This is a genomic window from Sphingobacterium alimentarium (genome assembly GCF_004342685.1).
Classification (GTDB): domain Bacteria; phylum Bacteroidota; class Bacteroidia; order Sphingobacteriales; family Sphingobacteriaceae; genus Sphingobacterium; species Sphingobacterium alimentarium.
The window spans coordinates 1-57,671 of the sequence record NZ_SMBZ01000021.1 but is presented as its reverse complement, the minus strand read 5'-3'; the positions used below and the strand labels follow the sequence as shown (position 1 = coordinate 57,671).

The following is a 57,671-nucleotide window of genomic DNA, read 5'->3' as shown; positions in this document are numbered from 1 at the left end:
GTTATTGCACATGCTGGGCACACAAAAAATGGAGCACTACTAGCATAGTACTCCATACGTTGTTTTTCGATAGGAAGAATTAATATCCAACTCCTGTACGACGTGGCTGTCTTATTGCAGGCCACGGCTGAGGCTTTCCGTCTCTACCTAATGGCAGTACACGTTTTTCTCTATTGACTAACTCAGGCTCCTCGGAAGCTTTGTACGTCATGATGGCTGTAAGTATGACATTACTTTTCAAATCATCAAATACTAATTTATCGTATGTATCTAAATTTGTGTGCCATGTGCTATTGTAATATCCCCAGGACAAAGAGCTTAGCATAAATGCCGGTACGCCCGCCGCCACAAAAGAAGCATGGTCTGAACCGCCACCACCTGGTGAACCTGGAAAATCAGTTTTGATCTCACGTGTAATTTGGAAAGGCACTGCCGATAACCATCTACCTACGTAATCATAGGCATGCACAAAACCAGAGCCATTGATATTCTCTACCCGACCAGTACCGTTGTCCAGATTGAATACAGCTTGTGTCTTTTCTACGATTTCTGGATTATCCAGTACAAAAGAACGCGAGCCGTTCAAGCCTTGCTCCTCACTACCCCACAAACCGATCAAAATTGTACGTTTTGGATTAGGCAACAACTTCTTAAGTACGCGCGCGACTTCCATCATCGCAATAGTACCTGTTCCGTTGTCTGTAGCCCCAGAACCACCTTCCCAGGAATCCAAGTGAGCAGATAATATAACATACTCGTTGGGCTTCTCTGTACCTTTGATTTCCGCAATAGTATTAAAAGATGGAACAGGACCTAATTGTTTTGAAGATGTATTAACCGCTATTCTTGGTTTTATTCCATTTTGGGACAATCTGTATAGTATACCATAGTCCTCTAAGGAAATATCCAAAGTAGGCACTTTCTTAGAACGTGCACCAAAGATTTTATTAGCACCAAATTCACGTGACCAATTGCTGGTTAATATACCTACCGCACCCGCTTCTTCCAAAATTCCCGGAATTGAGTTTACATTATATCCTGTGGCTCTAAGTTTATTCGCCCAGGCCATAGCCAAAGAATCCCGGTTTTTATTCATCTTTTCGATCGATTCTTTCGTGCCATACTTCTCCCAGTCGTGGTCTGGTCTACCGGTAGGCTGAGGCATAGAGATCATTACATACTTTCCTTTGACGCTCGGTAACCAACGTTGAAACTCTAAAGAATCTTTGATTTCAGGTAAAGCAATCACTTCCCCTTCAATAGTTTTTCCTTTAGTACTTGGACTCCATGCCAATTGGGTTCCGGCTAAGGTCTTAATACGTGGATATACCATGTCAATATGTGATACACCTCTCTCCCAGCCTTCCCACTCCCCGAATTGTTGGTTGCGACCTGGTATGCCCCAGCTCTCGAATTTCTTTAACGCCCACTGGTTGGCATTGCTCATGCCCGATGTACCCACAAGACGCGGACCAACGACATCCAATAATTCAAATGCAAGCTGCTCTATTTGTGAATTGTTGTTGACCTCGGCTATGATTTTCTCTACAATGGGCTCCAGTGTTTGAGCCGGCCTTCCCATGCGATTTTGAGCCGTCGCCTCATAGCTCATTATACCTAGTAATAATGTGCTGGACCACATTAAGTTTCTAAAACTTCTCTTGTGTAAAAACGCTTTTTTCATAGTGTAAAGTAAGATTTCAATTAGTTAGTTAGTTTAGTATTGAATTCATAAGGCTAAAAATATGCATTAAAATTCAAAGTAACATCTTACTAAAAACAAATAAAGGTGAACATTTTTGTTACTGTTCACCTTTATTTATTAGCTCGATAAGCCATTTATCGCCAAGCTTTATATTGATTGATCAGACCATTTGTAGAACTGTCGTGAGATTTGACATCTTGATTACCGTCCAATTCCGGTAATATTTTTGAGGCTAATTGTTTGCCCAGCTCTACTCCCCACTGGTCAAAACTATAGATATTCCAGATCACCCCCTGCACAAAAATTTTATGCTCATACAGCGCTATCAGCGTGCCTAATGTCCGCGGAGTAATCTGTTTTAATAGTATTGAATTGGTTGGCCTGTTGCCTTCAAAGATTTTGTAGTTTTTGAGTTTCTCAATTTCTTGCTGACTTTTACCAGCCTTTTGGAATTCCGCGACCACTTCTTCTTCTGTCTTACCGTTCATCAAAGCTTCCGTTTGCGCGAAGAAGTTGGATAGCAATAGTTGATGGTGATTTCCAATTTTGTTATGCGAATTCGCTGGAGCAATAAAGTCACACGGTATTAACTTTGTGCCCTGATGTATTAACTGATAGAAGGCATGCTGACCATTAGTGCCCGGCTCGCCCCAGATAATAGGCCCAGTTTGGTATTCAACTCTATTTCCATTTCGGTCAATATATTTACCGTTACTTTCCATGTCGCCCTGTTGAAAATAGGCTGCAAAACGATGCATATACTGATCATATGGCAAGATGGCGTGACTTTCAGCATCAAAGAAATTGTTGTACCAAATGCCTAAAAGCGCAAGAATAACCGGAATATTTTCTTCAAACTCCGCTGTACGGAAATGCGTATCAGCATCATAGGCCCCTGCTAATAATTCTTCGAAATTGTCATATCCAATACCCAAGGCGATAGATAGTCCAATAGCGGACCATAATGAATACCTTCCACCTACCCAATCCCAAAACTCAAACATATTCTTGGTATCTATACCAAACGCGGACACCCCTTTGCTATTGGTGCTCAAGGCCACAAAATGTTTTGCCACATCACTTTCATTAGCTCCAGATTCCAAAAACCATCGCTTTGCAGACTCTGCATTGGCCATCGTTTCTTGAGTGGTAAATGTTTTGGACGCTATAAGAAATAGAGTAGTTTCAGGATTCACCTTTTTGAGTGTTTCGGCAATATGTGTACCGTCTACATTAGACACGAAATGGAGATTCAGATGGCTTTTATACGGCTTCAAGGATTCGGTAACCATTACCGGCCCCAGGTCAGATCCACCAATGCCAATATTTACAACGTCGGTAATCGCTTTTCCCGTGAAACCTTTCCACTGCCCAGAAATGACTTCCTGCACAAACTCCTTCATGTGCGCTAATACTGCACGCACTTTAGGCATGATATCTTCGCCATCGACGATAACGGGCTCATTCGATTGATTGCGCAAAGCAGTATGCAACACTTGCCTGCCTTCCGTAACGTTTATTTTTTCGCCGCTAAACATGGCTTCTATAGCCTCATCCAGTTTGCATTCTTTAGCCAGCTGGATCAGAAGAGCGAAAGTCTGGTCATTTATTCTGTTTTTGGAATAATCCAGCAATATATCGTTGAACGTAATGGAAAATTTATCAAACCGGGTAGGATCTTCAGCAAAAAGATCTTTTAGGCTTTTTTCGTTGAGTGTAAGAAAATGATCTACTAAATATTTATATGCGCGGGTTGTTGTAAAGTCTATTTTTGGGAACATGTAAATTATCTTTATAAGTTATTTGATAAAAACAAATATAACGCAAAAAGGTTATATTTCTAATCTAGCATATTCTTACTACTTTTACATTATGACCAAAGAACAAATTCAAGACTTGAGGGATAGAGTAGCTTCCCTGAGGAGGCATCTTTGACATCGATGCGAAAAAAGCAGAGGTAGAGAAAGATACTCAAATTACCCTACAACCAGACTTCTGGGACGCCCCAAAGGAGGCCGAAAAAGTATTACATGGCATTAAGAATCTAAAAATATGGACGGAACACTTCGATAAAGTGTCTTCTGCTGTGGACGATGTAGCCATTATGTATGAATTTTTCCAGAGTGGCGATGCCACTGAGACAGATGCACATGAACAGTATCAATTGGCACTGGAACAAGTCGAAGAACTGGAGTTCAAAAACATGCTCAGTGCGGAAGAAGATCAGCTGGATGCCATTCTGCAGATTACAGCGGGAGCTGGGGGCACAGAGTCCTGTGACTGGGCATCTATGCTCATGCGTATGTATATCATGTGGGGCGAAAAACACGGCTGCAAAGTCACCGAGCAAGACTACCAAGAGGGGGATGTAGCAGGCATTAAGACTGTGACCTTGCAGTTTTCAGGAAACTTCGCCTACGGCTATCTCAAAGGCGAGAATGGGGTACACCGTTTAGTACGTATCTCACCATTTGATTCCAATGGCAAACGCCATACTTCTTTTGCATCAGTATACGTATACCCACTAGTGGATGACAATATCGAAATCGACGTAAAAGATTCGGAAATCGAATGGGATACATTTCGTGCGGGCGGTGCCGGAGGACAGAATGTGAATAAAGTGGAAACAGCCGTACGTTTGCACCATAAACCTACGGGCATTATCATCAAAAACCAAGAGTCACGCTCGCAGCTGCAAAATAAAGAAAATGCTTTACGCTTATTAAAATCGCAATTGTACGAAATTGAAATGCGCAAGCGCGAAGAGGCTTCTGCAGCCATTGAAGGATCAAAGAAAAAAATCGAATGGGGATCGCAAATTCGCAATTATGTGTTGCATCCTTATAAACTAATCAAGGATTTAAGAACAGGCACAGAGACCTCCAACACACAAGCTGTATTAGACGGCGATCTGGATGAGTTCCTAAAATCTTACCTGATGGAATTTGGCGGTTAGCATTTCAAACAAAAGGTCCTGAGTTATGCAATTCAGGACTTTTTATTTCTACACATTTATAATCTAAATCTGTCTATTGAAGATTTCTTCAGCTTCCTTATCATCAAATTTTTTAATTTGCTTGGCTAGCGTCTTTTTCATCTTTTTGACGATTCTTTGGTATTTTGGATCATCATATACATTTGTCAACTCTTGGGGATCCGCCTTCAAATCAAATAACTCCCAAGACTCTACGCGCTTGTAAAAACGAATCAGCTTATAGCGTCCTTCCTTCACGCCAAAATGCGGAGAAACCGCGTGCTCACCATTTTCAAAATAATGATAGAATATTTGCTTTCTGTGTTCTTTCTTAGAAGATTTTAATACCGGAACAAAGGACTTACCCTGCATATCGCTAGGAGTCTTAACACCAGCCAATTCCAATAGCGTTGGGGCGATATCGGCATTAACGATACTTGCTTGGGTATGGCTGCCCGCTTTAATCAGTGAAGGATATTTCATCACCAATGGAGTTCTGAAAGACTCTTGATACATAAATCTTTTGTCAAACCACCCGTGCTCACCCATATAAAATCCTTGATCGGAAAGGTAGATCACAATGGTATTCTGGTCTAGATTTTTTTCTTTCAGATAGTCAAGTACCCGCCCAATATTGCGATCCATAGACTGCGCAGTATTTAAATAATCAATCATGTATCTTCTAAATTTCCATTCCGCCAAAGCTTTCCCCGACAATTTCTCTGCATGCATTTTCTCATAAATCGGTTTGTAATAAGCCGAATACTGCTTTTTCTGCTCTTGATTCATACGCTTGAAGTTCCCATCATTCATCATTTCTTCCCAGGATTCAAACATCTTTAAGTCGTAACCCATTCGCATATCTTTATCTATAGACATCTGCTGTGCGGCGGCAGCCTTTCTGCTCGTGTAATCATCATAAAATGTTTCAGGCAAAGGAAAATGTTCTCTATCGTATGCTCCGAAGTCCTTTGGATCAGGCATCCAGGTACGATGTGTAGCCTTGTGGCCCACAACTAAGCAAAATGGGTTGTTTGTGTCTATCGAATCCAGCCAGCTCAGGGCTTTGTCCGTTACGATATCCGACACATAGCCCTCTACTCTTTTCCTTCCTTCTTTTGAAATAAAATCGGGGTTGAAATAATGCCCTTGCCCTGGTAAAATATCATAGTAATTAAATCCTTGCAATTCATGACCTAAATGTATTTTGCCAATCCACGCCGTCTTATAGCCAACATTTTGCAAATCCTTTACAAATAGATTTTGTGAAAAATCAAAGGACGAGGTTTCATTATCCTTAAATCCATTCTTATGACTGTATTTCCCACTGAGTAAAGTGGCCCTACTAGGCCCGCAAATGGAATTGTTTACATATGCGTTATGAAAAACAGTACCTTCAGCAGCAATACGATCAATGTTGGGTGTGCGAGCTATTTTGGACCCATAGGCACCAATTGTTTGGTAAGAGTGGTCATCCGAAATAATAATAACAACATTCGGTTTACTCAGTTGTGCTTGGGAAACAATTACATTTCCCATTACAACAGCCATCAATATAAGCCTTTTTATCATCTCTATTCTTGTTGATTTATTTTTATAATTTTTGATTCTTTATGGTTGCCTTTATTTCTATGCTTTCTGAGCTGCAGCAACATAAATACTAATAGCACTGGAATACATTTGCCAATCCAGAAAAAACATTGTTGTAATTGGAAGCCCTTGCCTTTAAACAAAGTAGCTTGCATTTTCCGCCAACCGCAAGACCTGCGGCGCTGATGCTGGAAAATCATATGCTGCATCTCAGGTAGATGTATGTTTACGTACTAAGCGATAAAACCTATCTAATACCTCATATAGCAAAATACAAAGTAATATATCTATTTGTTAATAGATTATCGAATTATTTTTAAAATAAGGATTGAGTCTATTAAATTCCGCAACAAGACTAAAGAAGTTAAAATTAAAGACAATGTGGCCCATACTAAATAGAGCTCAAGTTTATTGAATAGAAACTATTTAATTTCTGACCGATTTAATCTTCTAAATTGGGGTATTTAAATGAAGATTTGTTGGAATAAAACAACTGAATAAAGTATGTTTTTTACCAAATGTACTTTATTTATGTATCGTTTTATATCTATGAAAGCAATAACTAAATTAATTACTATGAAACAGATAATAGTTTTACTTTCATTTATTATAAGCGTTTTTACAGCAAACGCGCAGACTAATAAATTCCAATTGTCTAGTCATATATTGGATATATCTACTGGGCAGGGAGCTCCCGATGTTAAAGTGTCTTTAAAAAAATGGAGCAACGATAAATGGACAAATGTTCAAGATTCTAAAACGGATGAAATGGTAGAATTAAAGAATTACTAGCATACTCCACGACAAATAATGACGGTGAGTATAAATTAGTTTTTGAAACGTATCCCTATTTTAAAAATAAAAATATTGAGAGTATCTATCCTTATATTGAAGTAGTTTTTACTATTAAGGGTAAAAATCACTACCATATTCCAATTACAGTTACTCCTTTCGGCTATTCTACCTACAGAGGTAATTAATACTGCTTGGCGAGCTATCCATATTTAGATGGTGATAGATTAAATTGACAAGAATAATGTAGGCTATTTCTATTAGCAAAGAATTGCGTGAAAAGACATTTTAGCCAAGTGATAATTTAACTCAAAAAAATACCCTCAAAGTTGAGGGTATTTTTGTAATGTCTTCTTTTACAACTTGATTTCTTCGTTTTTTAGATTGAAGAAATGGAATTCTGTCAAGTGGTAAGATTGTATAGATTTAACTTTAATCCATTTACCATACTTAAAAAACCATTTCATTCGAAGAGAAATCAAACCAGACGTAATGTAGGCGCCTATATAAGGATGTACAAATAATGTTATTCCTTTTTCGTTTTGTTCTTCCAGAATAAAACTCAAGTTGTTTTCTATATCGTCAAGTAAAACTATACTCGATCTTATTTCTCCCGTACCATCACAAGCAGGACATTTTTCATTTGTCACTACGCTCATTTCTGGACGCACACGCTGACGTGTGATTTGCACCAAACCAAATTTACTTGGTGGTAATATGGTATGACGAGCTCTGTCCTCAGCCATACATTCTTTCAGGTAAGTATACAGCTCTTTACGATTCTGCGGCTTGTGCATATCGATAAAATCGATAACCACTATACCACCCATATCGCGCAAACGCAGCTGACGAGCGATTTCTCGGGCGGCTTCTTTGTTTACTAAGAGTGCATTATCCTCCTGGTTTTCCTTACTGGCAATTCGGTTACCACTATTTACGTCTATGACGTGCAAAGCCTCTGTATGCTCGATAACAAGGTATGCACCCCCCTGCAAATTGACCGTTCTGCCAAAAGACGCCTTAATCTGTTTCTCTACACCGAAATGATCAAAAATAGGCTCTTTGTGTTTATACAATTTGACTATTTTCTCTAGCTCGGGAGAGATCTCCTGCACATATGATTTAACTTCTTCATATATGGAAGAGTCATTGACATGTATATGTGTAAACTCATCGGTCAAAATATCACGTAAGATGGTAGAAGCTCTATCCATCTCGCCTAATATTTTTTGTGGTGGTTCTACATTCTTAAGGCGTTTGGTAAATAATTCCCACTTCGAGATCAAGTCTAACAGGTCTTTTTGGAGCTCTTCAACTCCTTTACCTTCCGAGACGGTACGAATAATAACGCCAAAATTTGCTGGCTTAATACTCTCTACAATCTTTTTCAGACGCGTACGCTCGGCACTAGCTTTGATTTTCTTGGAAATGGAAACCGAACTTGAAAAAGGTACTAATACAACAAATCGACCTGCAATAGACAGGTCGGAGCTCAATCGAGGTCCCTTTGTTGATATTGGCTCTTTAGCTATCTGTACCGGAATCAGTATGTTACGACTAAGTACATCCGATATTTTACCAGCTTTATCGATATCTTTTTCAAGTTTCAGACTATTTAGCAGATTCTCTTGATAACTGCCATTCTTTACTACACGGGTAAGCTTAAGTAAGGATTGTACTTGCGGTCCCAAATCAAGGTAATGCAAAAAAGCATCTTTATCGTAGCCTACATCTACAAATGCTGCATTCAGACCTGGCATAATCTTCTTGATACGGCCGAGATAGATATCCCCTACCGAAAAATGACTGCCAGCCTGTTCCTTATTCAGTTCGACAAGCTGCTTGTCCTGTAGTAAAGCAATAGTCACTCCATTTTCAGGAGTCGAATCGATAATTAATTCCTTTACCAACAGCTACTCAAATTTTGGGATACTGACGCCTCGCGCACCAGTATTTAGCCCCTATGAAACATAAAACTCGTTTAATGAAAAAATACAATCTATGAATATAACCGTGGTTTTTCCATAGATTGTATAATGTCTTTTAAGATTGAATAAACCTTTTAAGACTACCTACAAGAACTATTTTTTCTTGTGTCTATTTTTTCTTAAACGCTTTTTACGTTTGTGAGTAGCCATTTTGTGTCTTTTTCTTTTTTTTCCGCTTGGCATAGCTTTAATGTTTTTAAATAATGTTAAAAAATTCTGTTAATTGTTATTTACTCAATGCTTCTATCTGACGATCAATGTATTGAGATAAGGTCGGATCTGCAGCCAGCTCTTTACTTTTTTGGTAAGCAGCGATAGCTTGAGACTTCTGACCAATTTTTTCATAAGCTGTTGCTAAATAAAAATATGATTCAGCATCAGCCTGTATTTCTATGACAGTCTGAAAGCGCTCGATTGCACGATCAAATTGTCCCGACTGCATGGAAAACAAACCTAAGGTTCTGTTGGCATCCAAATTTTTAGGATCAGCCTGTACCACTTCACGCAAAAGCGCAATACCTGCCATAGGATTTGACGAACCCGTTACTAATGAAGCTCCCAAACCTGTTTTAGCAGCCAAGCTATTTGCATCCAGTTCAATGGCTTTCTCATAAGACTCAATAGCCAACTGATTCAACGCAGATGCCAATGCAGTATCTTGTTGGTTGGTATATCCTTTACGAAAAGCATCGCCCGATTTCACCCAATAATCCAATGTCGGTGTAGTCTCCGCCATCTCCTTGTAGATAAAACCCTGTGGAATAGGCTTTGCCAGATCTTCCCATTTATTTGCCAACGACTGCAACAATGTAACCTTCTGTTCTCCTTGGGCAGCTTCTGCTTGTTGTTCGATAGCAGAAATATCTTGCGCAAGGGTTGCATTGATTCCTTGTTTTGCTAATTCGGAAACACTTTTCAATGTATACATTGAAGAAGCGTCGTCCGCAGCGGCAGTAGTGTTCTCTTCTTGCTTATCTACCAAACCCTTGATAGGCTGAACCAAAAGGGCACCTATCATCACAACAACGATAACGACAACAACGATTTGTTTGGTATTAAGCATAAGCGAATTTAAATTATTTTTTTACTTTATTACCATTTTTTACTTTTTCTACAAAAACTTTTGCAGGTTTAAAGCTAGGCACGAAGTGCTCAGGAATAATAATAGCGGTATTTTTTGATATATTACGTGCAGTTTTTTCAGCTCTTTTTTTCACTACGAAACTTCCAAAACCTCTAACATACACATTCTCACCTTCAATCATCGCATTTTTCACAACCTTGAAGAACGCTTCAACTGTTTCTTGTACATCAACCTTCTCTAAACCAGTCTTGGTAGAGATTTCTGCAATAATTTCTGCTTTAGTCATATCTAATATTCTGTAATAATTTATTTCTCCACTACCCACATTTGGGGTTGCAAAATTATCGTTTTTTCATGATGTTTAAAAATATTTTCAAGTATTTATCAAACATATTTTTTTCATAATCAAACGATTAAGCTACTTAGACCTCTCTACCAGAAGCAAAAGAGTCTGCAAACTTACGATTATTTAACTGATTTTCAAACTTTTATTACCCAAAGTCGTGTAACACTTGCGTGAGCCGAATCAAATCTTCTTGGCTGTGTAATGCTGATATAACAACCCTATTAAGAAGTGGGCTATGGGGTAAAGGATAAGGAAAACTAGAAATTATGACCTCATTTTTATAAAGATACCTATATAGATGTGGACTCGTAGAGGTAAAAACGGGGAAACCTTCCGCACAATTTAATCCCGATTCGCTAGGTAAATGTCTAGTGAAGAAATCTATATTTTTATGCAAGGCCGTAAAAGCTTGCTCGTATATTTTTTCCCCTTTCGTCAGGGCGTATATGGCACCTGGGCTGCTCGGCGAGCCGCCCATAAATATGGGGGATTTTTTTATTCTCTCGATTAATGCGTTCGACCCCAATACAAGGCCAGCGTCTGTCCCCAAGCCTTTGGCCAGTGAAGCTAGCAGAATAACCTCTATATGGGCGCGCTCTGACATGTCAGGCATCAGCGCGGATGTATCATATCGCTTTACAATACCCAAGCCGTGTGAATCATCCAAAATCAGGCAAACCCTTTTGGAGGGATTTATCCCTGCCAGAAACGAAAAATCATACCGCTCCGGCTTTAGATTATCAATGGCATTGCTGATAATCAGTGAGGTCTCATACGGCGAGGCATTTATTTCCTCTACCAATTTAGCTCCCCACAAAGCAAAATCATGATCCAGCACCTCTGGCGCTCGATCCCCAAGCCACAATGCCGGATGCGAATGGGGTGCGTAATACACTTTATCAGCAACTAAAGATCTTACTGTAGCTTGGGCCGCCAAATATCCACTCGAAAACAAAGCCGCATCCGCATAGCCAAAACGCTGCGCCATTAGCGCCTCTGCATCATCGTATATACCAAGCTGCACATTGTTGGAACGCGATGTGCCGTTATTAAGCCCATACTTATCAATGCCTTCAATCACCAAATCCTGATAATCTCGATTCACCAATAAGCCTAAATAAGCTGTCCCCCCAAAAAAAAGATATTGTTTTTGATCGACCTCAATAGTGCGAGATGTAGGTTGATGGAGTTGTCTAAAGGCGTTCATTTATGTATACGATTAATACACAAATGTAAAATAATCACCGAAAAAAGCCTATCTCAAATGATAATTCAGCGGAATACTTAAGCCCATACTAAAATTGAATCCCTTAATTGGAGGTAATGGATCCTTCTGCTTTATATCAAACCCATAACCTATAGCAGCCTCAAGAATATTGAAAACACCCAATCCAACTTTAGGTGTCACAGTATAAGGCGTTAGCTCGGCTTTGATAAAAGGCCAAACACCTTTGGCACTCAAGTAATAGGTGGCCCCTAATTCAGGAATAAAATATGCTTTTTTATCTTGAAAAGTCATGTTTACTCCCGCATCAAAACGTAAATAATTTGCATAGCCAATATCTTTTAATGCCCACAAGGACGCTTTGAGAAAACTCTTTTCCTGATGTTGATACCCGATCGAAGGCCCAATTATCCAGTTGGATTTTGCGACCTCCTGTCCATGAAGCAATGTCAATGACATCATAAACATTAAAAATATAGTTACTCTCATAATAAGTTTATATTTAAAAATACGAAAAAAGCACACGCAAAGGTGTGCTAATTTCTCATTATTTAAGTTTGCTTAGACAGACACAAATAAACAATTTTAGTGCCAAAAACAGTATTGAGTGAATAAAATTTAGTTTCTTTTCTCAATAGAAGGTAAAGAAAAACTGCTACTCTCCTTATCTGTATTTTATTTTGTATCGAAAAAATGCTGGAAACAATCAACCTTTTATAGCGGAATATAGTTCTTCCTGATGGAAGATAAATCCATACCTTTGTAATAGAATTTGTTTAATTATGAAAGACATAGCCCACTCTACGGAAGAAGCCATTTTTTCCAATCCTCAACGTATCCGAATTGCTGTGTCCTTATTCTTTTTCTGTCAAGGCCTCGCTTTTTCTTCTTGGGCAAGTCGAATTCCTATGATTATGGATAAACTTCACCTGAGTGAGGCACAATTAGGAACTATACTTCTCATGTTGCCTATTGGGCAATTAATAACCATGCCGATCTCAGGCAAGCTAGTTACAACGTATGGGAGCGCCAAGGTCATGCGTATTGTGGCTATAATATATGCGCTGATATTATGCAGCATAGGATTTGCCAATAATATATATCAACTGGGAGCAATACTCCTAAGTTTTGGAATAGTTGGTAATATGTGTAATATAGCCGTCAATACGCAAGGGGTAGCCGCCGAAAAGATGTATAAAAGATCCATCATGTCATCTTTCCACGGGGCGTGGAGTATTGCAGGATTCACAGGCGCGCTAATAGGCTTGCTTACAATGAATCTAGGTATAGATACCCACATACATTTTCTTATTATCTTTTGTCTGATTGTCATAAATACCTGGATAAATTATCCCCATTTAATTCCCGGAAAGGGCGACCCTCAACATCGCAGTTCATTTTTCACCAAGCCAGAAAGTTCTATGATACAACTCGGAATCATCGGATTCTTCAGCATGGCTACCGAAGGTGCTATGTTTGATTGGAGTGGGGTATATTTTAAAGACATTGTGAGGGCTCCGGAAAACCTTATTATCGTAGGATACGCATCATTTATGGTAACAATGGCTATCGGTCGATTTATAGGAGACTGGGTCATAAGCCGCATTGGCCGCAAAAACACTTTACAGATTAGTGGCATACTCATGTTTACCGGTATGATTCTTTCTGTGGTGTTTCCTGATTTTTGGGTATGTACAGCCGCATTTATGCTGGTTGGTATTGGCGTAGCATGTAATGTTCCAACTGTATACAGCTTAGCAGGACAAAATAAAAAGATTCCCTCTGGCGTGGCACTCGCAATGGTTTCTAGCATCAGCTATTTAGGTTTTTTGATGGGACCTCCAATGATAGGTTATATAGCCGAGATTTTTAACCTACAGTATTCTTTTGGGCTAATCGCTTTCTTTGGTCTTTTTATGCTTATTATGAGCAGCCGATTAAGTTTATTCAAAGAGATAAAATAACAATATTTTGGGATAGGAATTTGAATAACAGAATTTATTCTTTAAATGTATATTTTTGTTCAGATTTATTAACCCCAATATAAAAAGAATTTTATTCATTATCATCTGTGCGTCGCTATGGATTACTTCTTGCGCACCCAAAATTTATCAAGATGTAAATGCAGTAAGTATTACGCAATACTCACAAAACAATTGCAATACTACCTCCTCTAGTAGCAATAAGTGCAAAAAAATGTGGATGCGGAATCCTTGAAAGAACAGCAACGCACCGAGGCAATTAATTTTCAAAAAGAAATGTATAGCGGGTTATTGAAGGAAATCTCAGGGCAAACTAAAGGTAGAAATTCAAGATGTGGAAGTTACTAATGCAATGCTCAGAAAAATTGATGTTGATAAACTGCTTACTATGACACCCGTTGAAATGGGTCAATTACTCAAGGCCGAGGCAGTAGTAAAATCCAATTTTTAACATTCAAAAAATGAACCAATATGAGCCGATAAGAAGAAATAATGAGCCGATAATAATATAGAAGTAAAAGGTATCTATTGTGAAGACATTTTTGCAAAGAACTACAACAAACCGGAAAAGGATCAAATAGCCGAATCCTTAAGGAGAAATCGAACTATGGAAAAAAGGCCATAACAACATCAAGGAGAAGGTTTTTCAGACAACACGAAATAACAGGCTAAAAATCGTGGCCACATATATCGAACTATAAATGACCTTACACTAACAGATTGGGTCACAGATTTTTATTGGCATAAAAAAAAAGGAGACAACCCGTATATGGTGTCTCCTTAAGTAGCCCCGAGCAGAATCGAACTGCTATCAAATGTTTAGGAAACATCTATTCTATCCGTTGAACTACGGAGCCAATATTCAAAAATATAAAACCAATCCTGCAAATCCAATGGAAACTAGAAACATTAAATATAACTATAATTTACCGCTCTCATTATAGATTCAACCAATACCCAATAGTAAAATCCTATATCTTTCTATTCAATAAATCCGTACCTTTGTAGCACATTTAAAGATAGATACTATTATGAGTTTTACAGGTAAAAATTTCCCAAACATTACAGTTGATGCTATTGATTATTTAGGTGATTACATTTCACTTAATCTTTTTGAAAAAGCACAAAAAGAAAACAAAAAAATCTTATTATTCTGGTATCCAAAGGATTTTACATTTGTATGTCCTACTGAATTACACGCATTCCAAGAGGCGGTAGCAGAATTTGAAAAACGCAACACTATTGTAATCGGTGCTTCTTGTGATTCAAACGAAGTACACTTTGCATGGCTAAATACACCAAAAGACAACGGTGGTATCGAAGGTGTAGAATACCCAATTATCGCTGACACAAACCGCAACTTGTCCAGCATCTTAGGTATTTTGGACGTGAAAGAAGTAGAGCACCCAGAATTCGGCTTAATTGCTGAAGGATCAGCAGTTACCTTCCGTGCGACTTACTTAATCGACGAGACAGGTAAAGTGTTTCACGAATCCGTAAACGATATGCCTTTAGGTCGTAACGTGAAAGAATATATCCGTTTGGTAGACGCATACACACACGTACAAAAGCATGGCGAGGTATGTCCTGCAAACTGGGAAGAAGGTAAAGAAGCAATGAACGCTACGCGTGACGGAGTTGCTTCATACTTATCTATGAACTAAGAAGAAATTATTAGTACATCTTAGCAAGAGGTGGAATTTCTTCCACCTCTTCTTTATCAAAAAAAACTTACTATGTTACAAGAATTAGAAAACGACATCCTACAAGAGGTTGTTGCCAACAACGATAATGTAATTGTACAATATTCCGCTTCATGGTGCGGAAATTGCCGTATTATGAAACCAAAATTCAAAAAATTAGCTGGTGAAAACGAGAACATCAATTTTGTAATCGTAGATGCGGAAAAATTTCCTGAGTCTAGGAAATTAGCTAACGTAAACAATTTACCTACTTTCGCAGCATTCAAAGGCGGACAATTGGTGAATCAAGTACAAACAAACAAAATCGACGGATTAATAGACTTATTAAATGAAGTTACCAGTAATTAAGCACCTGACAGATTTCATCGAGCAGAACGATGCAGACTATGTCTTAGAGGCTATCGAAACATTAGAAGCCCTTACAGAAGTGCCTTCGCTCAAAGACGAGGAGCTGGATGTAATCGGCGAATTGATTTCAAATATGTATGGCGCCATCGAGGTGGACAAGTTGATCAAAGAAGGAACTCCTAAAAAAGAGGCACTTAACGTTTTTATGAAACGCGTTTTAGGTTCTATTGACAAATAAGCATAGGGCGGATACGTATTTCTGAGCATAGGACAAAACTTCCACATCGTATATGTGCATAACTCGTACAATGTGGAAATTTTTTTTATCCGCTTTTGTTAATATTAAATCTTTTTATACTACTTTTATACTAGAGCTAAAATAAATCACTTAGGAACGCCTTACCTTGGTATAGCCAACTTTATTTCAGAATTATTATAGCAAACTATTTAAGACTAAAAGATTTTTAATTGTTGTTGGAAAAAGAGCTGAATTTTATATTCAGCTCTTTTTTCATTTTAACATTTCTGTTTCAATTCGCATTTTTTCACATAAAGCCATTATATTTAACTATGCGAATATTAACCCATTATATTTTACTTCTGTGTTTATTCATCGTACAGCAGCAAGATGCCGTCAGTCAAAGTAGAAACAAATCCGCCAGTGAAATCCAACAAGACCTGCAGAAGCTGGACAAATTAGGGTCCGTCCTCTACTTTGCGGCACATCCAGACGATGAGAACACCCGTCTTATTGCCTGGCTTGCGCAAGAAAAGAAATACCGTACCGGCTACTTATCCCTGACAAGAGGTGACGGCGGCCAGAACCTTCTGGGCACAGATTTAGGCATTGATTTGGGATTGATTCGTACGCAGGAGCTGTTGGCGGCGCGCGCCATCGACAAAGGCGAGCAGTTTTTCTCTTCGGCTTACGACTTCGGGTTTTCTAAGACGCACGAAGAAACCTTCCAGTTTTGGGATCATGAAGCAGCACTACGTGAGGCCGTATGGATAATCCGCAAATTCCAACCCGATGTAATTATTACCCGCTTTCCGCCAGATCGACGTGGAGGACATGGGCACCATCAGGCATCCGCGATCCTAGCGCACGAAGCTTTCCTAGCCGCGGCAGACAAAAATAAATTCCCCGAGCAACTGAAATCCCTTAATGTCTGGCAAGCAAAACGCTTGATCTGGAATACAGCCAACTTTGGCGGACAAAATAACACTTCCGATGATCAACTGAAAGTCGATATTGGGCATTATAGCCCGTTACTTGGTGAGTCTTATGGCGAAATTGCATCCAAAAGCCGCTCTCAGCACAAAACGCAAGGCTTTGGCGCAGCATCTTCACGAGGTACGGCTATCGAATATTTTGAACATGTAGCAGGCTCGCCGGCACGTGAAACATTGATGGACGAGGTCGAAACCTCTTGGAAGAGAATTCCAAACACAGCGAACATCCAACAATTAATTAGCGAGCTCAACCGTGATTTTCAGCCAAGCAATCCACAGCAATCTATTGATGACTTAATTGCACTTCGCAAAGCGCTTGTTTCCCGCAGCGTAGATACTAAGAGTTCCTCTGCCAGCAATCAAAAATATTGGCTCGAACAAAAGAAAAAAGAGGTAGACGATTTAATTATAGCTTGTGCGGGCATATGGGCCGATGCAGTAACACCTCAAGGCCATCAAGTCGCAAACCGACCGTTTGCTGTTCAGCTAGAAGCTATAGTCCGAAATCCAGGAGTACAAGTGGAATTAGTCGCGGTCAATGGAAATCCTATTAACGCGGTACTACAAACGAACAGCATGTGGAGAGGCAACACCCAGACTCAGTCAAACAAAATTTCTCAACCTTATTGGCTTGTGGAGCCACATACCTTAGGAAAATTTAATTTCCCTATAGAGTCTGTCGGCTATCCGACAAATCCCGACTATCCCAAAGCGACGTTCACCTTCAAAATCAACAACCAAACCATTACAGTAGACCAACAGGTGAGACAGCGATTCGTTGATCCTGTGCACGGAGAGTTATATGCACCATTGGTGGTGCTTCCTGCGCTTACGGTAAAGTCGTCTTCAGATTTTGCATTAGTGAAAGAGGGAGAAGAGCAGTCCATTCAGCTGACCTTCAGCAGACACGATGAGGCTATTAAACAGTTCGAAGTACAGATTGAGCCCATCCCGGGATGGCAATTATCGCAGCAAAGCATCCAATTGAACTTTGATAACGAGTCTGTGCTCAGCAGAACGATAAAAGTTAAAGCTACAGCAGCTCGCGCTACAAAAGCACTACTGCGCTTAAAGTATAAAGGCGAACCTTTGCGCTATATCAAAACACTGACTTATAATCATATCCCAAGTCTTACGTGGTTCCCTATTACGGAAGTTGCATGTCAGCCTATTGCGCTAGAGCACAACATTCGGCATGTTGGTTATCTAGCCGGAGCCGGCGACTTGGTTCCTGAATCTCTTCAACAGATTGGCATACATGTCACGCCACTTACCGATAAGGACCTCTCCCTTTCCAACCTTCAGAAATTTGATGCAGTTGTCTTAGGGGTACGCTATTATAATATAGCTAAGGACGCGGGTAGCACAGTCAGTAAATTGATGGAATATGTACAGCAAGGCGGAGTGGTGGTTACACAATATACAGTTAATAGCCGTTTGACAGCAGATAAGCTTGGCCCTTATACTTTCAGCTTGGGACGAGCTCGCGTGACCGAAGAAGACGCGCCGGTATCCTTGGATACAAATGATCCAACACTTATATTCCCAAACAAAATTGGGGCAGAAGATTTTGAAGGTTGGGTGCAAGAGCGTGGCCTTTATTTTGCAGAGCAGATAGATAAAAATTACCGTACGCCGCTGCGCATGAATGACAAAGGAGAGCAGCCCCACGCTGGTTCCTTACTTATAGCCAATTATGGAAAAGGTAAGTTTGTGTACACTTCTTTGGCCTTTTTCAGACAATTGCCCGCAGGTGTGCCCGGAGCTTACAGATTATTTGTAAATTTGTTAACGAACGAAAAGTAACATTAAATAATACTATGGAAAATCAATTGAATGACCAACCTTTGAATGTAAAAGGTTTAATTTTATTAATCGGAACTATCTTTGGAGCATTGACTGCATTTGCCAGCTGTGGTACGTTCTTGAGCCTTATTGGTGGTTTGATAGGTGGCCTGATCGTTGCATCCATTTTCAACACCATTATTTTACCTTATAAAGAAAGTGACAGATAATAATATGCCCCTATTTGCACGTAGCTGGAAACAATTTTACATTATTGTAGTTGTTTGGCTTGTGCTGTGCATATTAGGTATGTATTTATTTACCCTGCATTTCTCATGAGTATTATCGATTGGATAGTACTATTTACAACCCTGCTTTTGATAGTTCTGTATGGGATCTACAAAAGCAGGCATATCAACAATATAGAGGGTTTTCTCCTCAGTAACCGCGAGTTGCCTTGGTACAACGTAGGACTTTCGGTAATGGCTACGCAGGCCAGCGCGATCACCTTTCTTTCTGCTCCCGGCTTAGCGTATACCTCAGGAATGAGCTTTGTCCAATTTTATTTCGGCCTGCCTCTGGCCATGATTGTTCTGTGTATCACCTTTGTTCCAATCTTTCATAAGCTTCAGGTTTTCACAGCCTACGAGTTTCTAGAAAAGCGATTTGACATCAAGACCCGGTCGCTCACAGCCTTACTATTTCTTATTCAACGGGGTGTATCTACAGGTATTACCATTTTTGCGCCCTCGATTATTCTTTCAGCGGTACTGCATATTGATGTGTTCTACACGACGCTGCTTATTGGTGGGATCGTAGTCCTATACACCACCTACGGCGGAACTAAAGCCGTATCCTATACCCAATTGCTGCAGATGGGCATAATATTCGGTGGCTTGCTGGCTGCCGGAATGATGGTCATCCACTTTCTACCCCAAGAGATTGGTTTTGTGGAAGCTTTACATATTGCCGGCGAATCGAATAAAACCAATGCCATTGACTTTACCTTGGATTGGAATAACCAATACACGGTATGGACGGGACTGATTGGAGGTTTTTTCTTGCAGCTATCCTACTTCGGTACAGACCAAAGTCAAGTGGGGCGCTATTTGACGGGTTCTTCCGTTCGGGAAAGCCGCATGGGCCTATTAATGAATGGACTCCTCAAGATTCCTATGCAATTTTGTATTCTGCTAATCGGCGTACTGGTATTTGTGTATTATCAATACAATAATGCACCTTTGTTTTTTAATCCGACCGCTGTCGCAAAAATAGAGAATTCGGCTGTAGGCGAACAATACAAACAACTTGAACTCAAGCAACAAGAGTTGACAAACCAAAGGGTGAGCACCCTCAATCGACTGCATGAAGCACGCACCCAACAGAATGAACAAGAATTGGAAGCGTTTAGAGCTCAGCTAAAGCAGATTAATAACGAATCTGCTACACTACGCGAATCCGCCATCCACCTGATCAAAACTAACGACAGCAAGGCCGAAACCAACGACAATAACTATATCTTTCTTTCTTTTGTGACATCGGTATTTCCAAAGGGACTGATCGGCTTGCTCATTGCGATCATTATGCTTGCCTCCATGGGAGCTACATCTAGCGCAATCAATTCACTGGCCTCAACTTCAGTCATAGATATATACAAACGACTACTGAACAAAAATGCTACCGAGCAAACTTACCTCAAGATGTCACGTATCCTCACCTTCGGATGGGGAATATTCACGATCATTATAGCGCTATTTGCTAGTAAATTAGGCAATCTATTAGAAGCCGTAAATATCTTAGGCTCCTTATTCTATGGCACTATTCTAGGAATTTTTCTTGTAGCCTTCTATTTCAAGAAAATCGGAGGAAGTGCTGTATTTTGGGCGGCTGTATGCACCGAAGGGATTATCGTTGGCATCTGGCTATTGGATATGGTCGCCTTCCTTTGGCTAAATCTGATTGGATGTATTCTAGTTATTCTATTTGGGTATCTCTTGGAATCTATTCTTCCTGGAAAAGGCAAAGAAGTATCGTCAATAAAGAGTTAATAGTACTTCTTGTACAAATCATATATAACAGCTTTATCTCGCGCCGTCAATATTCCATTTACCTCTGTACGAATATATTTACGTTTGAATGCACGGATCACCGCCTCTGCATTACTCATGTCGTATCCCATTATTTTCAATGCATCCAGGGGATTAAAACTCACGGGCGGGTCAGGCAGAAAATCCTCATTATACCAAATACCAAAACCTCTTTCAGCTAATCTTTTCCATGGAAAATTGACATTGGGATCATCCTTGCGTGTTGGCGCTATATCGCCATGTCCGATGAAGTTAAGCTGCGGGATCTGATACCTCGTCTTCAATGTATCTAAGAGAACCAAAAGCGCATTCATTTGAGCTTCGGGAAAAGGATCTCGGCCGTTGTTGTCTAATTCGATACCCAAAGAAGCTGAGTTCATATCGGTCAATGTCCCCCATTTGCTGCGTCCGGCATGCCAGGCCCGGTCATAATCATTGAGCATCTGAATGACTTCTCCATCTCGCCCTATTACATAGTGCGAACTCACCTTTGTGTGCTCAAGCTGAAATGTCCGCACAGTCTGCGCCGTGCTATTTTGTGAAGTATGGTGAATGATGACGTAATTGGGCTTTCGATTATCGTAATGGATGGCGCTGGCCCAGTTGGATGACTTATTTATTCCCGTACGCTTTTGTTCCGCCCATTTCTCCTCTGGAGTGAGCACTCCCAAGGCTGAGCTATCACTGATTGGAGGTAAGGAATCTATTTGCTGCGGCACCTGAGCGATAGAATCGGCGCGCAGTAAGTCGGCCTGAACTTTTATGAGCTGGGAAAGGGAATCAATTTTACGTTCCATTCCAGCCAGCTTCGCCAAATGCTGTTGCTGTTGAGCGCTTCCACAAGAAGTCGCCAACCATGCGAACAAAATACACCCAACCCTAAACTTCATACCGATGAATTCAGTTTATCTTGGAAGAGAGAATAATATCCCCAAAGCCAGTCCTTGATTGTATTGGACCTTTGTGCTCTGATCTGAATCATACACCAATATACCCGAGGCAGTCACATTTACCACGCGCGTAATTTTGGCGGTAAGCGTTAAGTCCAATCGATTATCTGGATCAGATAAGTCTTTGTAGTCCGCGAATAAGTTATACCTCGCTTTTAGATTCAAGTTTTTAGATAAATCACGGTCTAGATTCGCTGTAATCTGAAAAGCCAGATCATTACGGAAATTTTCACCTGGATTTAAGCCCCATTTTACTTGATCCGCTTTGATAGGTTCGTTTTTAGGATAACGTTCGGAATATTCAGCAATGGTAAGCGGCTTTACACGATCATCAACCACCAAGGTCTGACGCGCAGTACCTGTTCCTAGACGCAAGGAGAATGTTTTATCCGGTTTATATTCCAAACCGAATGATTCCGTAAAATATCCCGGCCCCATGAAACTACTCTGAACCTCGTAGATATATTCCTCGCCATCGGCATTACGTCGATATGCGTATCCCAAATCGAACTGGGACTCAAAAGTCACAGCAAAATACAATGCCCACTTGTCTGAAAACTTATAGGACAATTTATTATCCCAAAAAATACGGTCGTTATTTTTCTTAGCCAGTTGATCCTTATTTTTAATCTTACCGTATTTAAGATCCAGTTCCGAAACAAAGTTAAACCTGTCTCGTGTATAATCTGCCTTATGCCAAAAAAGGCCCATTAATGACATCGAATTTACTCCGCCTGCATTCCAGTTGTCACTGAAAGATGCTTGATTTGCATTAAGCCCAAATTTGGTCCAATGCTTCCAATAATTGACCTCCAGCCCCAACTCTGGAATAGGAACATTAATTTGCTGAATCGTATTCTTTTTGATCGTGTCTGCATTGACAATCCTTGGTTCTGGTTTCTCACGCAAATCCTTCAGATTTGCTTGAGCATAAGATTGTACGCCTACACAAGTTAGCGCAGCAGTTAGAATAACAGTTAGATTTCTGAACATAAATATTTAAACGTCTAATCTTCCAAATTTAAACCTATATTTTTCAAATCTGGCAATGGTTTTATATAAGGTATATGTTTAAAAAATTCGTATTTCGATTTTACATAATTTACCATCTGATAGCGTGTCGCACGCAATACAAAATTATAGCTAGGTCGATAGCGAATCATAAAATTATCAAGAGCCTCCCCTTCCAGGCCTGTCACACTTTTTACCAACTCCCGCGTGAAGACAATATCAATATAATTATCCTCGTATTCGCGCTGGAAGTATTTGGTGAGCCTCCGTGCATTCTTGCCTTCCCTACTGAAATAATTGTACACCGCATCAATGCTCAGACCTGCTCCATTCTGACCCACGCTCACAAAATCCCCCGGATCGGCAAGTCGGTATGCCTTATTATAATCTTCTTTTCTCCGCGCCAACACTTCCTCGGGCGAAACGCGCCCCATGACGGTCACCGGGTCAATCATTATTGTCTTTCTCTTTAGACTTATGATCAGCGCTTTAGCGCCTTCATATGTCGTCGTATCACTATAATAATTGTCTTTGCTCGCTATGATAACATCGCCCGGTTTAATAGCGATATTAAACTCGCCCTTGTTATTGTTATAGATGCTCGCTCCTGTACTTTTGTTGACAATAAACACACGAGCGACGCGTTGTTTGCTGTCCTTGTCAAGCACCATACCTCCCACATTCTCCTGTCCCCAACAAAGGAAAGGAAAAAAATGCATTAAAATAAATAATGGAATATGGTAAACATTGATTTTCACAAGGATAAAACTACATTATTGCTTACTAATATACCAGCGTATTAACATCTTTTCACTATTTACTTATCACCAATAGCTGACCCAACGAAAGATTTTCAGAAGTAAGATTATTCAATTCTTTAATCTTCTCCACTGGGACATTATATTGTTTACTGATACTATACAGCGTATTGCCTGTTTTCACTTCGTGAATAATCATACGCACGGGCTCCTTTATCTGCTCTGCTTGTACGACTTGTCCACTATCTTCTTTCCTTTCGATCGTTGTTTCGATCTTCTCTTCTCTTACGATTTTCTCGAATTTGCTTTCCGCGCTATCATATTTATAAAGTTCATAACGCTCAATTAGATCAATTAATAACTCCGGATAGCGCGGATTCGTCGCGTAGCCAGCGTCCTTCAATCCGTATGCCCAACCTTTATAATCGTTTTTATTTAAGGAAAAGAGCTTTTCATACCGCTTTCTCAACAAAAACTGCGAGTGATCTTTGAACGACTGCTCAGGATTCTCATATACCCTAAAACAATCATTCGGACTATCATCCGCCCGGGTTACACTTCTTCCTGTCCATGTCCCTCCACATTTTATACCAAAATGGTTATTAGCCTCTCTTGCCAATGTAGAACTTCCGTTACCTGATTCCAAAATAGCTTGTGCGAGCTTTATACTGGCAGGGATTCCATACCTATTCATCTCACTAATGGCAATATTTTTATACTGCGCAATGTAATTCAGCCCCGAGATGGAAGTCGCTTTGCTCGAAGCCGTAGAAGAAGAAGTGGATGGTTTGGAACTGGAAGATGCCGGAGGATGCGATAGCACCCTACCTGTGCGCTTGGAGGCGCAGGATGCTAATAATCCAATAATTAGGGGCAAATAAATAAGTACTCTCATCGAAAGCTAAGTAAAATCTAAGTCTTAAATCTGGTCGTATTGGTCTAATTTGTATCTACTGATTGTGCCCAGTACATGATTCTTCCATGTCTTTGTCTGTGAATAACCCGACCGAGCAATACCTTCTACCCAAGCTTTACAGTTCTTGTGTGCATACGTATCGAATAGATGGGCTGTTTTTTTTCGTCTTTTGAGCAGTTGTACAAAGTCATTATAGGAATCCATGACTGAAGAATAGCCTTTGTAGGCGGATTTAATTTTTTTACTGTTGTTTTTTCCCTTTATACCAAAATGGTTATTGAGATACCTGGCGATGCGACTGTTTCCGTAAGCACTTTCATGAATCGCGACAGCCAGAATAACAGATGCTGGGACACCTGTTTCTCGCATGAGTTGCTGAGCTACGTTTTTATGTTCGCTGATATAGCTTGTAGGACTAAATTTTTTCTGTCCAAATGTTGATGCTACACACGCCAAGCATAAGACCATCACTAGCAACATCTTGCTAATAAAAGATTTTTGCATAATCGCTATTTTAGTTCAACCATTACTTTTTGCGTAACACAAAAAGCCCGTCTCTAACTGGCAATATTAACTTCTCTACACGAGTGTCTTTTGCCAATATATTATTTAATTCTAAAACTTGTTTAGTTTGATTGTCAGCCCTATCCTCAAAAACCTTGCCTTTCCAAAGCACATTATCTATCATTAACACTCCTCCTGAGGGCACGCGCTCGACCAACATCTCGTAATACAAAAGATTTCTCTTCTTGTCGGCGTCAATAAAAACCAAGTCAAAATCTCCTGATATTGTCGGAATAATATCCAACGCATCACCAATATGATACTTTATCTGCGCGGCAAAAGGCGATTGATCGAAATATCCCTGTACACGTTCCTGCTGCTCCTGGTTGATATCAATCGTATGTAATTCTCCCGATGCCCTTAGTCCTTCTGCCAAACACAAGGAAGCATATCCAGTAAAAGTACCTATCTCCAATATTCTTTTGGGCCCTACCAGTTTACTGATCATCGACAGCACTCTTCCCTGATAATGCCCAGACATCATATGAGGCATTGTTTCCCTCAAATATGTCTCCCGATTTATGGTTTTTAACAACGGATTCTCGTCGTCACAAATACTTTCTAAATAACTATTTACGCGCTCCTCATTTTGAAACATAAGAGCAAAGTTAAATAACTTATTTTTATTTTGATTGATTTTTATGTCTTTGAAAAGACTACACTTGTGGGATAGGGTTTAATCGTATAACAAAAAACCTGCATAACGGACTTGCTATGCAGGTTTAAAAATTATAATTAAACGTAATTTATTAATCTAAAGATGCCGTTATTAGTCGTAAAAACTCGGAACGTGTCACATCATTTTGAAATGCACCGGTAAATGCTGAAGTCGTGGTAACAGAGTTTTGTTTCTGTACGCCACGCATAGCCATGCACATATGTTTACACTCGATGACCACAGCTACACCTGCAGGATTCAATGTTTGCTGTATACAATCTCGGATTTCGTTTGTAAGGCGCTCTTGGACTTGCAAACGGCGTGCATAAGCATCCACCACACGTGGGATCTTGCTCAGACCGACGATATGTCCATTGGGGATATAAGCAATATGCGCCTTCCCAAAAAAAGGTAACATGTGATGCTCGCACATCGAATATACTTCAATATCTTTTACCACCACCATTTGGCTGTAATCTTCTTCAAACATCGCACTACGCAACACTTCTGCTGCGTCAATGTCGTACCCATGCGTCAAGAATTGCAGAGCTTTGGCTACACGCTCTGGCGTTTTGATGAGCCCCTCACGATTAGGGTTCTCGCCTAGTGCTTCCAAGATGTCGCTATAATGATGGGCTATACGATCTACATGCTCCTCATTATATTGGTCGATTTTTTTATAACCATCCAATTCTTCACTGAAATCCGTTGGATTTATCATTTTATTTAATTTTGTATTGATTACTGTATTATTGGCCAAAATATTCAACTGAATTATTCTCTGTTTCAAACAGCTTCACACTATGTAGGATGACGCCTCGCTGATCAAAATGCGGCTTGAGTTGATGAAAAATTTCTTGGGCAATGACTTCGGTGGAAGCCATTTTACCTGCCATAAAATCTACATCTAAATTAATATTTTTATGGTCTAACTTACCGATGACATACGTATGGATAATCTCTTTCATGATCTTGATATCCATAACGAATCCTGTTTGTGGATTGATATCACCCTTGACAGTTACGTACAATTCATAATTATGTCCGTGCCAATTGGGATTCGAGCAATATCCGAAGACTTCTTCATTCTGCTCGGGAGTCCATTCCTCTCGATACAATTTGTGCGCTGCACAAAAGCGTTCTCTTCTCGTGATATGTACCATAACTACAAAGATACCGCAAAAAAGCATAACTTAGCATTTCAAAACACAAGAAAATGAAGCCTTTGATAGTCGCCGCTACACCATTTGAGATTTCTCCAAGTATTCCGTTATTGGAAGAGCTGGATATCCCTTGTCTCATCACAGGTGTGGGCATGACAGCTACCGCGTATGCGCTAGGTAAAGCGCTTGCGTTAGCTCCTACTTATGCAGAGGTTATTAATGTGGGGATCGCGGGCTCCTTCAGCAGAGAGTTGCCTCTGGGATCTGTGGTTTCCATCTCTCAGGACACTTTTTACGAACTTGGGGCCGAAGACGGTAACAATGTGTTGTCCATCGAGGAATTAGGTTTGGGTAAGGGCACCTATTTTACTTCTTCGAGAAAAGCTGTGGATCTCCCGAAATATGCCGCAATCACAGTCAATCGTGTGCATGGCAACGAGGCATCCATTGCACTTTGCCAAGCAAAATTTCCGCATGTCGCTCTAGAAAGCATGGAAGGCGCGGCCGTATTTTATGCCTGTGCCCAAGAGGAGTTACCATGCATACAGGTACGCGCAATCTCGAACTATGTAGAGCAGAGAGATAAATCTTCTTGGAAGATAGATTTAGCCATTACAAATCTCAACAATTGGCTGCAAAAATTTATCCGTGAAAATTATTAAGGAAGAGCAAAAGCTTATCTAAAAATGACAATTGTCCATGGAATTCGTGGAGCAAGATTGCAAAAATATCATTTTAAAATATTAGCTTTGCGTATTCTATATTAAATAAGACTATTTTTAGAGACTAATGAGAGAAATACAATTCAGAGAAGCGCTTCGTGAAGCATTGAACGAAGAAATGCGCAAAGATGAAACTATATTTTTGATGGGTGAAGAAGTAGCTGAGTATAACGGTGCTTACAAAGTGAGCCAAGGTATGCTTGACGAATTCGGCGCTAAACGTGTTATCGATACACCTATTGCTGAGCTTGGTTTTGCGGGCATTGCAGTTGGTGCTGCTACGCATGGTCTTAAGCCTATCGTAGAATTCATGACATTCAACTTCTCATTAGTAGCGATTGATCAAATCATCAATTCAGCTGCGAAAATACGTCAAATGTCAGGTGGTCAATTAAGCTGCCCTATTGTATTTCGTGGACCTACTGGTAACGCAGGACAATTAGCGGCTCAACACTCTCAAAACTTTGAAAACTGGTTTGCAAATACACCAGGATTGAAAGTGGTTGTTCCTTCAAATCCTTACGATGCTAAAGGTTTATTAAAATCTGCGATCATCGATCCAGATCCAGTAATCTTTATGGAATCGGAAGTAATGTATGGAGATAAAGGCCAAGTTCCTGAAGAAGAATATTACTTACCAATCGGTAAAGCTAATGTTATCCAAGAAGGTACAGACGTTACTGTTGTTTCTTTCGGAAAAATGTTGCCTCGCGTGGTAATTCCTGCGGTAGCAGAATTAGAAAAAGAAGGCGTTAGTGTAGAATTAATTGACTTGCGCTCTGTACGTCCAATCGATTATGCTACTATTTTGGAATCGGTTAAAAAAACAAACCGTTTAGTGATTGTAGAAGAAGCATGGCCATTGGCTTCAATCTCTTCAGAAATCGCTTTCCATGTACAGAAAAATGCATTTGATTATTTAGATGCTCCTGTTACACGTGTTACATCAGCTGACGTGCCATTAGCATACGCTCCGACATTAGTGGAGGCTTCTTTACCAAACATCGAAAAGGTGGTTAAAGCGGTAAAAGAAGTATCTTATCTAAAAAAATAAGACAAAAAATCCAAGAAGATAGAAAAAGGTGACAAAAACTTAATTGTCACCTTTTTTATTTTTTTCAATTGACATGCCTTCAAATTTCCTATCTTGTACATCTAAAATAAGAATTATGAAAAAAACAATCTCAACTTTATTTATTGCTTTTATAGCTTTAGGTGCTTTTGCTCAACAAAAAGTACTCTTTAAATTAGCTCCAGAAAACAATAAGCCCATCAAATACGAAGTGACTAATAAAATGGACATTGACGGTCCTCAAACTCTAATCATGGATATGATAATGCATATGGACTTAACATATGCTGAGGCTGGAGATACATTAATTAACGTATCAGGTAAATATACGTATGCAAAAGTTGACCTAGATGCGGGAATGATGACGGCATCTTATGATTCTTCTAAAGAACCTACTACGGATATGGAAAAAGCCTTCGCACAGCAATTCAAACCTCTGCTGGAGAGCACTTTAACGTACTCGATGAACAAATTTGGAAAGATAAATGACGTTGACTTCCCAAATGTTTCAGAGCAAATATTTGACAAATCGAGTGTAAACTCTTTCGGAGTAACTTATCCTACTACTCCTATAGCCGTTGGTGAGAGCTGGACTTCAGAAAGCTCCATGGAACAGTTGGGCGTAAAAGCTAAAGCCAAATATACACTGATTGAGAAAACTGCAACGGGTTACAAGATTGATAGTGATGTGAATCTAGAAGATGCCTCGGGAAAATCCATTGGTACCACTAAAGGATACTTCATCGTTAACCCTAAATCCTTTATCACAGTTTCCTCTGCAACGGTTACTGCAATAGAAATGCAAGGTGCAAGTATAAAAACTACTACTGAATTAAAATCTTTGTAATAAAAAGTACATATTACAATCAAAAAGGGAGCACTCAGTAATGAATTGCTCCCTTTTTAGTTTATTGCGTTAATCAGAAATTATGCGTTGATTTCTGATTTATATTCTTCTGCTGATAATAATCCATCCACATCCGCTGGATTCGCTAACTTCACACGGATAATCCAACCTTCACCATATGGATCTGAGTTGACAAGCTCTGGAGAAGCGTCGATCGCCTCATTCACAGCTAATACAGTCGCTGTAGTTGGCATAAATAAATCTGAAACAGTTTTTACTGCTTCGATAGTCCCAAAAACATCATTAGCAGCAACCTCATCGCCTACTGTATTGATATCAACAAATACAATATCGCCCAACTCACGTTGTGCAAAGTCAGTAATACCGATAACGGCTTCATCACCTTCTACACGAACCCATTCATGATCCTTTGTGTACTTTAATTCTGCTGGAAAATTCATTATCTATTCGTTTTTTTTCAAAAATATGATTAACAAACGACATTACCAAAGAGATTGTATGTATTTTTAGCCTATGAATCATCAAATAGAAAAACTCTATCGAATTAGTCAGCAGCCTACTAGAAGAATCATTGGATTGATGTCGGGAACATCCTTAGATGGTCTGGATATTGCTTTGTGCGAAGTTCAGAACTCGGGCACTTCCACTCAAATGAAGCTGGAGAAATTCGTTACGATGGACTATACAGATGATTTTCGACAATTTGTACGACGAATATTTGCTAAAAGACAGATTGACCAGCAAGATTTGTGCGGCCTAAACGCCTATATCGGTTTAGTTCATGCGGATCTGATCAACAAAGCACTGCAAGACTGGGGCATCGCCAACCAAGATATAGATATTATCGCGAGCCACGGACAGACGGTATTTCATGCACCACAGATACTTACGCATGATAAAACTCTTCCCAACAGTACTTTGCAAATCGGCGATGGAGATCATATTGCCGTGAAAACCGGCATTATTACGGTTTCTGATTTTAGACAAAAGCATATTGCCGCAGGAGGTGAAGGTGCCCCTTTGGCTGCATATGGTGACTATTTACTTTTCACAGATGATGCCCAGCACCGCATCCTGTTGAATATAGGTGGAATTTCTAATTTCACATTTTTACCTACGAGCAATTCGGGCATGAAAGCTTTTGCCACGGACCTCGGACCAGGCAATACGATTATGAACCAATATGTCCATAAGCACTGCGAAATAGAGATGGATAGAGATGCGGCCATAGCTTATCAAGGCACGGTGAACCCTACCCTGCTTAAAGCCCTCTTGGAGGAACATTTTCTTTCCCTAGACTTTCCAAAAACTACCGGACCGGAGCTGTTTAACTTAGCTTATCTGGAGGCCAAACAAAAAGAAACAAACACCCTTCTCCTGTCAAAAGAGGACGTCATGGCTACGCTGAATGCCTTCTCGGCGCAAGCTATAATTGATGGAATCGCTGCAGTAAGTGCTAATTTAGAAAATGTGGCTGTCTATGTAAGTGGAGGGGGATTACATAATCCGCTTTTGATGGAAAATATACAAGCAGGGCTGCCGAAGATGTCTATATCATCTATTGAAGATATCGCTATGAATCCAGACGCAAAAGAAGCCTGTCTATTCGCTATCCTCGCAAATGAAACAATAGCAGGATCTTCCGATAATGTGCGCAACATTAAAGATTCACCTGCTATTTGTATGGGTAAGATTAGTCTACCCTCTTAGTTTTTATAAATTTCGTATTCGCGCGTGGTAGAGAAAGTACGGCCAAACATATCCCGTACCCTAAACTCGATGCTGTGCTTTCCAACAGGAAGATCCGAAGGAACGGCAGCCTTCCAAATGTGCGTACTCAGGTTCGGATCATTTGGTCGCTCGCCTTGCATAGGCTTGTCTGAAGTGTCCCAACGTAATACTTCTGCAAGGAGATGCGGATCGTAAGTCTCGGTTCTTCTCATCTGTATCCAATTTCCATCATTTACGCGGTATTCGATGGTATCCTTCTCCCCGCCCAGGAAATAGTTCACGTACATACTCGCTCTGGAGCTTTTGCGCTTTTCGGTTACTTTTGGTAAGTAAATGTCCATTTTATAATCCTTAGGCGCATTGCTAATATGATAATCCACTTCATATTTATTGCCTTTAAAGGTTACTACGGCATATCCTTTTTTGGTACCATCAGCCATCGTGGATGATGGGGCGCCCCATTCATTTATTGCTCCCGAATACCAATTGCCACTGGTGGTTCCTACATTATAATGATGATGAGGTTTCTCTTGCGGCCATCCCAACTTTTGGTCTATGAAAAATTGCGCTTGGTAATGCGTGTGTGCTGACATGGAAAAAGTATATGGAAAATCCTTCAATGCTTGAAATAAACGCAAATTGTCGGCCTCGCGAATAGCATGTCGGCCATTATTCACTAACGGAATATGTGCACAGATAACCACCAAATGGTCTTTCGGCACAAACTTTAAGTCATTTTCGATAAATTCCAGCTGGTCTTCACGCAATCCGCCGATATACTGTCTAGAAGCACCTTCACCATTGTAAATCACATCATCCAATACGATAAAATGTACCTTACCCTTATTGAATGAATAATTATTAGGACCAAAGTGTGCTTTGAAACTTACGTCCGACAAGGTATCATTAGGCACGTCAAAGTTGATGTCATGATTACCCATCACCTGATACCACGGTAAACCGATTTCTTTCATGACATCGATATAGGGTTTGAACAAATTCGGATTATTACCTACTAAATCGCCCAAACTAATGCCAAATTCATAGCCTTGAGCCCCTTTCAACTCATGCACCACGCCCTTTTTAAGGTATTCAACTTGGGTGAGGTTATACACTTGAGGATCGCCGAAAACCATAATCTTAAACTCCTCTTTATCTTCTACACGGTATAAAGGAAAATCCACAGATTTAGGCAGTGGTCCAGTCGGTGTCACGCCTTTATATTTAAGGTCTGGCGCACCATTAGGGTTATGTATATAATAGTATTTGGGTAAGTTATTCTCATCTACAGGTGTGCTGTATCCAGACGGCTTTACGACGAAAATAATATTATCATCTCCTACCGGAAGGCTATACTCACCACTTGCATTCGTCTGCACGACATCTCGGCCATTGGAAACAGCCACATTGCTTAATACTTTCTCGCGCTTATCACGTTTACCATTTTTGTTGCTGTCTTCATACACGACGCCTTTAGCAAAATGCTGTGCACTTGCTTGCAGTCCCAAGAGTAAAAAAGCACCAAAAACCGTGCATTTAAATAAGTTGTTTTTCATTGTAAGGTGTTGGTTGAATTATAATTTAGTTTTCGATTGCCTCATGGATAAAGATTTTGAAAGATAAGGTTCGTTGAAAAAGCTTTGTTATATCTTCCAGAGCGAAAGCTTTTAAAATTTGTTCATCTTCCAAGGGTTTATACAGTATAAAACTTTTAAGTTTTAATATTTCTATCGCTTCATGATCCTCCGTATATCCTGCTGGCGGCCTCTTTAATTGATCCTCCTTGGATAGGTCGTCTGTCGTCCAATTGCCGTCCGCCAGGGCCTTCTCCAGACCCGCAAAATTATAATCGATCTCTTGTCGTATAAGTTCCAAATGCTCTTTCTTGGGTCTCCAATAACCTACCGCAACAAACGAATTTCCAGGCTCTAGATGGACATAATATTCCGGACCATCCAGCTTACGGCCGTCCAGCGAAATCCCTGCTGCAAACCAAGCCTTATATGGTGACTTATCCTTTGAAAAACGAACATCACGATAAATTCTGAAAAGACATTGCTTGGCTTGAATGGAGTTTTCAATATGTGGGTCAAAAGTGGCCAGATTATTTATAAGCGCCTGTATAAAGTTTTCAATATTTTCTTTAGCCTGCTCATATGACGCTTTATTTGCGTTAAACCATTCGCGGTTGTTATTTTCTTTGAGAGCCTTCAGAAAATCAAATGTGGATGCAGCGATATTCATTATTGTAACATTAATAAAAATAAAAACACCAATGGTGCGGCTATTAAAAGTCCATCAAAACGATCCAGTAGTCCACCGTGACCAGGTAGAATATTCCCCGAATCTTTGACATTCAGGCTTCGCTTAAGCATGGATTCTACTAAGTCTCCCAAAGTGCCGAAAATCCCGATTATTGTAGCCATCGTCACCCATTCCCATTTGGCTAGGGAGCCAAAATATTGCTCTAAGTTTAGTGCGATCAGCATCGCAAAAAGCACTCCGCCGATAAAACCTTGCCAAGTTTTGTTGGGTGATATCCTTTCAAAGAGTTTATGCTTTCCGAAGCTACGCCCAGAAAGATAGGCTCCCGTATCGTTAGCCCAGAGGATAATTAAAAATCCTAAAGGAATATAATGATTGAATGTCCCCGATATAAAGCCCAATGCAACAAAAAACAGAAAAGGAATGCATGCGTACATAATGCCTAGCAAGGTATAGCCAATGTCATTGAAAGGAAGCGCACGCTTTTGATATAAACTCACTATAAAAATCAACGAAATCATCGGTATAAACAACCAAACGTACTTGAATGGGATATAACCGATGCAATGTAATCCTATTAGTATGGCCAAAGTAAGTGCTGAAAGCATGCCCAACCATACATTGGGCTTATTTGCCTCAGACTTCACTATTCCATAGAATTCATACAAAGCCCCCAACCCTACAAGGCTAAAAAATAGGGTAAAAACAACTTCACCCAAAAGTAAGGCGCCTATAAGTACGATTATAAAAAATAATCCGGTGATGGCTCTAGTTAGCATCGTCCTCCTCCGTGAATGTTGAACTATTTATCAATACGTTTGCAATAGTCTCGTCGCTTTGTTTCACGTACAACTCAATCTTTCCGAACAGATACGAGGAATCTTGCTTATTCAATAATACTGCGTTCACGCCATTCTCTTCCAGCATCTGCTTCACGATTTCCGCTTCGATATTTTGAGTGAATGTTCTGACTTTAATCCAGTCGTTTCCCATGTGTTGAATATTGTTTTGATTTATTATAAAATAGTATGGCTATCGCAATTGTAAGAATTACACTACCAAGATACACAAAATTGGAGTAGGTATCAGCGGACTGCATTTCTTCAAAAGTTTTGCCTTGCGTAGTACAGTAATAGGCATATACTGCCACTGTGGCATTATTTACAAAGTGTCCCAATATAGGCACCCAGATATTGTTAGTCCAATACAGCATATAGCCAAAGAATGCGCCCAATAGTACACGTGGCACAAAACCGAAAAACTGAACGTGTATCGCACTAAATATAATGGCCGTAATCCAGATTGTCACATGCATATTCTTAAAGATGCGTTGTGCAATGTGCATCAGCGACCCTCTAAAATAGTACTCTTCTGCTATAGCGGGAAATAACGCTAATACAATTATATTAACGAATAGTAAACCCAAATGGTCTACCATCACGACCTTTTTGATCAATCCATTGGAAGAATCTTCTTGCTCCCGCATCCAGTTCTCCACACCTTTGAGCCCCTCGGGAAATGTGACATGGGCATTCCATTCGGCTATTAAGCCCATCAGCGGCGCAAAAGCGACTAAGAACGCTACAGCTAGCGCGTAGAAGGCAACAGGTGTATTTTCAGTAGGAAAATATTGGAACATGGGCTCTCTTTTCTGCAATACCACCGCAGGGAGATAGAACGTACCAAAGGTGCCACAAGCTAATAAGGCATACATAAAAAACCGAGAATTGCCCGTAGCAGTTGCAGTAGACCCTGAAATAAAATCTTGTATATTGGATCCATTGAGCTCTCCAATTAGAAGCGCAAGAATCTGTATACCGATGCTAAAGGCAACTGTATATACCAACAATAAGACAAGGGACATCCAAGGAGAAGGCTGCTTTTCCAAAAAATCATTCATTGGCATAAAGTTATGCATTATTTGTGAATGCAAAAGGGACCGTACAGTCCCTTTTGCATATTGTTAGTTCACACGGATAGGATCCGCGGGTTTTTTTATCTCTTTGTATGGATAGGTTTTCATTTCATCTAAAAGTATCTGCACGGTTTTTTCTAACTGTGGATCGCGACCTTCTAGTAAATCTTTCGGCATTTGCTCCACAAAAACATCGGGAGCCACACCTTCATTCTCAATGATATATTTACCATTCATATCAAAGATTCCGAAATTGGGCGACGTAATGCTACCGCCATCCAACAATGGAGGATAGCCAGAGATACCTACTAAGATTCCCATTGTGGTACGACCCACCAATTTACCTAGACCTTTGTGTCTGAACATATACGGCATCATATCACCTCCTGATCCGGCATTTTCATTAATGATCATCGCCTTAGGGCCGTATATACCATTACCCGGTGTGGTGAAAGGTTTTCCGTCGCGTATGGTCCATCCTGCAATCAGTTCTCTCGACAATAGATCAATAACATAATCAGCAACCGAACCACCGCCATTATTACGCTCATCCAACAATAACGCTTTTTTGTCCATTTGCGAGAAGTAATAACGGTTGAATGAGGTATAGCCTTCCGAACCGGTATTTGGCATATACACGTAGGCGATTTGACCGTTACTTAACTGATCTACTTTCTTGCGGTTAGACTCCATGCGATCCATTTGGCGCAGGGCGATTTCTTGACCGAAGGTTATCGGTTTGACGATGACATCACGCGCTCCAGACAAGGAAGGTTTACTATTTACTTTCAGCAGCACTTGCTTGTCTACACGGTTTTCTAACAACTTGTAAAGATTCACCTCTGGTGTAAGTTTAACCCCATTGACCGCAACAATATATTCTCCTTCTTCGATGTTGACACCTGGCACTGCCAATGGCGCCTTCAACGATGGATTCCAATCTAATGTCGTATAGATTTTATTAATCTTGTACATGCCATCAACGTATTCCAAATCTGCGCCTAAAGTACCTGTACTTACAGATGGACTTGACGGTTGATCACCCGGATAGATATAGGCGTGTCCTACCACCAGTTCTCCCATCATTTCATTCAGCAGGTATCCCAAGTCCGAACGATGGTTTACATAAGGCACAAATTTTTCGTACTTCGCTTTTACAGCTTTCCAGTCTGCACCATGCATATTTTCTACATAGAAAAACTCTTTTTGCATCGCCCATACTTCATTAAAAATTTGTTTCCATTCTAAAGCAGGATTTACTTCTATCTGAATATTATCCAGATTGAGTTTACCGGTATTTGGAGCAGGCTTTTGACCGGCATTGACGATGTAATAATCTCTTCCCGATTGATACAGCATTTTCTTACCATCGGCACTGATACTGAAACGACCTGCATTTTCGATAAGTGTTTTATCTTCCGCCTTTTCTAAGTCGAAAGCACCAATAACACCGCCACGTCTGTAAACCAACATCTTATCGACATTTCCATCCAACGTATAATAGCCGGGTTGTAGCGGTAATGCAATAATTCTACGGTTGATATTGTCAAAATCTACTTCTAGTTTTTTAACATCAGGTTTAGATGCTTCAGTTTTCTTAGAAGCTATTTTACTGTCCTTCTTGTCGGTGCTCGTCGAGTCTTGACCTTTTTCTTCTTTTTTATCCTCTTTAACTGTTTCCTCATCACTTTCATTTTTAAAGATGGAAGGCGTTTTTTTAGAAAGAATGAAAGCGTACACATTGAATGAGGGGTTGCGCTCGTACGCAGACATGTGAAGTCCTGAATTCGTCAATCCTACATTTGTACTTGCCGTGAAGAATAGATACTTACCATCCCTACTGAAGGTAGGCTGGCTGACGTAAGACATTCCGTCGGTGATCTGCTGTGCAACTTTCGTATCCAAATTGTACATAAATACGGCTGTTACCCCATTGGATAGCGTTTTTACATAAGAAATCCATTGCGAATCGAAAGACCAACTCGGCGTAAAGCTATTGCGTGTACGTCCTGTTGTCGAGGCCAAAGCATCCGAATCCACCAATACTACTTTCTTGGTATTGATATCGACATAATAAAGATTCAAGTGTGCATCAGCATAGAAAAGTTTCTTACTATCAGGCGACCAAGTCGGCTCAAAATAGAAGAAATCCTTGCCCAAATCAATAAATGTAGGCTCTTCTAATGCTTTCTGATCGCGTAGCACCAATTGATACTTGCCTCCCGCATCGGAAAGGTAAGAAATCCACTTGCCGTTCGGTGACCACGAAGGATATTTCTCGTGACTAGCCGCTGCATTGGATATATTACGTGCTTCACCTTTTTCACGTGGTACAGAAATGATTTCACCTCTGGATTGGAACAAGGCGCGCTGACCGGTCGGCGAAATGCTGAATTCGCGGATTTCACCACGAATTTGCTCATAGCGTGATCGCTTATAAAGTGGATCCGCTGCAATAGCAATCTTAAGCGTATTTACTTTTTTGCTATTGGTCTCCAGGATATGGATTTTGCCAGCTTGCTCGTAAACCAATTCAGAACCTTTGCCCTGCAAGGTACGTACATCGTAGTCCTTATAGTTGGTCAGCTTTTCGATATTTTTGGTTTTCGTGTCGTAACTAAATACATTGACGATCTTATCTCTGTCCGAAAGGAAATAAACCTTCGAACCTAACCAAACAGGCTTCACATCATTGCATCTATCCCCCGCGATGATTTCTACATTTTTGGTTTGTGTATCAAAAATCCAGATAGACACCATGCCACCGCCACGGTAGCGCTTGAAAGCTACGCGGTCACGCTCTGTAGGGTCTGAATTCTTAATGTATGCCCAATATCTTCCATCCGGTGAAGGCGTCCCTTGATAAGCCTCTGGCATCATCAACGGCATATCCACAGCCTTGTCAACACTGGTCTTATACAATCGGGAGCCCAAAGAATATTGAAATTCCCGCGTAGTAGAAAAATAAAGTTCATTGTTATTTAACCAGCCGCGTACCACATCGGCAGAAGGATGGAAAGTTATTCTTTTAGGCTCTCCGCCATATACCGGAATGGTATAGACATCGTTATTACCGTCATAGTTTCCAGAGAAAGCAATCTGCTTGCCATCGGGCGAAAATAGAGGGTTGATTTCTACACCCGGGTTGGTGGTCAGGCGTTTAGGATTATTTCCATTTTTGTCTGCTATCCATACATCTCCCCCATATACAAAGGTCACATGGGTATCACTGATGCTGGGACTGCGAAGTAAAAGCGTTTCTTCTTGCGCTTTTAATATTGATATGTTAGAAATACATAGACCTATTCCTAGCAACACAGAAAGTTTGTTCAACATACTTAGTTAATATCTGTTAGTTATTTCACCAAATATAATGGATTACAGCTGTATACGAACCGACTATATCTAATATGTTGCAAAAAAAAAGGGTAAAGTTTTACCTTTACCCCCTGTCTGTAATATCTAATATGAGATTAATCCTCTGAAGAGATCTCTTCGTCTACCAAAATACGACCACAGTGTTCACAGATAATCAATTTTTTACGTTGACGGATTTCTGATTGCAATTGAGGTGGTATTTTGTTGTGACAGCCTGAACAGCTATCACGCTCGATAGAAACCACGGCTAATCCGTTGCGATAAGAACCACGAAGCTTGTTGTATACTTTCAACAAACGCTCTTCGTTGTCTTGTGCCGCTGAATCTGCTTTTTTCAACAAAGTCTCCTCCTCGATTTGAGTTTCGGAAGCAATAGTTTCTAACTCTTTTTTCTTTACTTCCAATTCGCCTTTAGCATATTCTAAGTTTCCTTGCGATTTTTCGTAAGCTTCTGTTTTGTTTTTGATTTCAAACTCAGCTTCTTTAATGCGCTTTTCACAAACTTGAATTTCTAAGCCTTGAATCTCGATTTCTTTAGAAATAGCGTCGTACTCACGATTGTTTTTTACTTCGTTCAATTGACCTTCGTATTTTTTGATCGCTGCTTGCGCATCTTTGATCATATTTTTACGTTTTACAATTGAATCTTCTAAATCGTCTAATTCAACTCTGATTTTTTCAAGACGAGTTTCTAACCCAGCGATTTCATCCTCTAAGTCAGCAACTTCGATAGGCAGCTCACCGCGTACTTGGCGAATCTTATCTATTTTAGTGTGGATCGATTGCAACGACCACAATGCCTTTAATTTTTGTTCTACGGTTTGTTCCATTAACTGTAGTATTTTATGGGATTTGTGTCTATTTGTGTCAATAGGACAGCAAAGTTAACAAATTTTTTCCGAATTATATCTATTAATAATTCTTGCGTAAATTGTTCTGATTCATAGTGTCCGATATCCGCAATCACTATGTCATTTTCGGCATCGAAAAACTCATGGTATTTGTAATCTGCTGTAATAAAAATATCTGCACCCGAACGCTTAGCATCTCCCAACAAAAAGCCTCCTGCTCCTCCGCAGACCGCAACACGTTCTATTTTTTTGTTTAACAATCTGGTGTGACGAATAACCTGCAAATTCAGATGTTGCTTCAAATAAGCCAAAAATTGCGAGCCATCTAAAGGCTGATCCAAATTACCAATAATGCCCGATCCTACGTACTGAAATTTATTATCCAAGCCAATGGAATGATATGCCACCTCTTCATAAGGATGAGCGGCCAGCATGGAAACGATTACTTTACGCTCCAGCTGTTGCGGAAATATCACCTCAATTTTTGTTTCTTCGACGCGCTCGTGCGTACCGACCTCACCAATGGCCGGATCGGCGCCCGGCAATGGCCTAAAGGTGCCATATCCCGCAGTATTGTAGCTGCATTGGTCGTAGTCACCTATACTTCCTGCGCCCGCATCAAAAAGCGCTTGACGCACTTCGTCCACATGCGTGCGGGGCACGTAAACGGACAGCTTTTTCAACAATCCCGATTTAGGGCTCAAAATAGCTGTATTCGTAAGATTCAATTTCTCGGCTATTTTCGAGCTTACGCCACCCAAAACATTGTCCAGATTAGTATGAATCGCGTAAAGCGCAATATTGTTTTTTATTGCTTTAATAACCGTACGCTCTACATAGTTCTGGTTATTGAAACGTTTCAATCCTTTGAAAACTATAGGATGATGGGCAATGATGATATCGCAGCCTTTGGCTATGGCCTCATCGACCACTTCTTCCGTACAATCCAGAGAAATTAAGGCTTTATGGACTTCATCATTCAGGTTACCCACGATCAGCCCTGAGTTGTCATAAGACTCTTGATAAGCTAATGGTGCAATAGATTCTAGATAGTCGGTGATTTCTCTAATTTTCATTAATAGTGCTTTTAAATCGATTAAAATGAATTATCCAAACGCGGCGAACTTTCCAATTGCTTCTTATACTCATTAATTTTAGCGATATACAGTATAATAGAAACAATAGTCAACAAGAAAGTGACGAAAAAAATAAAAGCAGGCAAAGGCAGGTTTAATACCAAGAAGCTCCACGCGTAGAAATAGCCGTTCATCTGGGTAGGATTTTCTTCGACTTCCTCTTTTCTGTCGTAAAATTCATTATTCAATGAATCGACTAGTCGGCGCATGAAAATAAAATTCCAATAGATATGAAAAAACGGCAATAACAATAACCAAGATTGCTCTGGTGTAACGCAACGGTTTTCCTTCTTGATGAGCAACAGTGTTTTACGACCTAATATACTCAGGTAGATTAGCAAAAAAAGAAGTAAGATAAATCCACTTAAAAGAATGTATATATAGGGTAATATTTTTTGATATTCGGGACTATTAATTAGTTCTTCCATTATTTTTCTTCAAGTAAAATAGCTACCAATTCTTGCAGTTTATCAATTTGAGGATTATGAGATGCTTCTAACTCCACGATCTTCCAATTTTCATTCTTTGCCTTTTGATAAAACCGATAAAAGTCATCTTTTTCTTTACCGCCACGCAAATTCTCGTACGTAAAAATGTAGGTCTTCGGAATATTTGACAACCGCGCGGCTGAATATGCTAAAGGTTGCACAAATGTAGCCACAGGATGAGGTACATCACGCGGAGTAATGGTCGTGTCTCTCACCCAAGCAGGAACGATTACACCATCATTTACCTTAAAGGAATTAGAAGCTTGTGACTCTTCCATACCCAAACTTTGAATTGCCGATTTATTCTCTTCTGGAATGATTGCATCCAGATATATGACCTTTTTAATCCGATCGGGAAGACTGTCTGCGACGCCTGTAACCACCATTCCGCCGTAGCTATGTCCTACCAAAATCACATCCGTTAGATTCTCAAAGAGAATGGTATTCACGACATCCGTGATATGTGTGGTCAGGTTGACCGACGGATTATACAGATGGTGACGCTCACCTAATCCTGTCAACGTCGGTCTATACACTGTTTGTCCGGCCTCTTGAAGCAATTTGCCTGTGTTTTTAAACTGCCAAGCCCCTCCCCAAGCACCATGAACAATAACATAGGTCGACTGCGCACTTGCTGCCATAGCGCAAAGCATACAACCAATTAAGATAGAAAAATAACGTTTTAGCATATTTAAATTTACAAATACTTAAGCAAACAATAAAAAAATCGCCGGAATCTTATGCAAATCAATGGAGGTCTTCTTCCATTCACCGACGGTCTTGGTAAGAATAATTTCCTCTGCTGATGTCAAATTAGCGGCTACGCACAATCGAGTCGTCGGCTTGGCTAACCGGAGCAGCTCAGCCATAAGCTGATTGTTACGAAATGGTGTCTCAATGAATATTTGAGTGATTTTCTCCCGCAAACTTTGGCTTTCCAGATCTTTTATTTTCTTGGAACGATCGCCTTTGTCAATGGGCAAATAACCATGAAAAGTAAATTTTTGTCCATTAAAACCAGATCCCATCAGCGCCAGCAATATCGAGCTGGGTCCAACCATTGGCACAACTTGTATGCCTCTGCGATGCGCTTCCATCACGATGTCGGATCCCGGGTCAGCCACCGCAGGACAGCCGGCCTCGGACATGAGTCCCAGGTCTTTGCCTTTCAATACATTAGCAAATATCTGCCTATAATCCATTTTGTCCCGAGTGTGCTTGCCATAATCGTGGATGATAAGCTGGCTTTGCGGAATACGTAAACCCGCTGCTTTCAAAAATTTGCGTGCAGTTTTTTCATTTTCCACCACATACTCGTCAATCTTATTGATGATATCATCATGAACCAAAGTGTAAGACAATGGTTCAGCACCTTCAGAAAGTGGTACTGGAATCAAGTAAAGTTTGCCTTTTTGCATATACAAACCTAACAAGAAAAGTTGAATAAGCAGTGTAACGCAGGTCTAAAAGTACTTGGGACTAGCAAATGATCGCGCTGGTTTGCCAAAGGAAATACCCAGCGAAATTTCGTGTGTCCCATTATTCATCCCGGCTATTTTGTTGAGGCTATGCTCAAAAGAGTAGCCAATCCGCAATTGAGAATTGGTGTAGAGCTGGGCTAATAAGCCAATGGATTTATATGAACTGAATTTCGATAAACTATATTCTTCGTAGTCCCGATCAAAGATTTTGGAACGCGAACGAAATGCAGCACCTATCCAAAATTTTTCGTCGAAAATGGTCATAACATTCACATCCACAGCAGTCGGGCCTACCAGATCATCTTTGACCAGCATACTCGGCCGGAATACCAATCCTTCAGCCATAGGAATGGCGCCTCCTAGCATAATATAGGCGTGGGTATTGCGGTAGAGTCCTTCCAATGAATTCTGATTATAGATGAAATCTTCACGACTATCAGCATTTGCAAATAAATCATGAACGGCAAAGCCGAAATAAGCATTTGGATGATAATAGAATATGCCCAAGCGCATATCTGGTCTCCACGTCGTAATTATCCCTTGCGGTATGTAAGGATCTTGCTCATCCACAGACACTAAATCATTGCCATTCAGACTGTATTGCGTGGCCCCTCCTGCAATACCTAGATTTAGTCTTTGTGTATCTTCATCATCCAGCTGTAGGCGCAAAGCATAACTTGCAAAAAATGAAGTCGCTGCTTGTACCCCTATTTTATCATATGTAAAATTAATTCCGGCGCCATGACGCTTATACAGTGGGTCCAAAATACCATCAACAGCCAGATATCCAGCCTTTGGGGCGCCAGAAATGCCTGTCCATTGCGAACGAATACCCACCTGCCCATTCCACGATTCCTTATAACCTACGTAAGCAGGATTAATACTCGAAGCGTTGAATACATGCTGTGCAAATGGAATATACTGCTGCGCACAAATAATGTGGCAACTTAAAATCACAAGTAGACAGATCGTGGCTAGACACCTCCAGAATTGCATGCTATACTTTAGCGGTTAATTGATTAATACTTAAAGATACATTTTATAACTAAAAAGGCCCGTAAAAAAATTGCGGGCCTTTTTAGTTATTCTGTAGTAAAATACTGTTATGCGTACGCTTCGATAGGAGGACAAGAACAGATTAACATTCTGTCCCCTTGAGAATCATTCACACGACCCACTGAAGGCCAGAATTTAGCTTCACGCAAGTAAGGAAGAGGATAGGCCGCTGTTTGACGAGAATAAGGTCTATCCCAGTCGTCTCCCGAAACTACCGCAGCCGTGTGTGGTGCGTTTTTCAATACGTTATTATCTTTTTCAACATCGCCCGCTTCTACCGCTGCTATTTCTTGACGGATAGCAATCAAAGCATCACAGAAACGATCCAACTCTGGTTTAGATTCTGACTCCGTTGGCTCTACCATCAAAGTACCCGCTACCGGGAATGAAACTGTAGGCGCGTGGAAACCGTAGTCCATCAAACGTTTGGCGATATCTGCAACCTCAACACCTACATTTTTGAAGGCGCGACAGTCTAATATCATCTCATGTGCACAACGTCCATTTGCACCTGCATAAAGTACAGGATAATGGTTTTCTAAGCGAGCTTTAATATAGTTTGCATTCAAGATGGCTATTTTTGTAGCGTCTGTAAGGCCATTTGCGCCCATCATAGCGATGTAAGCATGTGAGATCAACAAGATAGAAGCCGAACCAAATGGAGCTGCTGAAACCGCTGTAATTCCTTCTTCACCGGAGATCGCTACGACCTTGTGATTCGGCAAGAATGGCACTAAGTGTGCTGCCACACCAATCGGCCCCATACCTGGACCACCACCACCGTGAGGGATACAGAAAGTTTTATGTAAGTTCAAGTGACATACGTCAGCACCGATAAATCCAGGGCTAGTCAAACCAACCTGTGCATTCATATTCGCACCGTCCATATACACTTGACCACCATTTTCATGGATAATGTTACAGATTTCAATAATAGTCTCTTCGAATACACCGTGCGTAGATGGGTAAGTAACCATAAGCGCATTTAAGTTAGCCGCATGCTCAACAGCCTTAGCTCTTAAATCTTCAACATCGATGTTACCTTTATCATCTGTCTTCACCACAACAACTTTCAATCCAGCCATAGAAGCTGAAGCAGGGTTAGTACCATGCGCCGAAGCAGGGATCAAACAGATATCACGGTGACCTTCACCGCGGCTTTTGTGGTATGCATCGATAACCATCAAACCTGCGTATTCACCTTGTGCTCCAGAATTTGGTTGGAAAGACATTTTGGCAAAGCCCGTAATCTCACACAACCAATCGTTTAATTCGTTAATCAATTGCATATATCCTGAAGTTTGATCCACAGGTGCAAATGGGTGTAAGCCCCCAAAACGAGCCCAAGTCACAGGAACCATTTCAGTCGTTGCATTCAATTTCATGGTACATGAACCCAATGGAATCATCGAGTGGCACAACGACAAATCTTTAGCCTCTAAAGATTTGATGTAACGCAACATCTCGTGCTCTGAATGGTATGAATTGAAGATAGGGTGTGTCAAATAGTCTGACGTACGAACCAATTCTTCAGGAATGGAAGTACCCAATTCGTTCACAAAATCATCTAAATCCACTTCGTCTTGGGATTTGCCTTTGATCTTAGCAAATACTTTAACGATAGTTTTTATATCTTCAAAAGTCGTCGTTTCGTCAATAGAAATACCTACTGTACCTTCGCCGTAGAAGAAATTTAATTCATTATTTAAAGCTTCCGATTTAAGTCCGCTTAACTCGGCGCCTACATGGAAACGTAATGTATCAAAATATGTTTTATTCGCTTGCTCATAACCCAATGCCTGAATAGCTTTATCCGCTAATTTCGTTAGATCATGGATACGGCTAGCAATATTTTTGATGCCTTGAGGGCCATGATACACCGCATAGAATGATGCCATGATCGCCAATAAAGCTTGTGCAGTACAAATGTTGGACGAAGCCTTGTCGCGACGAATATGTTGCTCACGTGTTTGCAATGCCATACGCAATGCATATTCACCATTCGAATCTGTAGTCACACCGATGATACGCCCGGGAATGTTACGTTTGTAAGTATCTTTTGTTGCAAAGAAAGCAGCATGAGGACCACCAAAACCCATTGGTACACCAAATCGCTGTGAGTTACCCACTACGACGTCAGCACCCCACTCGCCTGGAGGCGTCAACAAAGCTAAAGACATCAAGTCTGCGGCTACACAAACGGTGATATTCTTAGCATGTGCTGCTTCGGCTAAGTTTTTATAATCCGAAACCGTACCGTCAGCAGCTGGATATTGCACGAAAACAGCAAAGACATCGTCTGCCAAATTCGCTTCATTCACATCTGCAATGCGCAATTCAACCCCAAATGGAGTCGCACGAGTAAGCAATACATCTAGTGTCTGTGGAAAGATATTAGGAGATACTAAAAATACGTTAGCATTTTTGTTCTTGCGCGCTGAATACAACATGAACATGGCTTCAGCAGCAGCTGTCGCCTCATCTAGTAAAGAAGCATTCGCGATCTCTAAGCCCGTAAAATCCGAAACAACCGTTTGGAAATTTAATAAAGCTTGCAAGCGCCCTTGGGCAATCTCCGCTTGATACGGCGTATATTGTGTATACCATCCTGGATTTTCGAATACATTACGCTGAATTACCCCTGGAAGAACTACATCGTAATACCCCTGACCGATGTAAGATTTGAAAACCTTATTCTTCTCGGCGATTTGCGCTACTTTCTCCAGATATGCAACTTCACTAAGTGCAGTAGGAAGATTCATCGCTTTTCTTCTGATCTGAGCAGGAACTGTCTGTTCGATTAACTCGTCTAAAGAAGCTACACCCAAAAACTTCAACATCTCATCAGTTTGTGCAGCGCTAGGACCATTATGACGATCCTGGAATTTTTCTTGGTAATGTACGTTACTCATTTGCTTTATAATTGCAAGAACACTTATGTATTAACACTTTGACAAACAATTTCTTTCTCCTTAAGAAAGCCAATGTTCGGTTGCGCAAAGATACAGAAATTTGAAGACTTTTTGAACGATTAGACAGTTCCAGAAAATTTTATTGCCATGCAAACGTTTGATTAATTTTATTATTAAAAATCTAGACAACATCAGTTAAAATTCAAAAATATTCACACCCCTACTGACTTCGTAATAAAATTTCCAAAAGTTTCTATTACTCAATTTCTTACCCAACTATTCCGTAAATTTAGGAACAAAAAGATACCCAATTTTATGCTAGAACTTCATGTAAAAAACGAAACCGGAAGATTAAAAACAGTAATTCTAGGTAGGGCAGACAGCAATGGGCCGACTCCTGGTCCCCAAGAAGCGTATGATCCCAAATCTCTAGAACATATAAACGAAGGAACATATCCGCTGGAGCAAGATATGGTCACCGAGATGTCTGCTTTTGAGGCTATTCTAAAAAAACATCAGGTAGAAGTACTGCGTCCACGGCTTATTCCTAATCTGAATCAGATATTCACAAGGGATATTGGCTTTGTAATTGACGACAAATTTATCAAATCCAATATTCTGCCGGATAGGGCCGAAGAGTGGGACGCAATTGATTTTGTCGTGCAACAAATTGATCCAGACCGATTTATTGTGCCTCCCGAAGAAGTACATATTGAAGGAGGAGATGTCATTCTTTGGAATGATTATCTATTTGTCGGCACCTATTACGGTGTGGATTATGCAGATATTAATACCGCGCGAACCAATCGAGCGGGGGTTGAATTCCTTAAGGAATTATTCCCTGAAAAAACCATTATAGACTGTGATCTTATAAAATCTATGAGCAACCCTAGAGAAAATGCACTGCACTTGGACTGTTGTTTTCAACCTATTGGAACCAACAAAGGCATCATTTTTAAAGGTGGATTCCGCAATCCCAGTGATTACCATACACTCCTGGAAATATTTGGTGAAGACAACTTATTTCACATAGACGCCGATGGTATGTACGATATGAATTCCAACGTCTTTTCTATTTCACCCCAAATAGTTGTTTCCGAACAGCGATTTTACACGTTGAATAACTGGCTAGAGGAACAAGGTTTTACGGTAGAGAAAGTGCCGTATTATGAAATCGGGAAGCAAGAAGGATTATTGCGCTGTTCTACATTACCGCTAATACGTGAATAAATGACCCAATCAACAAATTGTATTCTCATGGTGCGCCCGGCGGCTTTCAGAGCCAATGAAGAAACGGCGGTGAACAATTACTTTCAAGACACGGAGTCTGTAGAGAAAAACAGCAACCTATTGGCGCGCGCAGAATTTGACAATACGGTCAATACGCTGGAAACAGCCGGCGTACGTGTGGTGGTAGTAGACGACACCGGCAAATACGATACTCCCGATAGTCTTTTCCCGAACAATGTCATTTCATTTCACCGGGACAAAGCGATTCTGTACCCGATGTTTGCTCCGAACCGACAACGAGAAATTTTTCTCAATCACCTCGGCACATTGGAAAAAGAAGGTATACATTTCAAAACCTTGAAGGACTATACTTTATACGCGGACCAAGAAATATATCTGGAAGGAACGGGCGTACTGGTACTCGATAGAATTCATAAAATAGCCTATTGTTCAATTTCTGAACGGGCGCATGAGTCTTTAGCGCTTCTATTTTGTCAGGACAACGGATATACGCCGATTATCTTTCATGCCACACAAGAAGTTGAGGGCCAGCACTTGCCCATATACCACAGCAATGTGATGATGGCTATGGGAACAGCGTTTTGTGTGATTTGCCTCGATAGCATTAGGGATAGCGACGAAAGAATGCAAGTGAAACAATCTCTTGTTCAGACCTCTAAGACTATTATTCCGATTTCCGAAGATCAGATGCACCATTTTTGCGGTAATATCCTAGAATTGAAAAACAAGGATAACGAGACCTTGATTGCCATGAGTGAACAAGCTTACAGGGCTTTTTCGGAAGCGCAAATTGCCCAATTAGAAACTTTTGGAAAAATTGTATCTGCGCCACTTTATACTATCGAAAAGTTTGGTGGCGGCTCCATGCGCTGTATGATAGCAGAAGTCTTCACCTAGCATGCGTATATTATTTTAAATTTGGAAGTAACAATATTCTTTTGTTCTGCTATAAAATTAAGAACACTTTTCTGTTTTGGTATTGAATGCTTACAATTGGTCGATTGTCCCCTATTAATATCTTGGCGAAATCATGCTATATTAAGCCTAGTCTTCAAACAAGGGTTCTTGTGCTTAGACTTAATGGCTTATTTTGTCGGTAAAATACTAGCTTTTTTAATAGACGGAAAAATTCTTTCATTTATTTTAAAACAGAAATAAACCTATGACCTGATTTATAAGTCAATATTCTATATTTTAACAATTATTTTATGAAATTTTTTACTGCCGCCATCTTACTAATCTCAACACTATTAATTACGAGTTGCGCATTATTAAAAGAAACTGACTTCTCTTCCATCAAAATCGGGATGACGACTGAACAGGTTAAAGAAAGAATTGGAAAACCAGCTCGTGTTGTTGCTGCTAAACGTTATGCAGATGGTATTTTAGAGGTCTATGAATACCCAAGATTAAAAGCCCGACCCGACACGATGCTTAATTGGTTATATTTTATCGATAACAAATTGGAAGAATGGGGGCCAAAAGAGCAATACATTCCTAATGACTACGATAAATATTATAATAAATACAGAAGAGATAGAAGATAGTTTTGAGCTATCTCCTGTTAGTATAAAATAGTAAATTTAAAATCTAAGGGGTTGAAATGTCTAATCAACTCCTTGATTAAATCATCCCCATATTTGACATATAAGGTGGCAAAATTCTCCGAACGCTCTTGCAACCCACCATTGGGAAATAACTTTTCTTTCACGCGCTCAATTAGAATTAAAGCCTCCTCATGATTGCGCTTGTCCGCTTTCAATAATTTTTTTTCGAGATTATCAATCGCCTTTTTTAATCGTGCTTGCACAGCTTCCGTACTTGGCGCTAAGCTGGCGTCTATTTTATGAGCGCGTAGTTTTATTTTCCCAAAAATGGCATTGAACTCCATCCATTCATCCCGAAGATTTAAGCGATGCGTGGTATGTCGCCGTACATATTCGTTTTGTAGCACTGTAGTAGATTTAAATATGGACTTGAAGGTGAGGTCTAATCTATAAATCTTACGGGCCACAGCATCATCCGTTATCATAGCTGAATTCCGAGGAATAAGGATAGGAAAAGGCACAGCGTATTGATCAAAATTAGCCTTAAATTGCAGCCAATACACAATCTCTGCACCACCACCGATATAGGCTAAATTTGGAAGAATGACTTCTTGATACAGCGGACGCATGACAACATTCGGGCTGAATCGCTCTGGGTGGTTTTCTATTTCTTCCCACAGCTCCTCTTCCGTGAAAAACAAATCTTGGTGTAACACCTCATACCGACCATCAGCTGTCTTCTCTATTCGCTCACGGTATTGCTCCGTCAGATAAAAGAAATTACATTCTCGGGCATGTACTTGTGTGGCAAAACCTTTTTCTTCTAGTTCTTTCGTTGTTTGGGAAATAGCAGCAAAACTCTTCTCTTCCAATATATCTTCTCGGATAATCGGAGCAAATACCTCCTTCAATTCTTTTTGATCTGCATCAAGAATTACAAGGCCATACTCTTTAAATAATGCATTCACCAAATACCTTGTGGCATCGGCTAAGTTTCGTCCTTGTAAGTAGGCCTCTTCGACAATGCTTGCCAGCTGAGAAGAATTATCAGACAGACCAAGCATACCTATATACTGCCGCACCACAGCCTCCATCGTACTGGTATCCATTTTTCCGGTACCCGAAATGCCTGGGACATCCCACACGATTTTCTTTCCGTAAACCCGGGTGTTATTTATTTCCGCGAAATCGTGGTCTTCGGAGGCCATCCAATAAACAGGCACAAAATCTTTGTCCGGAAACTGCGCCTTCAAATCTCTGGCTAGGCGGATCGCACAAGCAATCTTAAAAATAAAGTATAACGGACCTGTGAATATATTGAGCTGATGACCTGTGGTGATCGTGAAAGTATTGGGCTGTAGCAAAAGATCAATATTGGAAGCTACAGCAGGAGCATCATGTATAAGGTCTTTATATTGATTTTTTAAGGAATCCACTAACGTCTGGCGATGTTCAAATGTGGATTTTATCTCTATTTGCTTTTCAAAACCATCATAGGTAGGGGCATTGCCATAGAAAGGTTTTAAATCTTCCTTAGCCGCGAGGTATGCTAATAATGTTTTTGAAAAACTGTTCGTATCCTTATAATCAATATAGGTTGCTTTCATACAAAAGAATTATTTCACGACAAATGTATAGTAAATGAATATACAATGTACGGAAAATAGAAAAAAGGTCATTAGTCAAAAGGAATTATAGCGATGATTTGACAAAAAACCTCGCAAATCCTGTGGACTGTCGGGGGTTTCTTTACTATAATGTTTTTACATATTTCTCATCGTAATTCTCTATATCGACGATATAGTGATTCTGGATTAAGAAATCATATAATGGTTTAGCTTCTTCAGAAACTTTCAAATTTTTGGTGGTAATAATTTGATTGTCTTTCTTATTGAGATACGGATAAGCATACAGTTTTACATTCTTACTAAACATTCCCGAAATATAAGAAAGTAGCTCGTTGGTATAATTTTCTTTGTTGTAATTATCCGAATTGAATATGTTACGCAAGTTGGACACGTTTGTCGCAATACCCACATTACGTGGCTTGAAATTTTTAAAGAATTCTGCCAAGTGATTGTTACGACGGAAATTGGACACCAGAATATTGTTTCCTGTAGCGCATAGCTCTTCCGCGCGGTCTGCAAAATAGGTCAAGTCTTCAATTGTCAAATCCGACTCTTCGTCCAAAACATTACCCATCAATACCTCGATCAATACCGCTGTATTCTCGGGTTTAGAATTGGTGTTTTTACGAAATTGTTCTACTGCTTGGTTGAACAAATCAAAGTTGGGTAAGGATTTCTGGCGATACTTGGTGCGCAATACCACAATATCCTTCTTGTATAGGAAGTCCTTGATCTGCGCGGCACGTCCATCGGGACGGAATAAGGCAGCTTTTGAGAAGCCTTTTGCTATAAGATACAGGTTGACAAGGCGTTCATTTACATTTTTAAATACAGGGCCATCCAATTTTATCAAATCAATTTCTACAGCACCAATCGATAGATTATCCACCAACGATTCGATCATTTCCTGTGGATCATGCGCATAGTAATAAGCCGCAAAAACCAAATTTACGCCCAAAATACCTAAAACTTTGGACTGCAATCTATTATCCGAATCCAACAAACGAACGTGCATAATGATATCATTGGTCGGCCCATCTACTTCCGATTGGAAGCGTATTCCGAGCCAGCCGTGAGGTTCGTTTGTTTTGGTAAAATTGAGTGTAGTTACTGTATCAGCAAAGGCGAAAAACCTTTTATTCTCGTATTTTTGGGTGTGTAATCTTTCAGTAAGAAGAGAGAACTCATGCGCTAACATTTTGCGCAATCGAGTACGGCTTACATATCTTCCGGACTCTTCGGCGCCATAAATAGCATCCGAAAAGGCCATATCATATGCGGATATAGTTTTTGCAATTGTTCCTGAAGCGGCTCCTGCTTCGAAAAAATTGCGTGCGACTTCCTGTCCAGCTCCAATCTCAGCAAATGTACCATAGATCGCTGGATCAAGATTTATTTTCAAAGCTTTTCGCTTCGTCTCGAATATCTCTCTTGCCATGCTGCAAAGGTACAAAAATGCGCTTAATTATAGATTCGCCTTCCTGCAATAAAAAATGGGCTTACGAAAGTAAACCCATTTTTTGAAATGTATAAAAGAGCGCGGCGGAATGCAGTGACTGCCCGATTTTGTTGTCAAACAGAAAACGCTTAGCCTCTTCAATGGTCATTTCGACGACTTCGATGTCTTCAGAATGATCAAGTTCCTGCTCCTGTACTTTTCTACCACCCTCTAGCAGATAGGTATAAGTCAGATTGCCACTAGTCGCGGGATTGGCATACAGTTCGCAAATATAGGTTATGGAATCAAAGGCATATCCCGTTTCCTCCAGTAGCTCCCTTCGCGCGGCGTTCTCCAGTTCTTCCCCATCCTCAACGACTCCTGCAGGAAGTTCCACCATTATCTGGTTAGCCCCATGGCGGTATTGACGCACAAAAAGAACTTTTTTCTCAGCGGTAATAGCAACCATATTCACCCAGGTTGGATATTCTAAGACGTAATACTCGTCTTTAATATTTCCGTTAGGCAATTCAAGTTTGTCTACTCGTAATGTCGCCCAAGGGCGCTGAATGATGTATTTTGAATCTAAAAGTTTCCACTTCTGCATACTCTAGTTCTTCACAATGTCCGCCATAATATTTTCTACCTTTTGCTCCAATTTCGCTTGAATAGCTTCATACTGACTCTTGTCCATTAAAGATTCCTTTACGGAGCAGTAGAATTTTATTTTGGGCTCAGTACCGGATGGTCGTGCAGATATTACATCCCCATCTACTGTTACAAATTGCAAAACGTCTGACTTGGGAAGGTCGATAGCTGTTGTCTCACCGGAAATTAGGTTGTTTGACACTTGATTTTCGTAATCACGAATTTCTTTTACCGCTATTCCCCCTAATGTCTTAGGAGCATTCTTACGTAGATCGACCATCATTTGCTTGATTTCATCCGCTCCAGCTTTTCCTTTTTTAGTCAGAGAAATGAGTTTTTCTTTATAAAAACCATATTTCACGTACAATTCTGTTAATACTTGAAATACTGTTTTGCCTTGACTCTTGAAATATGCTGTCATTTCAGCGATAAAGGCACATGAGTTAACGGCGTCTTTATCACGAACCAACTCACCCACCAAATAGCCGTAGCTTTCCTCACCACCGACCAAGTAAGTGCCTTTTCCTTGCTCCTTAGTTATGAGTTCGCCAATATATTTGAATCCTGTAAGTGTCTCATAGGTCTGCACGCCCAAATCATCACCGATATCGGCAATTAGATTGGTCGTCACGATGGTTTTGACGATATAATCATTTTCTTTGAGCTCTCCTTTGTCCTTTTTAGAGCTAAGCACATAGTAAGCCAGCAGACTACCTATTTGATTACCATTAATCAACTGGTATTCCCCTTTATCATTCGGGATGGCTACGCCCACGCGATCTGCATCCGGGTCGGTTGCCATTATTACATCAGCTTTTAGCTCTTGACCAAATTTCATGGCCATAGACATCGCATCCTCTTCTTCTGGATTTGGATATACCACGGTAGGGAAATTTCCATCGGGTTTGGCTTGTTCTTTAACCACGCTAACATGAGTAAATCCCCAAGCTTCCAACATTTTTGGAACTAGGGTAATGCCCGTGCCGTGAATTGGCGAAAAAACGATCTTCAAATCCTTTTGAGCTTCTACAGCCTCCGGATGTATACTTAATCTTTGGTTGGCTTGAATATAGATTTCATCCAATTCCTCTCCGACTAAGGTAATGTTTGCCTCTACGCGGTCAAATTTAATTTCATCCACCGATTGGATGGCATTTACCTCGGTGATGACATTTTTATCATGCGGCTCCACAAGCTGCCCTCCATCATTCCAATAGGCCTTATAGCCATTATATTCTTTCGGATTATGTGAGGCAGTAAGCATAACACCGCTTTGGCAATCAAAATGCCTTACGGCAAATGATAGCACTGGCGTAGGACGTAATTCTTTAAATAAAAAGACATGAATACCATTTGCAGAAAACACATCCGCCACCAAATGACCAAAAGATTGTGAATTATTACGGCTGTCGTACGAAACCGCTACTTTGATAAGCTGATTTGGAAACTGTTTTTTCAGGTAATTGGCCAAACCCTGAGTAGCTTTACCAATAGTATATTTGTTCATACGATTGGATCCGACACCCATGATGCCACGCAAGCCTCCTGTTCCAAACTCTAACTCTTTATAGAATGAATCCAATAATTCTGTTTCTTCCTTATTGTCTACAAGTTTTTGTACCTGCGACACGGTATCCTTATCGTATTCACTGGATAACCAGCTGTCAATACGCGCTTGTGTATCCTTATCTAATAAACTCATATTTATTTTCTTTATTATTAAAAAGTAATAACAATTTCTTAAAAACCAAAACAGTTCTTCTTATTTATGCATCACAACCTCCATAGGCTCTATCTAAGGTCGTTACATACCAAGATCCCTGATATTTTCGTACATGAAAGATTAGCGGATCCACAGCATTTCCGGTTACAATCACGCGATAACTTTCTTTTTCGCTTTTTTCTAATTCCTCGAGCTCTTCATCTGAATACTCCGATTCGTTAAATTGTTCTTCGAAAGCGGCGATATTGGATAATTGATTGGGATGAGCTGTCGTATCACAGAAAAACCCTTGTTTGTCCCACTTTTCCGTTCCGCAATCGAAGACAGGAAGAGATTCAAATGTCAATGCATGTTCTGTCGAAAAATCTCCATAAGCGTACACTTCGGGTACCGATCTCGCAAAATCCAAGCTATCCACGTGTACAAAATTGTCTGCTGCGCCAGGCCTAAAGATGATATAAATGCCCAATGAAGGATGGATCAAAGCGTTTGCTTTAGAGTTGTCCTTGCTGGCGTATGCGCGCACAAATCGCGTTATCACCTCTGCGAGTTGATTCTTTTCCTCTATTGTTGTCGGAGACACGACTACTATAGAATCCTGCTGATCCGTCTGGGTAGTCTTACTTTTCTGATTACAACTTATCACCATAAGGATTAACACGATTAATCCTAACCAGTTTTTATTCATATTATTTATTATTATCACGAATAGTTTTCTCTATAGCGTCCCACATTTCGGGAGATATTGCCTCCATACCGTTCATTTGTCCGGCTCCCTGTAGCCACTCACCGCCATCAATAGTAATGATCTCGCCATTGATATAAGCCGCGAAATCTGAGACTAAGAAGGCCGCCAAATTTGCCAATTCTTGGTGTTCGCCCACACGTTTAAGAGGTACACGATTCTTAAAGTTAAATTTTTCAGCCAATTCACCTGGAAGCAGCCTATCCCATGCACCTTTGGTGGGGAATGGACCAGGTGCAATGGCATTACTACGTATTCCATATTTACCCCATTCTGCCGCCAATGATCGCGTCATCGTCAACACTCCTCCTTTCGCAACGGCCGAAGGTACGACATATCCCGAACCTGTAAAAGCATAGGTTGTAATAATATTCAAAATATTCGCGTGTTGCTTGCGTTCAATCCACTTTTTGCCAAATGTCAGCGTACAATTCGCGGTTCCTTTTAGTACAATGTCGATTATTGTAGAGAATGCATTAGCTGACAATCTCTCGGTCGGCGATATAAAGTTGCCCGCGGCATTGTTTACCAATACGTCAACCGAGCCGAAATTGTCCTCGGCTTCTTTGTACATTTTTTCTACATCTTCTATATTGCGTACGTCGCAAGCTACCGCCAACACCCTATTATTCGTTTTGGACTCAATTTCGTTAGCCGTGACTGATAAAACATCAAGTTTGCGACTCGTAATGACAATATTGGCTCCCAATTCTGAAAAATACGTTGCCATTGCCTTACCTAGACCCGTACCACCACCTGTTACTACGATTGTTTTACCTTTGAGTGCATTGTCTTTTAGTGCTCCTTGTACCATATTAATCAGCTCCTTTTTGTGTTAAGTTATCAATTATTGTCTTCATAATCGACCGTGTGCTAGGATGCCACCATTGATCTAACACTTGATTGATAACTTCTGTTTGATCGACAGAAAATTCTGCTATTAATTCTTTTCGAAAATTAAGCTTTGAGGATCTCCAAGTATTTTTTTCGTATTGCGTAAACGCTTTTATTTTCTTTAATGCAGTATGTTGGATTCGGTTAAATGGAACGACCTCGTCGATTAGCCCTAACGCTAATGCCTCCGTAGGTTTAAAGAGTTTACCCTCTAACAAACTGCGATAGGCATTACCTTGACCAATCCAGAACCCATACAATTGAAAGATATTACGAGGCACAATAATACCAACAGGGACTTCATTCAATCCGATGATAAATTCGCCTTCCGCCATGATCCTGTAGTCACAACAAAGCGCGAGAACACAACCACCAGCGGGACTATGACCCGTGATAGCCGACACCGCCGGTTTTGGAAAAGCGATTAGTTTCTTGATAAGGAGAATGAATAATTTCCAAAATTCTTGAATCTGGGATTCATCATAGCTATATAATGTGATTAAATCCAGCCCCGAAGTAAAGAAATGTTCTTTTCCAGTTAGGATTAGTCCTTCCACAGCTGGGTCTGACGCCGCATAATCAATAGCCTCAATGAGTTCTTGGATCATCTCCATATGCATAGCATTAGATTTGCCTCGATCCAACATGATATGATAGATGTGATCCTCGGTATTTGCTTTTATGAAGTTCATAAATTTATAATTTAATAACAAAATAAGGATTTTTTTGATAGGAATCACGGGTCAGCAGAATATTATTATGTATGCATAGCATTTTGATGGATGAATTATTGTTTGGCGTGCGTACAGATGAGAAGGGTATTTCCTAGCGTAAACTAACAACACATTAGAGCTACCATTAATCAATATATATTAAGCAAGCTGAATCCGCAGGAGCGGGACTTGGTGCTGGTCAAGAGGTAATAGTTTTGCGCTGTGAAAGGAGAACTTGATTATCGAGCATAAAAAAAGCCTTAGTACGATTGTACTAAGGCTTAGTTTTAATAAAAGAAGGCACCGACCTACTCTCCCACCTGTTACGGCAATACCATCGGCTCGGG

General features: G+C 40.3%; 53 protein-coding genes, 1 tRNA gene and 1 pseudogene. 17 read left to right on the top strand and 38 right to left on the bottom strand.

The window, feature by feature from the left end; genetic code table 11:
* Window positions 1–79 precede the first annotated feature (79 nt).
* Together EDC17_RS09145 and pgi are read right to left on the bottom strand one after the other, a co-directional pair.
* Window positions 80–1,684, bottom strand: coding sequence for a M20/M25/M40 family metallo-hydrolase (locus EDC17_RS09145; RefSeq protein WP_207895734.1), 1,605 nt, complete (start codon window positions 1,682–1,684; stop codon window positions 80–82).
* Window positions 1,685–1,839: 155 nt separating this feature from the next.
* Window positions 1,840–3,486 (bottom strand): glucose-6-phosphate isomerase, encoded by a 1,647-nt coding sequence (pgi, locus tag EDC17_RS09140; RefSeq protein ID WP_132777783.1) that lies wholly within the window; start codon window positions 3,484–3,486, stop codon window positions 1,840–1,842.
* 91 nt (window positions 3,487–3,577) lie between these two features.
* Here pgi and prfB point away from each other — a divergent pair.
* Window positions 3,578–4,661, top strand: a protein-coding gene (prfB, locus tag EDC17_RS09135) for a peptide chain release factor 2 (RefSeq protein WP_132777782.1) whose coding sequence is annotated in 2 segments (ribosomal slippage) — window positions 3,578–3,637 and window positions 3,639–4,661 — 1,083 coding nt in all. Because the reading frame shifts where the segments join, the coding sequence is not laid out codon by codon here.
* Window positions 4,662–4,724: 63 nt separating this feature from the next.
* Here prfB and EDC17_RS09130 read toward each other — a convergent pair.
* Window positions 4,725–6,251, bottom strand: coding sequence for a sulfatase family protein (locus EDC17_RS09130; RefSeq protein WP_132777781.1), 1,527 nt, complete (start codon window positions 6,249–6,251; stop codon window positions 4,725–4,727).
* A 522-nt stretch (window positions 6,252–6,773) separates the two neighbouring features.
* Between EDC17_RS09130 and uraH the strand changes: the two are divergent.
* A pseudogene (uraH, locus tag EDC17_RS17615) lies at window positions 6,774–7,249 on the top strand (hydroxyisourate hydrolase).
* Window positions 7,250–7,417: 168 nt separating this feature from the next.
* Here uraH and EDC17_RS09120 read toward each other — a convergent pair.
* The 5 genes from EDC17_RS09120 to EDC17_RS09100 form a co-directional block, all read right to left on the bottom strand.
* On the bottom strand, window positions 7,418–8,971 hold the full coding sequence (locus EDC17_RS09120) for an Rne/Rng family ribonuclease (protein ID WP_132777780.1): 1,554 nt from the start codon (window positions 8,969–8,971) through the stop codon (window positions 7,418–7,420).
* 304 nt (window positions 8,972–9,275) lie between these two features.
* The gene (locus EDC17_RS09115; RefSeq protein ID WP_132777779.1) at window positions 9,276–10,112 is read right to left on the bottom strand and encodes a tetratricopeptide repeat protein; all 837 of its coding nucleotides are present in this window, start codon (window positions 10,110–10,112) and stop codon (window positions 9,276–9,278) included.
* Window positions 10,113–10,125: 13 nt separating this feature from the next.
* On the bottom strand, window positions 10,126–10,419 hold the full coding sequence (locus EDC17_RS09110; RefSeq protein WP_132777778.1) for an HU family DNA-binding protein: 294 nt from the start codon (window positions 10,417–10,419) through the stop codon (window positions 10,126–10,128).
* Window positions 10,420–10,624: 205 nt separating this feature from the next.
* Entirely contained in the window at window positions 10,625–11,686 is a 1,062-nt protein-coding gene (locus EDC17_RS09105) for a PLP-dependent aminotransferase family protein (protein WP_243646101.1), read from the bottom strand.
* Window positions 11,687–11,734: 48 nt separating this feature from the next.
* The gene (locus EDC17_RS09100; protein ID WP_132777777.1) at window positions 11,735–12,193 is read right to left on the bottom strand and encodes a hypothetical protein; all 459 of its coding nucleotides are present in this window, start codon (window positions 12,191–12,193) and stop codon (window positions 11,735–11,737) included.
* Between the two features lie 293 nt (window positions 12,194–12,486).
* On the opposite strand from EDC17_RS09100, the gene EDC17_RS09095 reads away from it, so the two are divergent.
* On the top strand, window positions 12,487–13,668 hold the full coding sequence (locus EDC17_RS09095; RefSeq protein ID WP_132777776.1) for an MFS transporter: 1,182 nt from the start codon (window positions 12,487–12,489) through the stop codon (window positions 13,666–13,668).
* An 803-nt stretch (window positions 13,669–14,471) separates the two neighbouring features.
* Here the strand turns inward: EDC17_RS09095 and EDC17_RS09090 are convergent.
* A tRNA-Arg gene (locus EDC17_RS09090) sits at window positions 14,472–14,543 on the bottom strand.
* A 174-nt stretch (window positions 14,544–14,717) separates the two neighbouring features.
* Here EDC17_RS09090 and EDC17_RS09085 point away from each other — a divergent pair.
* The 6 genes from EDC17_RS09085 to EDC17_RS09060 all read left to right on the top strand — a co-directional run bounded on the left by EDC17_RS09085 (window position 14,718) and on the right by EDC17_RS09060 (window position 20,803).
* A complete protein-coding gene (locus EDC17_RS09085) occupies window positions 14,718–15,350 on the top strand; it encodes a peroxiredoxin (protein WP_132777775.1) in 633 nt (210 codons plus the stop codon).
* Window positions 15,351–15,422: 72 nt separating this feature from the next.
* On the top strand, window positions 15,423–15,737 hold the full coding sequence (locus EDC17_RS09080) for a thioredoxin family protein (RefSeq protein WP_132777774.1): 315 nt from the start codon (window positions 15,423–15,425) through the stop codon (window positions 15,735–15,737).
* Window positions 15,718–15,975 (top strand): DUF6952 family protein, encoded by a 258-nt coding sequence (locus tag EDC17_RS09075; protein ID WP_132777773.1) that lies wholly within the window; start codon window positions 15,718–15,720, stop codon window positions 15,973–15,975. Before EDC17_RS09080 ends, EDC17_RS09075 begins: the two co-directional genes overlap by 20 nt.
* A gap of 332 nt (window positions 15,976–16,307) precedes the next feature.
* Complete coding sequence (locus tag EDC17_RS09070; RefSeq protein WP_132777772.1) at window positions 16,308–18,776, top strand: PIG-L family deacetylase; 2,469 nt, start codon at window positions 16,308–16,310, stop codon at window positions 18,774–18,776.
* Window positions 18,777–18,790: 14 nt separating this feature from the next.
* Complete coding sequence (locus EDC17_RS09065; RefSeq protein ID WP_132777771.1) at window positions 18,791–18,985, top strand: hypothetical protein; 195 nt, start codon at window positions 18,791–18,793, stop codon at window positions 18,983–18,985.
* Between the two features lie 105 nt (window positions 18,986–19,090).
* Window positions 19,091–20,803, top strand: coding sequence for a sodium:solute symporter (locus EDC17_RS09060; RefSeq protein WP_132777770.1), 1,713 nt, complete (start codon window positions 19,091–19,093; stop codon window positions 20,801–20,803).
* Here EDC17_RS09060 and EDC17_RS09055 read toward each other — a convergent pair.
* The 8 genes from EDC17_RS09055 to EDC17_RS09020 form a co-directional block, all read right to left on the bottom strand.
* Window positions 20,800–21,732, bottom strand: coding sequence for an N-acetylmuramoyl-L-alanine amidase (locus EDC17_RS09055; RefSeq protein WP_243646100.1), 933 nt, complete (start codon window positions 21,730–21,732; stop codon window positions 20,800–20,802). The genes EDC17_RS09060 and EDC17_RS09055 overlap by 4 nt on opposite strands.
* A gap of 15 nt (window positions 21,733–21,747) precedes the next feature.
* Window positions 21,748–22,785, bottom strand: a complete 1,038-nt coding sequence (locus tag EDC17_RS09050; protein WP_132777769.1) for a DUF3078 domain-containing protein — start codon at window positions 22,783–22,785, stop codon at window positions 21,748–21,750.
* Between the two features lie 14 nt (window positions 22,786–22,799).
* Window positions 22,800–23,561, bottom strand: coding sequence for a hypothetical protein (locus EDC17_RS09045; RefSeq protein ID WP_243646099.1), 762 nt, complete (start codon window positions 23,559–23,561; stop codon window positions 22,800–22,802).
* Window positions 23,562–23,616: 55 nt separating this feature from the next.
* Window positions 23,617–24,456, bottom strand: a complete 840-nt coding sequence (locus EDC17_RS09040) for a glucosaminidase domain-containing protein (RefSeq protein WP_132777767.1) — start codon at window positions 24,454–24,456, stop codon at window positions 23,617–23,619.
* 24 nt (window positions 24,457–24,480) lie between these two features.
* Window positions 24,481–24,981: a glucosaminidase domain-containing protein gene (locus EDC17_RS09035; protein WP_132777766.1), complete on the bottom strand. Its 501-nt coding sequence runs from the start codon at window positions 24,979–24,981 to the stop codon at window positions 24,481–24,483.
* Between the two features lie 22 nt (window positions 24,982–25,003).
* Complete coding sequence (locus tag EDC17_RS09030; protein ID WP_132777765.1) at window positions 25,004–25,639, bottom strand: O-methyltransferase; 636 nt, start codon at window positions 25,637–25,639, stop codon at window positions 25,004–25,006.
* Between the two features lie 151 nt (window positions 25,640–25,790).
* Complete coding sequence (folE, locus tag EDC17_RS09025; RefSeq protein WP_132777764.1) at window positions 25,791–26,420, bottom strand: GTP cyclohydrolase I FolE; 630 nt, start codon at window positions 26,418–26,420, stop codon at window positions 25,791–25,793.
* Between the two features lie 28 nt (window positions 26,421–26,448).
* Window positions 26,449–26,862 (bottom strand): 6-pyruvoyl trahydropterin synthase family protein, encoded by a 414-nt coding sequence (locus EDC17_RS09020; RefSeq protein ID WP_132777763.1) that lies wholly within the window; start codon window positions 26,860–26,862, stop codon window positions 26,449–26,451.
* A 53-nt stretch (window positions 26,863–26,915) separates the two neighbouring features.
* Between EDC17_RS09020 and mqnB the strand changes: the two genes are divergently transcribed.
* The 3 genes from mqnB to EDC17_RS09005 all read left to right on the top strand — a co-directional run bounded on the left by mqnB (window position 26,916) and on the right by EDC17_RS09005 (window position 29,503).
* Window positions 26,916–27,524, top strand: coding sequence for a futalosine hydrolase (mqnB, locus tag EDC17_RS09015; protein WP_132777762.1), 609 nt, complete (start codon window positions 26,916–26,918; stop codon window positions 27,522–27,524).
* Window positions 27,525–27,651: 127 nt separating this feature from the next.
* The gene (locus EDC17_RS09010; protein WP_132777761.1) at window positions 27,652–28,638 is read left to right on the top strand and encodes a pyruvate dehydrogenase complex E1 component subunit beta; all 987 of its coding nucleotides are present in this window, start codon (window positions 27,652–27,654) and stop codon (window positions 28,636–28,638) included.
* Between the two features lie 115 nt (window positions 28,639–28,753).
* The gene (locus EDC17_RS09005; protein WP_132777760.1) at window positions 28,754–29,503 is read left to right on the top strand and encodes a hypothetical protein; all 750 of its coding nucleotides are present in this window, start codon (window positions 28,754–28,756) and stop codon (window positions 29,501–29,503) included.
* A gap of 80 nt (window positions 29,504–29,583) precedes the next feature.
* On the opposite strand, the gene gcvH is transcribed toward EDC17_RS09005, so the two are convergent.
* Complete coding sequence (gene gcvH / locus EDC17_RS09000; protein WP_132777759.1) at window positions 29,584–29,964, bottom strand: glycine cleavage system protein GcvH; 381 nt, start codon at window positions 29,962–29,964, stop codon at window positions 29,584–29,586.
* Between the two features lie 73 nt (window positions 29,965–30,037).
* Here gcvH and EDC17_RS08995 point away from each other — a divergent pair, with 73 nt between their 5' ends.
* Window positions 30,038–31,234: an anhydro-N-acetylmuramic acid kinase gene (locus tag EDC17_RS08995; RefSeq protein ID WP_132777758.1), complete on the top strand. Its 1,197-nt coding sequence runs from the start codon at window positions 30,038–30,040 to the stop codon at window positions 31,232–31,234.
* On the opposite strand, the gene EDC17_RS08990 is transcribed toward EDC17_RS08995, so the two are convergent.
* The 13 genes from EDC17_RS08990 to gcvP form a co-directional block, all read right to left on the bottom strand.
* Window positions 31,231–32,811, bottom strand: coding sequence for a calcineurin-like phosphoesterase C-terminal domain-containing protein (locus EDC17_RS08990; protein WP_132777757.1), 1,581 nt, complete (start codon window positions 32,809–32,811; stop codon window positions 31,231–31,233). The genes EDC17_RS08995 and EDC17_RS08990 overlap by 4 nt on opposite strands.
* A gap of 25 nt (window positions 32,812–32,836) precedes the next feature.
* Window positions 32,837–33,499, bottom strand: a complete 663-nt coding sequence (locus EDC17_RS08985; RefSeq protein ID WP_132777756.1) for a DUF2461 domain-containing protein — start codon at window positions 33,497–33,499, stop codon at window positions 32,837–32,839.
* On the bottom strand, window positions 33,499–34,299 hold the full coding sequence (locus EDC17_RS08980; protein ID WP_132777755.1) for a phosphatidate cytidylyltransferase: 801 nt from the start codon (window positions 34,297–34,299) through the stop codon (window positions 33,499–33,501). Before EDC17_RS08980 ends, EDC17_RS08985 begins: the two co-directional genes overlap by 1 nt.
* Window positions 34,289–34,513: a putative signal transducing protein gene (locus tag EDC17_RS08975; RefSeq protein ID WP_132777754.1), complete on the bottom strand. Its 225-nt coding sequence runs from the start codon at window positions 34,511–34,513 to the stop codon at window positions 34,289–34,291. Before EDC17_RS08975 ends, EDC17_RS08980 begins: the two co-directional genes overlap by 11 nt.
* Window positions 34,494–35,420 carry a CPBP family intramembrane glutamic endopeptidase gene (locus tag EDC17_RS08970; RefSeq protein ID WP_165894391.1) on the bottom strand — a complete coding sequence of 309 codons (927 nt, stop codon included), beginning with the start codon at window positions 35,418–35,420 and terminating at the stop codon, window positions 34,494–34,496. The genes EDC17_RS08975 and EDC17_RS08970 overlap by 20 nt, the downstream gene beginning before the upstream one ends.
* Before the next feature lie 63 nt (window positions 35,421–35,483).
* Window positions 35,484–38,771: a S41 family peptidase gene (locus EDC17_RS08965; protein ID WP_132777752.1), complete on the bottom strand. Its 3,288-nt coding sequence runs from the start codon at window positions 38,769–38,771 to the stop codon at window positions 35,484–35,486.
* 137 nt (window positions 38,772–38,908) lie between these two features.
* Complete coding sequence (locus EDC17_RS08960) at window positions 38,909–39,643, bottom strand: zinc ribbon domain-containing protein (RefSeq protein ID WP_132777751.1); 735 nt, start codon at window positions 39,641–39,643, stop codon at window positions 38,909–38,911.
* Entirely contained in the window at window positions 39,643–40,740 is a 1,098-nt protein-coding gene (locus EDC17_RS08955) for a Nif3-like dinuclear metal center hexameric protein (RefSeq protein WP_132777750.1), read from the bottom strand. Before EDC17_RS08955 ends, EDC17_RS08960 begins: the two co-directional genes overlap by 1 nt.
* A gap of 20 nt (window positions 40,741–40,760) precedes the next feature.
* Window positions 40,761–41,228, bottom strand: coding sequence for a hypothetical protein (locus EDC17_RS08950; protein ID WP_132777749.1), 468 nt, complete (start codon window positions 41,226–41,228; stop codon window positions 40,761–40,763).
* Window positions 41,228–41,929: an alpha/beta fold hydrolase gene (locus EDC17_RS08945; RefSeq protein ID WP_207895733.1), complete on the bottom strand. Its 702-nt coding sequence runs from the start codon at window positions 41,927–41,929 to the stop codon at window positions 41,228–41,230. Before EDC17_RS08945 ends, EDC17_RS08950 begins: the two co-directional genes overlap by 1 nt.
* A 66-nt stretch (window positions 41,930–41,995) precedes the next feature.
* Window positions 41,996–42,706: an SAM-dependent methyltransferase gene (locus EDC17_RS08940; protein ID WP_132777747.1), complete on the bottom strand. Its 711-nt coding sequence runs from the start codon at window positions 42,704–42,706 to the stop codon at window positions 41,996–41,998.
* A gap of 45 nt (window positions 42,707–42,751) precedes the next feature.
* Window positions 42,752–43,765 carry a PorP/SprF family type IX secretion system membrane protein gene (locus EDC17_RS08935; RefSeq protein ID WP_132777746.1) on the bottom strand — a complete coding sequence of 338 codons (1,014 nt, stop codon included), beginning with the start codon at window positions 43,763–43,765 and terminating at the stop codon, window positions 42,752–42,754.
* 107 nt (window positions 43,766–43,872) lie between these two features.
* Complete coding sequence (gene gcvP, locus EDC17_RS08930; protein WP_132777745.1) at window positions 43,873–46,737, bottom strand: aminomethyl-transferring glycine dehydrogenase; 2,865 nt, start codon at window positions 46,735–46,737, stop codon at window positions 43,873–43,875.
* A gap of 315 nt (window positions 46,738–47,052) precedes the next feature.
* On the opposite strand from gcvP, the gene EDC17_RS08925 reads away from it, so the two are divergent.
* Genes EDC17_RS08925 through EDC17_RS08910 form a run of 4 tightly spaced genes read left to right on the top strand, consistent with a single transcriptional unit; the run spans window position 47,053 to window position 49,535 of the window.
* Complete coding sequence (locus EDC17_RS08925; protein ID WP_132777744.1) at window positions 47,053–47,967, top strand: dimethylarginine dimethylaminohydrolase family protein; 915 nt, start codon at window positions 47,053–47,055, stop codon at window positions 47,965–47,967.
* Entirely contained in the window at window positions 47,968–48,885 is a 918-nt protein-coding gene (ctlX, locus tag EDC17_RS08920) for a citrulline utilization hydrolase CtlX (protein ID WP_132777743.1), read from the top strand.
* A gap of 21 nt (window positions 48,886–48,906) precedes the next feature.
* A complete protein-coding gene (locus EDC17_RS17610; RefSeq protein ID WP_165894390.1) occupies window positions 48,907–49,146 on the top strand; it encodes a DUF2809 domain-containing protein in 240 nt (79 codons plus the stop codon).
* A 50-nt stretch (window positions 49,147–49,196) separates the two neighbouring features.
* Window positions 49,197–49,535, top strand: a complete 339-nt coding sequence (locus tag EDC17_RS08910; protein WP_132777742.1) for a hypothetical protein — start codon at window positions 49,197–49,199, stop codon at window positions 49,533–49,535.
* Window positions 49,536–49,552: 17 nt separating this feature from the next.
* Here the strand turns inward: EDC17_RS08910 and bshC are convergent, their stop codons facing one another.
* The 7 genes from bshC to EDC17_RS08875 form a co-directional block, all read right to left on the bottom strand.
* Window positions 49,553–51,142 carry a bacillithiol biosynthesis cysteine-adding enzyme BshC gene (bshC, locus tag EDC17_RS08905; RefSeq protein WP_132777741.1) on the bottom strand — a complete coding sequence of 530 codons (1,590 nt, stop codon included), beginning with the start codon at window positions 51,140–51,142 and terminating at the stop codon, window positions 49,553–49,555.
* Between the two features lie 145 nt (window positions 51,143–51,287).
* The gene (locus tag EDC17_RS08900; protein ID WP_132777740.1) at window positions 51,288–52,601 is read right to left on the bottom strand and encodes a nicotinamide mononucleotide adenylyltransferase; all 1,314 of its coding nucleotides are present in this window, start codon (window positions 52,599–52,601) and stop codon (window positions 51,288–51,290) included.
* A 61-nt stretch (window positions 52,602–52,662) separates the two neighbouring features.
* Complete coding sequence (locus tag EDC17_RS08895) at window positions 52,663–53,208, bottom strand: NUDIX hydrolase (RefSeq protein ID WP_132777739.1); 546 nt, start codon at window positions 53,206–53,208, stop codon at window positions 52,663–52,665.
* 3 nt (window positions 53,209–53,211) lie between these two features.
* A complete protein-coding gene (locus EDC17_RS08890) occupies window positions 53,212–54,951 on the bottom strand; it encodes a phospho-sugar mutase (protein ID WP_132777738.1) in 1,740 nt (579 codons plus the stop codon).
* A 64-nt stretch (window positions 54,952–55,015) separates the two neighbouring features.
* On the bottom strand, window positions 55,016–55,660 hold the full coding sequence (locus EDC17_RS08885; protein WP_132777737.1) for a hypothetical protein: 645 nt from the start codon (window positions 55,658–55,660) through the stop codon (window positions 55,016–55,018).
* Window position 55,661: 1 nt separating this feature from the next.
* Window positions 55,662–56,531, bottom strand: coding sequence for an SDR family oxidoreductase (locus EDC17_RS08880; RefSeq protein WP_132777736.1), 870 nt, complete (start codon window positions 56,529–56,531; stop codon window positions 55,662–55,664).
* A 1-nt stretch (window position 56,532) separates the two neighbouring features.
* Window positions 56,533–57,303 carry an enoyl-CoA hydratase/isomerase family protein gene (locus EDC17_RS08875; protein ID WP_132777735.1) on the bottom strand — a complete coding sequence of 257 codons (771 nt, stop codon included), beginning with the start codon at window positions 57,301–57,303 and terminating at the stop codon, window positions 56,533–56,535.
* Between the last annotated feature and the right edge of the window lie 368 nt (window positions 57,304–57,671).

What these genes read in the sequence shown, in the direction of transcription:
- EDC17_RS09145 (WP_207895734.1), bottom strand. Translation starts at nt 1,684, where the DNA reads ATGAAAAAAGCGTTTTTACACAAGAGAAGTTTTAGAAACTTAATGTGG.
- pgi (WP_132777783.1), bottom strand. Translation starts at nt 3,486, where the DNA reads ATGTTCCCAAAAATAGACTTTACAACAACCCGCGCATATAAATATTTA.
- EDC17_RS09130 (WP_132777781.1), bottom strand. Translation starts at nt 6,251, where the DNA reads ATGATAAAAAGGCTTATATTGATGGCTGTTGTAATGGGAAATGTAATT.
- EDC17_RS09115 (WP_132777779.1), bottom strand. Translation starts at nt 10,112, where the DNA reads ATGCTTAATACCAAACAAATCGTTGTTGTCGTTATCGTTGTTGTGATG.
- EDC17_RS09110 (WP_132777778.1), bottom strand. Translation starts at nt 10,419, where the DNA reads ATGACTAAAGCAGAAATTATTGCAGAAATCTCTACCAAGACTGGTTTA.
- EDC17_RS09105 (WP_243646101.1), bottom strand. Translation starts at nt 11,686, where the DNA reads ATGAACGCCTTTAGACAACTCCATCAACCTACATCTCGCACTATTGAG.
- EDC17_RS09100 (WP_132777777.1), bottom strand. Translation starts at nt 12,193, where the DNA reads ATGAGAGTAACTATATTTTTAATGTTTATGATGTCATTGACATTGCTT.
- EDC17_RS09095 (WP_132777776.1), top strand. Translation starts at nt 12,487, where the DNA reads ATGAAAGACATAGCCCACTCTACGGAAGAAGCCATTTTTTCCAATCCT.
- EDC17_RS09085 (WP_132777775.1), top strand. Translation starts at nt 14,718, where the DNA reads ATGAGTTTTACAGGTAAAAATTTCCCAAACATTACAGTTGATGCTATT.
- EDC17_RS09080 (WP_132777774.1), top strand. Translation starts at nt 15,423, where the DNA reads ATGTTACAAGAATTAGAAAACGACATCCTACAAGAGGTTGTTGCCAAC.
- EDC17_RS09075 (WP_132777773.1), top strand. Translation starts at nt 15,718, where the DNA reads ATGAAGTTACCAGTAATTAAGCACCTGACAGATTTCATCGAGCAGAAC.
- EDC17_RS09070 (WP_132777772.1), top strand. Translation starts at nt 16,308, where the DNA reads ATGCGAATATTAACCCATTATATTTTACTTCTGTGTTTATTCATCGTA.
- EDC17_RS09065 (WP_132777771.1), top strand. Translation starts at nt 18,791, where the DNA reads ATGGAAAATCAATTGAATGACCAACCTTTGAATGTAAAAGGTTTAATT.
- EDC17_RS09060 (WP_132777770.1), top strand. Translation starts at nt 19,091, where the DNA reads ATGAGTATTATCGATTGGATAGTACTATTTACAACCCTGCTTTTGATA.
- EDC17_RS09055 (WP_243646100.1), bottom strand. Translation starts at nt 21,732, where the DNA reads ATGAAGTTTAGGGTTGGGTGTATTTTGTTCGCATGGTTGGCGACTTCT.
- EDC17_RS09050 (WP_132777769.1), bottom strand. Translation starts at nt 22,785, where the DNA reads ATGTTCAGAAATCTAACTGTTATTCTAACTGCTGCGCTAACTTGTGTA.
- EDC17_RS09040 (WP_132777767.1), bottom strand. Translation starts at nt 24,456, where the DNA reads ATGAGAGTACTTATTTATTTGCCCCTAATTATTGGATTATTAGCATCC.
- EDC17_RS09035 (WP_132777766.1), bottom strand. Translation starts at nt 24,981, where the DNA reads ATGCAAAAATCTTTTATTAGCAAGATGTTGCTAGTGATGGTCTTATGC.
- EDC17_RS09030 (WP_132777765.1), bottom strand. Translation starts at nt 25,639, where the DNA reads ATGTTTCAAAATGAGGAGCGCGTAAATAGTTATTTAGAAAGTATTTGT.
- folE (WP_132777764.1), bottom strand. Translation starts at nt 26,420, where the DNA reads ATGATAAATCCAACGGATTTCAGTGAAGAATTGGATGGTTATAAAAAA.
- EDC17_RS09020 (WP_132777763.1), bottom strand. Translation starts at nt 26,862, where the DNA reads ATGGTACATATCACGAGAAGAGAACGCTTTTGTGCAGCGCACAAATTG.
- mqnB (WP_132777762.1), top strand. Translation starts at nt 26,916, where the DNA reads ATGAAGCCTTTGATAGTCGCCGCTACACCATTTGAGATTTCTCCAAGT.
- EDC17_RS09010 (WP_132777761.1), top strand. Translation starts at nt 27,652, where the DNA reads ATGAGAGAAATACAATTCAGAGAAGCGCTTCGTGAAGCATTGAACGAA.
- EDC17_RS09005 (WP_132777760.1), top strand. Translation starts at nt 28,754, where the DNA reads ATGAAAAAAACAATCTCAACTTTATTTATTGCTTTTATAGCTTTAGGT.
- gcvH (WP_132777759.1), bottom strand. Translation starts at nt 29,964, where the DNA reads ATGAATTTTCCAGCAGAATTAAAGTACACAAAGGATCATGAATGGGTT.
- EDC17_RS08995 (WP_132777758.1), top strand. Translation starts at nt 30,038, where the DNA reads ATGAATCATCAAATAGAAAAACTCTATCGAATTAGTCAGCAGCCTACT.
- EDC17_RS08990 (WP_132777757.1), bottom strand. Translation starts at nt 32,811, where the DNA reads ATGAAAAACAACTTATTTAAATGCACGGTTTTTGGTGCTTTTTTACTC.
- EDC17_RS08985 (WP_132777756.1), bottom strand. Translation starts at nt 33,499, where the DNA reads ATGAATATCGCTGCATCCACATTTGATTTTCTGAAGGCTCTCAAAGAA.
- EDC17_RS08980 (WP_132777755.1), bottom strand. Translation starts at nt 34,299, where the DNA reads ATGCTAACTAGAGCCATCACCGGATTATTTTTTATAATCGTACTTATA.
- EDC17_RS08975 (WP_132777754.1), bottom strand. Translation starts at nt 34,513, where the DNA reads ATGGGAAACGACTGGATTAAAGTCAGAACATTCACTCAAAATATCGAA.
- EDC17_RS08970 (WP_165894391.1), bottom strand. Translation starts at nt 35,420, where the DNA reads ATGAATGATTTTTTGGAAAAGCAGCCTTCTCCTTGGATGTCCCTTGTC.
- EDC17_RS08965 (WP_132777752.1), bottom strand. Translation starts at nt 38,771, where the DNA reads ATGTTGAACAAACTTTCTGTGTTGCTAGGAATAGGTCTATGTATTTCT.
- EDC17_RS08960 (WP_132777751.1), bottom strand. Translation starts at nt 39,643, where the DNA reads ATGGAACAAACCGTAGAACAAAAATTAAAGGCATTGTGGTCGTTGCAA.
- EDC17_RS08955 (WP_132777750.1), bottom strand. Translation starts at nt 40,740, where the DNA reads ATGAAAATTAGAGAAATCACCGACTATCTAGAATCTATTGCACCATTA.
- EDC17_RS08950 (WP_132777749.1), bottom strand. Translation starts at nt 41,228, where the DNA reads ATGGAAGAACTAATTAATAGTCCCGAATATCAAAAAATATTACCCTAT.
- EDC17_RS08945 (WP_207895733.1), bottom strand. Translation starts at nt 41,929, where the DNA reads ATGGCAGCAAGTGCGCAGTCGACCTATGTTATTGTTCATGGTGCTTGG.
- EDC17_RS08940 (WP_132777747.1), bottom strand. Translation starts at nt 42,706, where the DNA reads ATGCAAAAAGGCAAACTTTACTTGATTCCAGTACCACTTTCTGAAGGT.
- EDC17_RS08935 (WP_132777746.1), bottom strand. Translation starts at nt 43,765, where the DNA reads ATGCAATTCTGGAGGTGTCTAGCCACGATCTGTCTACTTGTGATTTTA.
- gcvP (WP_132777745.1), bottom strand. Translation starts at nt 46,737, where the DNA reads ATGAGTAACGTACATTACCAAGAAAAATTCCAGGATCGTCATAATGGT.
- EDC17_RS08925 (WP_132777744.1), top strand. Translation starts at nt 47,053, where the DNA reads ATGCTAGAACTTCATGTAAAAAACGAAACCGGAAGATTAAAAACAGTA.
- ctlX (WP_132777743.1), top strand. Translation starts at nt 47,968, where the DNA reads ATGACCCAATCAACAAATTGTATTCTCATGGTGCGCCCGGCGGCTTTC.
- EDC17_RS08910 (WP_132777742.1), top strand. Translation starts at nt 49,197, where the DNA reads ATGAAATTTTTTACTGCCGCCATCTTACTAATCTCAACACTATTAATT.
- bshC (WP_132777741.1), bottom strand. Translation starts at nt 51,142, where the DNA reads ATGAAAGCAACCTATATTGATTATAAGGATACGAACAGTTTTTCAAAA.
- EDC17_RS08900 (WP_132777740.1), bottom strand. Translation starts at nt 52,601, where the DNA reads ATGGCAAGAGAGATATTCGAGACGAAGCGAAAAGCTTTGAAAATAAAT.
- EDC17_RS08895 (WP_132777739.1), bottom strand. Translation starts at nt 53,208, where the DNA reads ATGCAGAAGTGGAAACTTTTAGATTCAAAATACATCATTCAGCGCCCT.
- EDC17_RS08890 (WP_132777738.1), bottom strand. Translation starts at nt 54,951, where the DNA reads ATGAGTTTATTAGATAAGGATACACAAGCGCGTATTGACAGCTGGTTA.
- EDC17_RS08885 (WP_132777737.1), bottom strand. Translation starts at nt 55,660, where the DNA reads ATGAATAAAAACTGGTTAGGATTAATCGTGTTAATCCTTATGGTGATA.
- EDC17_RS08880 (WP_132777736.1), bottom strand. Translation starts at nt 56,531, where the DNA reads ATGGTACAAGGAGCACTAAAAGACAATGCACTCAAAGGTAAAACAATC.
- EDC17_RS08875 (WP_132777735.1), bottom strand. Translation starts at nt 57,303, where the DNA reads ATGAACTTCATAAAAGCAAATACCGAGGATCACATCTATCATATCATG.